Source organism: Streptomyces sp. TP-A0874 (assembly GCF_001748085.1).
Classification (GTDB): Bacteria; Actinomycetota; Actinomycetes; order Streptomycetales; family Streptomycetaceae; genus Streptomyces.
Genome location: NZ_BBZK01000006.1, coordinates 348,970 through 399,220 on the forward strand (window position 1 = coordinate 348,970; position 50,251 = coordinate 399,220).

A 50,251-nucleotide genomic window follows, 5' to 3' on the forward strand; every position below is an offset into this window, starting at 1 on the left:
CACGGCGTTGGTCAGGACGGCCGGCACCCGCTGTTCGGCGGCGAAGCCGAGGGTTCGGGCGGCGAGGCGCAGCGATCCGGGGCCGCTGCCGGTGTGGCCGGCGCGGCGGTGGTGGACGACCTCCAGCCGGAGCGCTTCGCCGTAGACCTCCCGCCAGGGCTCCAGCAGCCTGGCGGCCCGGTCCGGGCGGCCGGCGCTCAACGCCCTGCCGACCTCGGACTCCGGCCCGAGCAGCACGGTCAGCCCTCCGCTGAGAGGTTCGAGGTCCTCCCAGGCCAGCAGCGGGTGTTCCGGGTTCCGATGGGCGGCGGAGACCAGCCGGCACAGGGCGGCCCAGCCCCTGGCTCCTTCCCGGGCCAGGAAGACCGCGCGAGGGGCGGACTCGTCGACGAAGGCGCCGCCACGCACCGGCGTGCGGCGGCGCACGCCACCGGAGAGCGGTCGCGGGGTCCGCTCCCGGACCGCCAGGTCCACCCCGAACAGGGGGCGTACCCCGGCCGCCGCGCACGCCTTGGCGAACCGCACCGCCCCGGCCAGCGTGTCCCGGTCCGCCAGGGCGAGCGCGTCCATCCCGCGCTCGGCGGCGCGTTCGGCGAGTCGCTCCGGGTGGGCGGCTCCGTACCGCATGGAGAAGCCGGAGACGGCGTGCAGATGCGTGAATCCGGACATCCGCGCCTCCTGCCGCTCCCACCCCCTGAATCGACTGTTTCCGCTCCACCATAAACCAGATATCGAACGTTCGTACGATTGGGGGTTCGGGTCCACCCGGGCGGCCGGGCAGCCGCGCTACGGCGGGCAGAAAAACGCCGGCTCCCGGGACACGGTGCGGGCCGAGTCCCGGGAGCCGGCTGCTGCTCGCCCGTGCTCCCACCAGGGGTGCGACTGCTGCGAGGCGTCACCGCCGCCGTGCGGCGGCGAGGCGTCAGCCGATCTCGACGCCGTACGCCTGGAGCACCTCGGGCACCGGCTGGAAGTAGGTCGTACCACCCGAGGAGCAGTCACCGCTGCCGCCGGAGGTCAGACCCAGCGCCGTGCTGCCGGAGAAGAGCGCGCCGCCGCTGTCGCCCGGCTCGGCGCAGACCGTGGTCTTGATCAGACCCTCGACCGAGCCCTCCTGGTAGTTGACGGTCTCGTCGAGTCCGGTCACCTCCCCGTCGTGCACCTGGGTCGTGCTGCCGCTGCGCTGCACGCTCTGGCCGACGGTCGCGTCGCCGGCGCTGCTGATCGACTGCGCACTGCCGTTGTAGAGGTTCACCTCACTGGGGTGCGCGATGCTGGAGGTGTACTCCACCAGCGCGTAGTCGTTGCCGGGGAAGCTGGACTCCACGGTGCTGCCGATCTCCCCGCCGCCCTGCGAGTCCGACCAGCTGGAGACCGCGTTGCCGCAGTGGCCGGCGGTGATGAAGTACGGCTCGCCGCCCTTGACGACGTTGAAGCCGAGAGAGCAGCGGGAACCACTGCCCCAGATGGCGTCGCCGCCCGCGATGAGGGGCGTGAGCTCGCCGCTGATCCGCTCGACGGCCGCCTTCCCGCCCAGGCCCTCGACCACCTTGGTGAGCTTGGCGAGCTTCGCACCCTCGACCGTGCTGTCGGCGGTGACGACGACCTTGTTGAGCTTCGGGTCCACCGACCAGGAGGTACCGGGGATGGTCGCCTCCTCCTTGAGGGTCGCCCGGGCCGAGTTCAGCTCGGCGAGGGAGTGCTGGACGACCTTCGCCTCGGCACCCTCGGCACGCACCTTGCCGGCCGCCGCCTCGTCGAGCACGTTGACCACGAGCCGCTTGGCCTTGGCGTCGTAGTACGAGCCCGCGGCCTGGTCACCGAGGTCGGAGGTGAGGGTCGAGGCCAACTTCTGGGCGGAGGCCACCGAGAGCGCCTCGGGGCTCGGGGTCTGGGAGGCGCTGGCACTGGACAGGGAGAGCCCCGTCGCCACCAGGGCCGCGATCCCGGCTCCGGCGATCGCCGTGCTCCGCTTGGTGATGCGTCGATGCTTCAACTTGAACCTCCAGTGGGGGGTTGGGCCCTCGCTGTGGGGGAGCACCGGGCCCGGAGGAGTGTTTGTCGCGTTTTTGCCACACCGACATGACCGCTCGTCAGCATTAGTCATTGCCGGTGACGCCGCCGAGTATTCCCACGGAGATCGGTAGCACACAAGGCCGAATTCAGGCCCCGAAGGGGAAGGCGACCAGGACTTGACAGCGGGCCTGCGAACACCTGTCCCGCAGGTCACCCGGGTCCCCCGCGTCTCCCGCCGCACGGATGGTTCTTCGCCCCCGGAGCCGCCGACTGGCCGATAATCGACTCTTCCTACGGATCGGGCCGGGCCCGAAGACGGCGGGCCAGCCGTAGGGCGCCTCAGCCCCGGCCGCCGGACTCCCCGCCCTCGGAGCCCTCACCGGATCCGGAGTCCGGCTCGGAGTCGGGGCGCCCTCCGACGTCGCCGTTTCCGAGACCGGCGACGCCGAAGTCGATCCCGCCCTGGGGGCCGGTGCCGAGTCCGGCACCGAGGTCCCCGGGGCCGGTGTCCAGGCCCGGCACCACGCCGGTCTCCGGGCCGTCGGCGACCTCCGGGCCGGCGTCCGCGGGACCGGGCGCCTCCGGTCCGGGGCCACCGGTCGGCGGCCCCTCCCCCGCTCCGTCCTGCTGGGCCCGCTCCAGAAAGCGCAGCAGCTCCACCGGGAAGGGCAGCACCAGGGTGGAGTTCTTCTCCGCCGCCACCGCCACCATCGTCTGCAGCAGCCGCAGTTGTAGCGCCGCGGGGGTGGCCTCCATCTGCCGGGCCGCCTGCGCCAGCTTCTTCGAAGCCTGGAACTCGGCATCCGCGTTGATCACTCTGGCCCGGCGATCCCGGTCCGCTTCGGCCTGACGGGCCATCGAGCGCTTCATGGTCTCCGGCAGCGACACGTCCTTGATCTCCACTCGGTCGACCCGCACCCCCCATCCGACGGCGGGGCTGTCGATCATCAGCTCAAGGCCCTCGTTCAGCTTCTCCCGGTTCGACAGCAGATCGTCCAGATCGCTCTTGCCGATGATCGAACGCAACGAGGTCTGCGCCATCTGGGAGACAGCGAAGCGGTAGTCCTCCACCTGCACGACCGCGTCGGCGGCGTCCACCACCTTGAAGTACACCACCGCGTCGACCCGCACCGTCACGTTGTCCCGGGTGATGCCCTCCTGGCCGGGCACCGGCATGGTGACGATCTGCATGTTGACCTTGTGGAGCCGGTCCGCGAACGGAACGATCATCGTGAAGCCGGGCCCCCGGACCTGGGGCAGCAGCCTGCCGAGCCGGAGCACCACCCCGCGCTCGTACTGCTTCACCACCCGAGCCGCCGCCATGAGGTACAGCGCGACGCAGACCAGAACCGCGACCACCGCTGCCACAAGATCGTCGACCACCACGGCCACCCGCCGTCCATATCGCGCGTATCATCCCATGAGCCCGCTTCGAGCACGTTAGCCCGATATGCCCGTGCGGCGGGGGCGGCTCAACGGGTCGCGCCCCGGGACGCGCGGAAGAGCCCCCGTCCGGTGGACCCGGACGGGGGCTCCGCAACCCTGTCGGCCCGCGAGGGCCGGCCGAGTCAGCTGATGGTCAGGCCGTAGGCGCTGAGCGCCTCGGTGACCGGCTGGAAGAAGGTCGTACCACCGTAGGTGCAGTCGCCGCTGCCGCCGGAGGTCAGACCGATCGCCGTGTTGCCGGACCGCAGCGAGCCACCGCTGTCGCCGGGCTCGGCGCAGACGTTGGTCTGGATCAGACCGGAGACGATGTCACCGCCGCCGTAGTTGACGGTGGCGTTCAGACCGGTGACCGTGCCGCTGTGGGTCCCGGTGGTGCTGCCGTGACGGGTGACGGACATGCCGACGCTGGCGTTGCCGGCACCGGTGATCGTCACACCACCGGCGGTGCCGGGGTGGCTCACGCCGGAGTTGTACTGGATCAGGCCGTAGTCGTTGCCCGGGAAGCTGGAGCCGACCGTCGGGCCGATCACGGAGGAGCCGCTGGAGTTGGCGTACCAGGTGCCGGCGCCGTCGGTGCAGTGACCAGCGGTGATCAGGTAGTAGGTGCTGCCGCTGTGAGCGTTGAAGCCCGCGGAGCAACGCCAGCTGCTGGCGTAGATGGCGTCGCCGCCCTGGATCATCTTGGTCATCTTGCCGGCCGTGCGCTCGACCTTGATGGCACCGGCGTCAGCGCCCACGGTGCGCTTGATCTTGGCGATCTCGGCCTCGGTGACGGTGCTGTCCGCGGTCACGACAAGGGTGTTGGTCGCCTTGTCCACGTGCCACGCGGTGCCCGCGACGTCCGCGTTGAGCACGGCGTCGCTCGCGGCCGAGAGCTGCGAAGCGGAGTAGGTGGTGGGCTTGGCGTCAGCGTTGGCGGCCGGGACGGCGATGGCCGCGGCGGCCGCGACGCCCGCCGCGACAGCGATCAGCCGAGTACGTCTGGCACCGTGGGGGGTAGTGCGCTTCATCCTCACTCCTCCAAGAGGGGAACCTCGGACCTGTCTGGGTTGGACAGACCCGTGAGGCGCAGTCAGTGGACACCCGAGTGTTCCGGATTCTCGTTGTGCCCCTGACAAGCGCTGTGGGGAGTATTCGGCGGCCGGCCACTCGGCCGCAAGGGGTGCTTTCGGCCTGCCCCTGGCCGCATGACCTGCCACGCGAGCAGGCCGCCGGAGCCGGCGCGCCCCTCGCCCGCCGGCCGCCGCCGGTCGCCGATTCGCCACGGATCGCGGGCTACCGCTGCTAGAGCAAAGAATCCCGTGGCGGCGAGGAGGAAGAGGGGCCGGATCGAGCAGCGGCCGCCGGCCCGCTCAGGACATGCCCGAAGCCCGGAACTCCATCCCACGCCGGGCCTCTGCACGCCCCGGAACGGACCCAGCAATTCCGGTTCACCCCGATGAACAGCTCATCACACGATCGGTCGCTTCGGCGAAGCTGACTCGCCGTCACTCGTCCGGAGTCATGCCTCGGCAGCGGGCCGGGCGGAGCGCCGCCTCCCGGCTCCGGAGATCGACGATCAACGCCCGCCGGCGCCAGCAATCATCGGTCATGGGACGCCAGCACCCTTCCGTCCCATATAAAGAGTGGCTGATTTTCGCCCCTGAGGTTCCGCTGAGCGGTGGACCTCTCGGCGGACAGCGAACATTTGACGTCGAGTCGGCGTACGCGAGCTCCGCAGCCGCCGACCGCCAGACTGCCCTCCGACTCCCCCGGGGCTCGCGGCAGCGCCCCTCAGCAGTGGCGCCGCGCACCGTCTCCCGTTTCACCGGCGGCCGGTCGAACCGGCCGCTCGTCGCCGCGGCGAGGCCGATCCGGCACCGTCCGCTTGGCGAGTCCGGGTCAGGAGGCCGCCTCGGCCCCTCACACCGGTCCGCCCCAGGACGGTCTCGCCGCGCCTCCGTCAGACCGGCCAGCGGACCCGGCACCGGCACGCGGATCGCATCCGCTGGCCGCTGCCCCCGCGACAACCCGATTGGAACGAGCCACCTGGAAAGAGGACTTCGGCCATTCCGTCCGACCGATCCGCCGGCCGGTGCCGGGCGTCAACCGCCCAGGAGCCGCCATAGCCACGGGTGACACACCCGCCGCCCTGTCCATGAAGTCACTCTTTTGATACGGCGTATCTCAAGGAATTACGGGTAGCGGGCCGTCAGCGGAGTTATTCAGCCGGAACCTTGATTCCTCGCCACCCGTTGTGCACCAGTACCGTCACGAAAAGCATGTGCGGGGGCCATCCCCTTGGCGCATCATCCGCATCATGGACGACGATGGAGGAGCGGACGGCAGGGACCGCATGTGAGAGGAGGCGTCCATGGGATCGGTGCGCAAGGCGAGTGCATGGTTTGGCCTCGTCGATGACAACGATGACGAGCGCTACTACGACGACGACTACGCCGAGGGGCCCGAGCACGGCGACGCCTGGGTGACTGATCCGCGGGTGCGGGTGGCGGACGAGTCCGCGCAGCAGCAGGGGAGCCGCATCGCCACCGTCACCCCCGACAGCTTCCGCGACGCCCGGGGCCTGGGTGAGCTGTTCCGGGAGGGCGTCCCGGTGGTCGTCAACCTCACCGCCATGGACCCGGCCGACGCCAAGCGCGTGGTCGACTTCGCCGCGGGCCTGACGTTCGGACTCCGCGGTTCGATCGAGCGGGTCGCCACCCGGGTCTTCCTCCTCACACCGCCCGACTACCGGATCGTGAGCGGCGAGGCCACCGGCCGGGCGGTCGAGGGCGGGTTCTTCAACCAGAGCTGACCGCGGCGGGGCCGCTCACCGGAACGCGTCGAGCCCGGTGAGCGCCTTGCCGAGCACGAGTTGGTGCATCTCGACGGTGCCCTCGTAGGTGAGCACCGACTCGAGGTTCGCGGCGTGCCGCATGACGGGGTACTCCAGGGAGATCCCGTTGGCCCCGAGGATCGTGCGGGCGGTGCGGCAGATCTCGATCGCCTCGCGCACGTTGTTGAGCTTGCCGAAACTGATCTGTTCCGGGCGGAGCCTCCCGGCGTCCAGCCGCCGGCCCAGATGGTGGGCGAGCAGAACGCCCTTGTGCAGCTCGACCGCCATGTCCGCGAGCTTGGCCTGGGTGAGCTGGAAGCCCCCGATGGGACGGTCGAACTGCACCCGGCTCCCGGCGTACTCCAGGGCCGCCTCGAACGAGGCGCGGGCGGCGCCCATCGCCCCCCACACGATGCCGTACCGCGCGTGGTTGAGGCAGCCGAGCGGCCCGCGCAACCCTTGGACCTCCAGGGCGGAGTCGGCGGGCAACCGCACCTCGTCGAGGATGAGTTCGCTGGTCACCGAGGCACGCAGGGACATCTTGTGCCGGATCTCCGGGGCGGAGAACCCCGGGGTACCGGCCGGCACCAGGAACCCCCGGACTCCGTCCTCGGTCTGGGCCCACACCACGGCGACCCCGGCCACGGAGCCGTTGGTGATCCACATCTTGCGGCCGGTGAGCACCCAGTCGGTGCCGTCGCGGCGGGCGCGGGTCCGCATGCCCGCCGGGTCCGACCCGTGGTCCGGTTCCGTCAGGCCGAAGCAGCCGATCACCTCGCCGGCGGCCATCGCGGGCAGCCAGCGCTGCTTCTGCTCCTCCGAGCCCCACCGGTGGATCGCGTACATGGCGAGCGAGCCCTGCACGGACACCAGGGAACGGATCCCGGAGTCGGCGGCCTCCAGTTCCATGCAGGTCAGCCCGTACTGCACCGCGCTGGCTCCCGCGCAGCCGTAGCCGTCGAGGGACATCCCCAGCGCGCCGATGCTCCCGAGCTCCCTGGCGAGTCCGCGGATCTCCGGGACCTCACCGCTCTCGAACCACTCGGCGATCCGCGGCAGCACCCGGTCGCCGGCCCACTGCCGCACGGTGTCCCGGACCGCCAGGTCCTCCGGGCTCAGCAGGTCGTCCACACCGAGCGGGTCGCTCGGGTCGAAGGCGGGGAGGGAAGATGCGGACATGGCTCGACCTCTCGTCATGGCTTCCGGGCGCAGACGCTACGGGCGAGTAGGGAACCTGTCCAGCACGGCTCAGGGGCGAACGGCGGTGCGAGCGGCGGGCCGGCCGGGATCGGCACCCCGCCGCGCCGGCGGGAGCATCGTGGAACGCCCGGCTCCGGAGGGTTCCCCCGGCCGTTCCCCGTCGGCTCCGGGTGCGGCGGCCGACCGGGCGGAGGCGGCGGGGCGCTCGGTGTCCGCGCGGCCCTCGCCGCACTCCATGTGGCGTGGCAGCCGCAGCGCCGCCGCAGCGCCGACCAGCAGCAGTCCCGCACTCACCACGAGGGTGGTGTGCAGACCGTGAACGAAGGCCACCCGGGCCGTCGCGCGCAGGGCGCCCGCGGCGGGGCCGTGGAGTCCGCCCGCCACCTCGTAGGCTTCGGCCAGCGAGTTGCCGGCCGCCCTCCCGGAGACACGGGGCACTCCCGGCACGGTGGCCACGGCCGGCGCGTACACGGCGTTCATGACGCTGCCGAGCAGGGCTATGCCGATGCCGGCCCCGAGCTGGTAGGACGTCTCGCCGATGGCCGCCGCCGTGCCCGCCTGGTCCGGTGGAGCGTCGCTCAGCATGGACTCGTAGGCGCCGAAGAGCGTCATCTCCAGGCCGAAGCCGAGCAGCAGGAAACCGGCGATGAGCGGCGCCGGCCGGTCCTCCTGCCCCGTCCACAGCAGCGAGAGCACGGCCGCCGCGGTGAGCAGGAAACCCAGCGCGACCATGGAACGCGGGCCGAGCCACTGGAGCAGGCGGGAGCCCAGCAGCCCGGCGGCCATCGCGGCACAGGTGAGCGGCACCATCCGCACCCCGGTCTGCAGCGGGGAGAGGCCGAGGACGAGTTGCAGGTACTGGGTGGCGATCAGTTGGAGGCCGACGAGCGCGAGCATCGCCAGCACGATGCAGCCGACGGAGGTCCCGAAGGCCGGCCGGCTGAGCATGGCCAGATCCACCAGGGGGTAGCGGCGGCGGCGCTGCCGCCGGGCGAAGAGGACGAGCAGCAGCACCCCGGCGATCAGCGGCAGGGCGGTGGCGGGGGCCAGCAGGGCGGCGGCGCCGCCGACCCGTTTCACCCCCAGCACGACGCCGAAGAGTCCGGCGGCGGCCAGCAGCGCGCCGAGCACGTCCCACGGCCCGTCCCGCTCTCCGATGGACTCCGGGAGCAGCCAGCGGCCGGCGAGCAGGCAGGCCGCCATCAGCGGGATGTTGATCAGGAAGACCGAGCCCCACCAGAAGTGCTCGAGCAGGAGCCCGCCGAGCAGCGGCCCGACGGCGGCACCGACGGCGGCGACCGCGCTCCAGATGCCGATGGCCATCGCCCGCTCCCGGCGCTCCGGGAAGACCTGCCGGAGGATGGAGAGCGTCGCAGGCATGATCATCGCGCCGCCCACCCCGAGCAGGGCACGCGCCGCCACCAGGACGTGGGGGGTCGAGGCGAGGGCCGCGATGGCCGAGGCCAGGCTGAACACGCCGTATCCGAGCAGCAGGACCCGCCGTCGGCCGACCCGGTCGCCGAGGGTTCCGAAGAGGATCAGGAGGGAGGCGGCGACCAGTGGGTAGATGTCGACGATCCACAGCAGGCCGGTGGCGCTGGGGCGGAGGTCCTCGGTGACCGCCGGCACCGCCACGTGGAGCACCGTCGCGTCCAGGGCGACGAGCAGCAGGCTGACGCAGAGCACCACCAGCACGGCCCAGCGGTTGACTCCGCCGGCGCCGAGCCCTCGCCGGTGCCGATGCCGGGGAACGTCCGCCGCCCGCTGCTCACGGGCCGTGGTCGTCCCGGACATGCACGCACCTCCCAATGTGTCGCGCCGCGCGCTCGGCAGACCCCGACAGGGCGTTTCTCATTTCCCTGCGGTCCGGCATCGAGCGCGGGTGAGTTGTCAGGGTACGCGAGGGGCGGAGGAGGAAGAGTGGCCAGGTTCACTTCCTGTCAACACGGCGACCTCCCGGAGCACCACTCCTTCGACGGCTTCGGCGCGGCCGCTCCCCCGGTACGGCTTCCGGACGGCGGCCCCCCGCCGACAACGCCGGGATCATCTACCGAACTCAAGTTCGAACGCGCTGGTCACGGTCGCACCCGCCCCTCTCCACGCCCTGCCGGGCGGTGATTCCACAGCGGATTTCCGGCCAGCCGGACGGCAATCGACCGCACCGGGCGGAGAACAGATTCGAGGGTGTGAAAGAAATGTTCGACGATCTCCTCACGAAATTCACTCAAAGACCCTTCCGGTTATGACGGAACGTCGGAAATAAAGCCTCCTGTTGCGACCGAGTACACATCACATCGTCATCACAAAGACGTTGCCCGGAGCGAGGTCCGCGCTCACCCCCTGTAACGTCGCTTAGGTGCGTACCGATCGAATCGTCGCCCGTCTCCAACAGGAGCCGGAGCGACCGAGCGACCGCGTGATCCCGCGGATGAGCCGAACACGGAAGGTGTTGTTCGGTTCCGCCGTCGGCTTCTACGCGGCCATCGTCCTCGCCGTGCTCGTGAGTGACCGCCTGGTCCGCCTCGACTGGCAAGTGATGCTCTTCCGGCCGTACAAGCAGTGGCCCGTCCTCCACCCCTACCTGGACTACTTCGTCGTCCTGGGGCAGCGCGGGCCCACCGCCGTCCTGGTCGCCGCCTGGCTGGGCTGGCGCTCCTGGCGGCAGCGGACGCTCCGGCCGCTCCTGGCCCTGGGCGTCTCCCTACTGCTGCTGAACACCACGGTGGGTGCGGTGAAGTACGGCCTGGGCCGGCTCGGTCCGCACTACGCGACGACGGTCGGTTCCGCCGAGATGTTCGCCGGCGGCGACATATTCCCGTCCGGGCACACCGCGAACGCGGTGGTGACCTGGGGGATCCTGGCCTACCTCGCCACCACCCCGAACGCCCGGCGGGTGCTGTCGCTCGTCGCCGCCGCGTTCGCGCTCGGGGTCGGCGGAACCACCGTCTACCTCGGCACCCACTGGGTCAGCGACGTGCTCCTCGGCTGGACGGCCGGGCTGCTGATCCTGCTGGCACTCCCCTGGTTCGAACCCTTCATCGCCACAGCCGAGCGGTGGATCCTGGACCACCGAGACCGTTTCAAGGAAAGGCGGACGGCCCCCGCCGCACCGCTGCCGCATCCGGCCTACGCACAGCCCGCGGCGGCTTCCCGGAACACCGGGCAACCAGCCGGTGGCACCGCCGCGCGGGAGGCGGCGGCAGGTGGCGCGGCGCCGCCGGGCGGGACGGCCGCCGGCCGCTCGGATCTGGGGACGAGCGGCGGCGCCGGGGCAGCGGGCAACCGCACCGACCCCAGGCCTCCGCACTACCCGCCACGCCCGCACACCGCCCGCTCGGAGCGCTCGCCGGTCAGCCCGACCGGCAGCCGCCGCCCTCCGCACTCGGACCGGACCTCGCGCAGCGTGCCGTTGGGGTCCACAGCCCACCGCGGGCACACCGGGGGCTGACGGGGGCGGGGTACCGCTCGCCCGGCGGCCGCGCGCCCGCCCGCTCCCCGGTGCCCTGCCCGGGACGGTACGCGGCGCTCCGCCGCCGGGGCCTCCGCCTGCGGCCGGGTTTCTCCGAGCAGCAGCTCCCTCCGAGGGGCCGGGTGTCCAGGAGGCGCCGGCGGCGGCCTCTCGGTCCGGGCCGGTGCTCCGGTCTCACCCCGTCCAGCAGCGGACGACCTCGCCGTCGGTGACCGCGAAATTGATCCGTCCGGCGAGGAACTCCATGGTCACCACGGCGTTCGGCGGGAGCCTGCGGACCGTGGTCCAGCCCCGGTCCCGGGCACGTTCCTCCGCCTCGGCGACGGGCTGTCCGACGTAGGCCTCGGTGTCGTCCGCGGGGTTCTCTGGAATCGAATTCCTGTCCATGAGGCCACCGTAGGGGCTCTCGCGTCCGTCGGCGGATCGACCCGTGGCGTGGCCCGCGACGCGGCGGCTCCCCGATTACCCTCCGTGCGGCCCGCTCGCCCCTACAGGCTTGTCCTTGTCCCGTCACATTTACGTCACAGCTGCGCCTCGGAGGGGATGCCGCAGGTGCGGTCCGCCCGTCTCAGCCGACCAGCCGAACGCCCGGAATCCTTTTCCAACCCGTCTCTCCCGCAAACACGCCGTCAACTCCCGTTGTTCGGAATTTCGCCTTCTCGAAATCCCCGCGGCGCCCGCAATTCCGCCCGGGTGGCGGAGGCCGCGAATAGCCGGGCGGCCGGGGTGCGGGGGATGCCGGGTCAAACCACCGGGCACACGGCCGCCGGGCCGCCGCGCCGTCATCGGAGGCGGCGGTCCGGTGCGGTCCGGTTCAGTCGTTGATCGCGGAGCGGCCGCGGTAGCGGTGCGCGGCGATCGCCTCGGTGAAAGCCCGCCCGAACTCCTCGCCGGGCGGCCCGGTGCCCGCGTCGGTGACCACCCCCTGGTCCAGGACGACGCCCTCGCCGTTCCCTCCGCCGGCCACCCGGACCCCGCCGAGTTCCATGCTGCCCAGCACCCCCGCCCCCGCGCCGAGGCCCGCGATGGGCTTGCCGTGCCGGAAGGCGCCGCGCAGGAACCGTACGGCCGCGTCGTCCGCCGCGATCGCCAGCGCACTGTCCGGTCCGCCGGGCACCAGCACCGCGTCGTAAAGCACCGAGGCGACGGTAGGCAGCGCACGGGTGACCGGTCGTTCGCCGCCCTCGGTGTCCCGGACCGTGCCGTCGTACGCCGCCAGTTCCTCGACCACCGCGCCGCCGATCCCGAGGATCTCGCGCACTCCGTCCACCTGGGCGGCGTCCACCCCGTCCGCGACCAGCACCGCCACCTGGCGGCTCCGGATGCTGCCGTCGCCCAGGTTGTTCTCGAAGCTCAGCGCCGGGGAGCGGACCGGTTCCGGGGTGTCCGAGCGCCGTTCCGGCTCGGCCACCCCGATGCCCCGGGCCACCGCGGTGGCCAGCTCGTGGTCCACCCGGGCCAGCTGCGCGACGACGCCCTCGCGCACCTGCCTCGTCCCGACCTTGCCCAGCTCGAACCGGAAGGCGTCGATCATGTGCTTCTTCTCCCAGTCGGCCATGCTGTGCCAGAACATCGCCGGCTGGCTGTAGTGGTCGTCGAAGCTGGGGCTGCGCTTGCGGATCTTGTGTCCGTCGACCCGCTCCTGGAGGTGGGCGAAGACTCGGGGATCGCCCCCGCCGACGGCCGGGCACCCACCGCTCAGCGAGTTGGGGCTGTAGCTCGCCCCGGAGTGGATCAGGCTCTGGTGGTAGCCGTCACGCTGGTTGTTGCGCACCTCGACCACCGGGCGGTTCACCGGGATCTGGGCGAAGTTCGGACCGCCCAGACGGATCAGCTGGGTGTCCAGGTAGGAGAAGTTCCGTGCCTGCAGCAGGGGGTCGTTGGTGAAGTCGATCCCCGGGACGACGTTGGCCGTGTGGAAGGCGATCTGCTCGGTCTCGGCGAAGAAGTTGTCGGGATTCCGGTCCAGGACCATCCGCCCGATGGGCCGCACCGGCACCTGCTCCTCCGGGATGATCTTGGTCGGGTCCAGCAGATCGAAGTCGAACGCGTGCTCGTCCTCGGTCGGCACCAGTTGAACGCCCAGCTCCCACTCGGGGTAGTCACCGGAGGCGATCGCGTCCCACAGGTCCCGGCGGTTGAAGTCCGGGTCCCGGCCCATGGTCTCCTGTGCCTCGTCCCACACCAGCGAGTGCACGCCCAGCCGGGGCTTCCAGTGGAACTTGACGAACGTTCCCCGCCCGGCCGCGTCGACGAACCGGAAGGTGTGCACCCCGAAGCCCTGCATCATCCGGTAGCTCCGCGGGATGGCCCGGTCCGACATCAGCCAGAAGATCGCGTGCAGGGTCTCCGGCTGGAGGGCGACGAAGTCCCAGAGCGTGTCGTGCGCTGAGGCGCCGGTCGGGATCTCGTTGTGCGGCTCCGGCTTGAGCGCGTGTACGAAGTCGGGGAACTTGATGCCGTCCTGGATGAAGAAGATCGGGAAGTTGTTCGCGACCAGGTCGTAGTTGCCCTCGGAGGTGTAGAACTTCGTCGCGAAGCCGCGGACGTCGCGCACCGTGTCGGCCGAACCGCGCGGCCCCTGGACGGTGGAGAAGCGCACGAAGACGGGGGTCCGCACGGAGGGGTCCTGGAGGAAGGCGGCCCGGGTGAACTCCGCGCACGAGCGGTACGGCTCGAAGTATCCGTAGGCCCCGGCGCCCCGCGCGTGCACCACGCGCTCGGGGATCCGCTCGTGGTCGAAGCGGGTGATCTTCTCCCGGAAGTGGAAGTCCTCCATCAGGGTGGGGCCGCGTTCACCGACCGTCAACGCGTCGTCGGTGTGGTCGACGACCACACCCTGGTCGGTGGTGAGCGGCCCCCCGGCGGGATCTGCCGCACGCTGGGCGGCGCGCTGCCGCTGCTTGGCGTCCGCCGGGCGGCTCTCCTCAGACGTCATGGCCGGGCTGCTCCTTCGTACGGAACCGGGGGATCCGCCGGGTTTCCCCGACTTTGGGATCGAAACGCCGGATCCGTCGAACAGCAGTCGTGCGCCGGGAGCCGTCCGTCCGCGGTCGACCGCCCCGCGGAGCGGTGGGCCGCCGGGCCGGCGGCGGTCAGGTGGTGCCCAGCCGCACCGCCAGGTCGTTGTCCGCCGTGTAGTACGGTCCGGCAGCCACCGTCGTTCCTCGGGTGGTCAGCGTCTGCACCGGGTAGTTGAAGATGTGCTTCTTGTCCGGCACATCGTCCAGGATCCGGGCGATCCGGGCCGCCTCGGCGCCGGCCGAGGGGCGCAGCCACAGCTCCCACTCCTCCGCCGGAGCATCCGCGCCACCGTCGAGCAGCGCCTCGTACGGCAGGGTGAAGCTGAAGTCGTTCCCCACGCAGGAGAGCGGCAGGGCGAGGGAGAGGCCCGGGGCGCGCCGGCAGCGGACCTCGGCTCTCGCCTCGCCCCCCGGCTCCGGCCCGTAGAACCGGCCGCGCACGGTCATCGCACCGTCCTTGACCAGGATCTCACCCGCCTCGGCGTGCGGCTCCCGCTGCCAGCCGCGGACCGAGAGGTTGCCGTGTTTGGTGGCGTACGGAATGCGGGCCGCCACCGAGGGCCGGTCGACGGCCGGCTGCCGGTCCACGAGCGAACGGAGGTCGTTCACCCCCGGTACCAGCCGCCGGGAGTCACCGTTCACGGCCACCCAGTGGGCGTCCCAACGCCCCTCCGGCAGCGGGACGGTGCTCGGCAGCACCGCCCGCAGCCGGCCGTCTCCGGCCGGGACCAGCGGCAGCCGGAGGGCGTCGGCCGGACCGGTGCCGCCGCGCCGGGTGAGCACCAGCGCCGAGTCCCAGGAGCCGGCACTGCCCGAACGCCTCCGGTCGGCGATGTCGAAGGTCAGGCCGCCCGCGGAGTCCGCTATGCAGTCGGCGCGCGGCTGCTTGCGGCGCTCGGTGACGGACGGCTCGGCGTCGACCGGCCCGCCGGTGGCGGGTCGGCGGCCGGCGGGAATGACCGGGATGCCGGCGGAGGTCGTCATGCGGCGCCCACCCCTCTCAACTTGGCGCGGCCCGTCTCGCGGGCGACGTACGCCCGGCCGAGCACGGCGCCGCGGGCGCGGTGCAGCGAACCGCGGAGCCTGCTGCTCCGGCTTCCCGGGCCGCTCCGCGCGGCCAGTTCGTGGAAGAGGGAGTGGTAACGGCCGGCGACGCGGGCCGGGTCGAAGCGGGCGGAGTCCCGCAGCGCCGCTCGGCCCATCCGCAGCCGCAGCGGATCGTTGTTGATCAGTTCCAGCAGCGCGGCCGCGACGGCTTTGGCGCTGCCGGGCGGTACCAGTCGGCCGTCGACACCGTTGTCGATGATCTCGCCGGGCCCGTGCGGGCAGTCCGTGGCGACCACCGGAAGCCCGCAGCGCATCGCCTCCACGATCGTCATGCCGAACGACTCCAGACTCGAAGTGACGGCGGCGATCGAGCCCTTGGCCCATTCCGCCTCGATGGGGTTGGCCGGGCCCATGAGGAAGACGTGGTTGTAGAGGTCGAGTCGCTCGATCAGCGCTCGCAGCCGGTCCTTCTCCGCACCGCCGCCGTAGATCCGCAGCCGCCAGTCCGGACGGGCTGCCACCACCTGCCCGAAGGCTCGGATCAGCAGGTCATAGCGTTTGACCCGGGCCAACCTGCCTGCGGCCACGACCCACTTGCCGCTGCCGTCGGAGGGCGGGACGGTGGGCGCGGGCACACCGTTGGGCACCGCTTCGATCCGCACGCCGGGCAGTCGCAGCGTGTTCCGGTAGGCGTCGGCGTCGGCCTCGGTCACCGTGGTGAGGGCGTGCAGCCTCGGGTACAGGCCGCGCAGCACCTCCCGGAGGTGCGGGGAGTGGCTGTCCAGGGTGAGGTGTTCCTGTCCCACCTGGACGGGGCCTCGGCGCGCCTGGCGGGCGATGTGCACGTTCAGCCCCGGGCGGGTGCCGACGAGGACGTCGGCCTCGGTCGACCGCAGGTGTTCGGCGATCCGGCTGTCGGTGAGCCGGCTGTACTGCCGGTAGCGGCCCTCCGCGCGGGGGAAGACCGCTGCGGGGAGGCGGTGTTCGGGGTCCTGGCCCTCGAACGAGGGGCGGTCCTCGCGTATGTCGACGAGATGGCGGAGGTTCACGTCCGGGCCCGGGTCGAAGACCGGCTCGTCGCGGTGGCGGAAGACCGAGACGATCTCCACGTCGTGGTGGTCGGCAAGCGTCCGGGCGAGGTTGCACGTCGTCCGGATGGTTCCGCCGATGCCGTACGCGTTGTGGATCAGAAAGGAGATATGCATCCGTACCCGTATCCCATGGTTTCCGCGGACCATCCCGTCTCGTCCGCCTACCACCTGGTTAGATCGCCGAGAGGGTCTTCGGGTTGGCTTCTATCACCGACTTGTTCCGCAAAGGATGCGAATCGGTGGCCGGCGACGGGAACTTCCCGGCTGTTGACGACATTCAGGCTCGTACGGGGACCAAGCAGGCCGGAAGCAGGACTTCCGTCGTTCACCCGCTTGAGTGAGCGGCGCCCACCGCGACGAGCGGCACCCGCCAGGGTGAGCAGAGCCTCCGATCCGGCACCGCGCACCCGAACGCACAAGCCGACCGCTTCACGGCGGTGGCGGCGTCGGCGACCGCCCCCCGACGGTCGCCGGGCCCGAGGCCGCGGCGAAGTGGCCGCCTCTGCGAGTGTCCCCGACGTCCGCCCGGAAACCTCCGCGGGACGGGCGGCACCGGGGGGCGCCGTCCACTCACCCGAGCGTGACCCCGGCCCCGGGAAGCCCGTTGTCCTCAGTGAGCCGGGCCCCCGGTGACCATTCCCGAAGATCGAGGAGCCTCCCCGTGCCGCGCATGCTGGACGTCAGCGAAGACGTACGCGCCGAGATCGGCGACGAAGAAGCCGACCGGTTGCTCACCGGAGAGAACGCCCCCGGCAGCTACGACTGCACCTCCTGCCGCACCGCGGGCGACACCGAGCAGGAACGCACCAGCACCGTGCTGTTCGTCGGCGACGAGACGGCGGTGCTCGCCTTCGCCCATGCCACCTGCATCCCCTCCCAGGTCGTACCGGTCTCCGAGGAGCAGTTGCAGGGCGCGGTCCGCAGCATCACGGACGCCCACCAGACTCGGCCGACGGCCACCACCGCCCCGGTCCCCTCCCCCAGTCCGGCCCCCGCACCGGCTGGATCGCCCGGCCAGGAGCCCCCGGGGCCCGGGCAGGCGGTGATCGGAGTGACCAGCGGCTTGGTCCTGGTCGGCGGTGAGATCCTTCCCGCGCTCGTGGTGGAGCCGACCGGTCCTGTCGTCCGGCCGGGTTCGGAGAGCGTCGAGGACGAGTTCCTGACGCTCCTGGTCGAGCAGGGCTTCCGACCGGTCAGCGATGTCGAGCAGCCGCCGGCACCGTTGGAGGGCTGGTCGGTACTGCTGGCGATGGGGCAACTCCACGCCATCCTGCAGCCCGGCGGCGGGGGCGCTGCACCGACCGCCTGGTGGCAGGCGCACCAAGCGCTGCCGGTGACCGACGGCTGGCGGGCCGCGGTGGGCAGGACGTCCAGGGTGCTGGTGTTCGCCGGGCCGGTCGGCTCCGTCGGGCAGCAGCCCCGCGAGGACCTGATGCGGGAGGCGCTCGACCGGGCCGCGTCCCGGGGACTTCTGGTGGCGGCCACCATGCCGCTGTCCGGCACCTGAGGGCCCGGACCGGGCCCCGGTGGCCGGGTACCCCGCCACCGGGGGACTCCCGTGGGGCGCGGCCGACGAGACTCCGGGGCCGGTCTTCAGATTGTTCGGAGCAGGAACGAGACGGGGGTGACCGCCGCTCGGTCGGCGGTGGCGGTCACCGCGCCTCCTTCCTGCTCCGAGCAGGAGCGGTTGACGTCGGCCGCTGGCGCCCCGCATCAGGGCGCCCCGACTCACCGCTCCTGCCCGCGGAAACTTCCCAAACGGCCTTTTACCCGCAGAGCCGCATCTCTCAGGCCTTCGGTTCGTTGGCAGATATGTGCACTCATACGACGCCCCGTCCCGGGCCCCGTACCAGAACCACATTCCTGGAATGCGCCCGGCACACGAGACCACGGCCCGCCAGCAGTCACCGACACCGATCTACGACGCCCTCTATGCCGAGTACCGCCGATCCTTCCGAGCGCTCCCCGGCGACCGCACCGGGGAGGAGGAGCTGAAGTTCTCGCCGTTCAACAGCGAGGAACGGCAGGGCTCCTGGGAACGCGCCCGCTCCTGGGAACGCGACGGAGCGACGGAGAAGAGCGGTCGCCGGCACCGCAGGAACCCCCGCGCCGCCCTCCCGCCCGGCTCCCGGGACAGCGGCCGCGGCCGGGAGCGCTGACGCGGCGAACCGGGGACGTACCCCGCGACGCGGACCGCACCGGGGCCCTCCGGCAACCCGGCGCCACGCCGGGGCGGTCGCCGTACGCCTGCCGGGGATCACCGGACGGCCCACAGCGCCCCTCGGCCCGCGGTCACTTCTTCTTCTGACCGCGCCGCTCCCGCACCCGGACGGAGATGTTGATCGGGGTGCCCTCGAAACCGAACTCCTCGCGCAGCCGCCGTTCGACGAACCGGCGGTAGCCCGCCTCCAGGAAACCGGAGGCGAACAGCACGAACCGCGGCGGCCTGGTGCCGGCCTGCGTCCCGAACAGGATCCTGGGCTGCTTACCGCCCCGGATCGGGTGCGGATGGGAGGCCACGAGCTCGCCGAGGAAGGAGTTGAGCCGCCCGGTCGGGACTCGGCTCTCCCAACCGGCCAGGGCCGTCTCGATGGCCGGTACGAGCTTCTCCATGTGTCGCCCGGTGAGCGCCGAGACGTTCACCCGCGGCGCCCACCGGATCTGGACCAGTTCCTGCTCGATCTCGCGCTCGAGGTAGTAGCGCCGCTCCTCGTCCAGCAAATCCCACTTGTTGTAGGCCAGCACGATCGCCCGGCCGGCCTCGACGGCCATGCTGATGATGCGGGTGTCCTGCACGCTGATCGTCTCGGTGGCGTCGATGAGTACCACCGCCACCTCGGCCTTCTCCACCGCTGCGGCGGTCCGGAGCGAGGCGTAGTAGTCGGCACCCTCCTGGAGGTGGACCCGTCGCCTGATGCCCGCGGTGTCGACGAACCGCCAGGTGGTGCCGCCGAGTTCGACCAGTTCGTCCACCGGGTCGCGCGTGGTGCCGGCGAGCGAGTCGACCACCACCCGGTCCTCCTTGGCGACCTTGTTGAGCAGCGAGGACTTGCCCACGTTGGGCCGGCCGATCAGGGCGATGCGGCGGGGCCCCCCGGTTCCCGTGCCGAAGGTCTGGGCCGGTGCCCCGGGTAGTACCTCCAGCACCGCGTCGAGCAGGTCGCCGGTGCCGCGGCCGTGCAGCGAGGAGACCGGATAGGGCTCGCCGAGCCCTAGCGACCAGAGCGCGGTGGCGTCGGCCTCACCGCTCGGGCCGTCGACCTTGTTGGCGCAGAGGACCACCGGCTTGCCCGCCTTGCGCAGCAGCCTCACCACGGCACCGTCGGTGTCGGTGGCGCCGACCACCGCGTCCACGACGAACACCACCGCGTCGGCGGCCTCGATGGCGAATTCGGCCTGGGCGGCGACGGCCGCGTCGATGCCCAGCACGTCCTGCTCCCAGCCGCCGGTGTCGACGATCTTGAAGCGGCGGCCGGACCACTCGGCCTCGTAGGTCACCCGGTCGCGGGTCACCCCGGGACGGTCCTCGACGACCGCCTCACGGCGGCCGATGATCCGGTTCACCAGGGTCGACTTGCCGACGTTCGGCCGGCCGACCACGGCGAGCACCGGGAGCGGCCCGTGACCGGCGGCGGCCAGTTCGTCCGCGACCTCGTCGGGTTCGAAACCCTCCTCCGCGGCGAGCTCCATGAACTCCGCGTATTCGGCCTCGCCGAGTTCACCGTGCTCGTCGCCGGTGATGGGGCTCTGGTCGTCCATGAAGTCTGTCCTCGTCGTTCATCGTGAGTGTGCGTCCGGTGCAGCGGAGACGCCCGGAGGCGGGGGCCGCCCTCAGGCGGCGGGGTCGTCGCGTTCGGTCAGCCGCCGTGCCTCGTGCAGGTGGGTGGTGAGCCGGCCCTGGATGCGCTGCGTCGCGGCGTCCAGCGTCGCACGGGTGCGCCTGCCGCTGCCGTCTCCCGCCTCGAAGGCGTTGCCGAAGACCACGTCGATACGGCTGCGCAGCGCCGGCAGTGCCGGTATGACCCGGCCGCTTCGGTCAGTGCTCCCGAGTACGGCGACCGGCACGATCGGAGCGCCCGAGCGTACCGCGAAATAGGCGAGTCCGGCGCGCAGCGCGGTGAAGTCGCCGTCGCCCCTGGTCCCCTCCGGGAAGATGCCGAGCACTCCGCCGTCCTCCAGGACCGCCAGCGCCTTGGTGATCGCCGACCGGTCGGCCATCGCCCGGTCCACCTTCAACTGGCCGATGCCCCGGAGGAAGGGGTCGAGCGGGCCGACGAACGCCTCTTTCTTGATCAGGAAGTGGACGGGCCTGGGGGCGGTTCCCATCAGCATCGGACCGTCTATGGCGTGCGAGTGGTTGCCTGCGAGGATGACCGGCCCCTGCGCCGGCACCCGCCAGGCGCCGAGCACCCGGGGCTTCCAGAGGCCGTGCATCAGGCCGATCCCGATCCGGCGTCCGATCGCCGCGCCCCGGGAACCGGACCGCCTCCCACCCGGGGCGGTACCGGTGGTGAGTACGGGCCCGCTCACGCCGTCTGTCCGGCCCTGGTCATGGCGGCCTCCACGAGGGTGACGACGCACTCGACGACCTGGTTCAGGCTGAGTTCGGTGGTGTCCACCTCCTCGGCGTCCTCCGCCTTGGCCAGCGGGGAGGCCTTCCGGCTCGAGTCGGCGGCGTCGCGCCGGGCCAGTGCCTCCCGGGTGGCGGCCAGGTCGCCGCGCTCCTTGCCCTTGAGCTCCCCGCTGCGGCGGGCGGCGCGGGCCTCCGGTGAGGCGGTGAGGAAGACCTTGAGGTGGGCGTCGGGCAGCACGGTGGTGCCGATGTCCCGGCCCTCCACGACGATGCCACGCTCGGCTCCCGCGGCGATGGTCCGCTGCAGTTCGGTGAGGATGGCGCGCACCTGGGGCACGGCGCTCACCGCGCTGACGGCCGAGGTGACCTCCCGGGTGCGGATCGGGCCGGAGGCGTCCGCGCCGTCGACCGCGATGGCCGGCCGGGAGGGGTCGGTGCCGGAGACGATGGAGGGCTTGCTGGCGGCGGTGGCCACCGCCGCGGGGTCGTTCACGTCCACGCCGTTGCTCAGCATCCACCAGGTGATCGCCCGGTACTGGGCACCGGTGTCCAGGTAGCGCAGCCCCAGCTTCTCGGCCACGGCCTTGGAGGTGCTGGACTTCCCCGTCCCGGAGGGTCCGTCGATCGCGACGATCACAGGTGCCGGGGCGGTCCGGGCAGCGGTTTCCACGGTGACGAACACCTTCCTAGAGGACGGGGCGGGAGCGGCGGGCCACGGCCGGCCTCGGACAAGGTTACTGGCTCGACGGAGCGCTCCGCGCAGCCCGTCCCGGGGGCGGACGGGGCGGTGGGGGCCCGGAGAGGGCTTGCCGCGACCGGCCGCCGCCGGGCCGGCGGGCTACTGCCGGATGGACCAGCCGTGCTCGCGGAGCGCCGCGGTCAGCACCGGTGCCGCCGTCGGCTCCACCAGCAGCTCGATCCGGCCCGCCTGCTGTCCGGTCGCGTGCTCGATGCGGACGTCCTCGATGTTGACCCCGGCCCGGCCGGCGTCGGCGAAGACCCGTGCCAACTCGCCCGGCTGGTCCCCGATGAGCACCGTGACCGCCTCGTAGGCGGCCGGAGCGACACCGTGCTTGCCCGGCACCCGGTCCCGCCCGCGGTTGCCGCGGCGCAGCAGTTCGTCCACGCCGGCGGCACCTCCGCGCCGCTCCTCCTCGTCGGCGGACTGGAGTGCCCGCAGCGCGCGCACGGTCTCGTCCAGGTCGTCGGCGACCGCGGCGAGGACGTCGGCGACCGGTCCCGGGTTGGCCGACAGGATGTCGATCCACATCGCGGGGTCGGAGGCCGCGATGCGGGTGACGTCCCGGATGCCCTGTCCGCACAGCCGCACCGCGGCTTCCTCCGCGTGTTCCAGCCGGGCCGCCAGCAGGCTGGAGAGCAACTGCGGGGTGTGGGAGACCAGCGCCACCGCCCGGTCGTGGGCGTCGGCGTCCATGACCACCGGGACCGCGCGGCAGAAGGCGACGAGCTCCAGCGCGAGGTTGAGCACCTCGGTGTCGGTGCCGGGGGTCGGGGTGAGCACCCACGGCCGTCCCTCGAACAGGTCCGCGGTGGCGGCGAGCGGCCCCGACCGCTCCCGGCCGGCCATGGGGTGGGTGCCGAGGTAGCGGGTGAGGTCGCAGCCGAGTTCCGCCAGCTCCCGGCGCGGCCCGGCCTTGACGCTGGCGACGTCCAGGTATGCCTGGGCGAGGCCGCGCCGCTGGGCGTCCGCGACCGCTCCGGCCGTGTACGCGGGCGGCACGGCGACGACGGCCAGGTCGACCGGTCCGTCGGGCGCCTCGTCGGTGCCGGCGCCGAGCGCCGCGGCGGTGCGCGCCCGACCGGGGTCGTGGTCCAGCAGGTGGACCCGGACCCCGCGGCCGGCCAGGACCAGCGCCACCGAGGTGCCGATCAGTCCGGTGCCCAGGACGGCCGCCGTCCTCACCGGGGGCTGTCCTTGCGGAATGCGGCCGCGACACCGCGGAGGCACCCGGCGTCACCTCCGGCCGGCTCGGTGCCGGCCTGCGCGGGAACGCTCGGCCCCCGCGGCTTCACGCCCCGCACGTCCCGCTCCGGCTGGACGACCCCGTGGACCGCTCTTACCGCCACGTCTTCGCTCCTCGAACCCGTCTCACCGGCGTTGATCCCCGTCTCACCGGCGCTCTGCCGTCCAGCGTATCCAGCCGGGCCGGCGTGCGGCGGCCGCGACCGTCGACTGAGACGGCCGCGGCCGTGCCGTCGGGCTCCGGTGGCCCGACGGCGCGCGGGTCAGAGCTCGACCTCCCGCATCAACATCCCGACCTCGGTGTTGGTGAGGCGGCGCAGCCAGCCCGACTTCTGGTCGCCGAGCGCGATCGGTCCGAATCCGGTCCGGACCAGTCGTTCGACCGGGAAGCCGACCTCGGAGAGCATCCGCCGCACGATGTGCTTGCGCCCCTCGTGCAGGGAGATCTCCACCAGGTAGTTCTTGCCGACGTTCTCGACGACCCGGAAGTCGTCGGCGCGGGCGTACCCGTCGTCGAGCTGGACGCCGCTCTTCAGCTGCCGCCCCAGGTCCCGTGGGATCGGGCCCTGGATGGCCGCCAGGTAGGTCTTCCGCACGCCGTACCGGGGATGGGTGAGGCGGTGCGAGAGCTCACCGTGGTTGGTGAGCAGGATGATGCCCTCGGTCTCGGTGTCCAGGCGACCGACGTGGAAGAGCCGGGTCTCCCGGTTGTTGACGTAGTCCCCCAGGCACTGCCGGCCGTCCGGGTCCTCCATGGTGGAGACCACTCCGGCCGGCTTGTTGAGAGCGAAGAAGAGGTAGGACTGGGTGGCGACGGTCAGGCCGTCGACCCGCACCTCGTCCTTCTCCGGGTCGACCCGCCTGCCCTGCTCGGTGACGATCTCCCCGTTGACCTCGACCCTGCGCTGGTCGATCAGTTCCTCACAGGCCCGGCGCGACCCCATGCCGGCACGGGCCAGCACCTTCTGCAACCGCTCGCCCGCCGGCTCCCCGAAGGTCTTGGGGAGCTTCCGCTGCTGGCTCTGGCGGGCCCGGTTGCGCTCCTCGATCTGGGCCTCGTACTCGCGCGGTCGGGCCGGTCGGGACGGCCTGCCGGACCCTCGCTGGGCCGCCGCGCCGCGGGACGCGCCGCCACGGGAGGGGGAGCCTCCCTTGGGGCCGGCGCCCCGGCCGCCGCGCTCACCGGGCCTGCCGCCGGAGCCCCCGGAGTCCCTGGCGGCCTTTCCGCCGCCGGCCTTTCCGCCGCCGTAGCCGCCCGGGCCGTCCTCGTAGCGGCGCTCCTCGGGGCGGGGCCGCCCCGAGGAGCGCCGCTGGCCGTCCTGCCGTCCGGCGCCGCCTGTCGTCCGGCGGCTGTCGCCGCCGCCTCGGGGGTTCCGGCCGCCGGGGGGCCGACCCCCGCTGTCCCTGCTGTTCCTGCCGCTGCTTCGCATCACATGTCCGTCTGAGAGTGGCTGCCGTCGTCTGGGTCCGGAGCGTCCGGATCGAACGACGGCACTCCTTCCTGGGAGTCCGGCTCGACCGCCTCCGCCTCTGGGAGGAAGGGGGCGAGCTCCGGGAGCTCGTCAAGGCCGCGCAGGCCCATCCGCTCCAGGAAGTAGTTCGTCGTCCCGTACAGGATCGCACCTGTTTCGGGTTCCGTTCCCGCCTCCTCCACCAGACCGCGCTGGAGGAGGGTCCGCATCACGCCGTCGCAGTTCACCCCGCGGACCGCCGAGACCCGGGAGCGGCTGACCGGCTGGCGGTAGGCGACCACCGCGAGGGTCTCCAGAGCGGCCTGGGTGAGCCTGGCCTGCTGACCGTCGAGCACGAAGCTCTCCACGGCCCTGGCGTACTCGGGGCGGGTGTAGAAGCGCCAGCCTCCGGCGACCAGCCGGAGGTCGAAGCCGCGGCCGGCGGAGGTGTAGTCGTCGGCGAGCTCCCGCAGGGCGTCGGAGACGGCCCGGCGGGGCCGCTGCAGGACCTTGGCGAGGTGGTCCTCGGTGACGGGCTCGTCGACGACCATGAGCACGGCCTCCAGCGCGGGCCGGAGGGCGAGCTCGGCGACGGCCGGCGCTGAGGGGGCGTCGGCCGTCGGCGGACCGGGCGGGGCTTCGCCGACCTCGTAGGCCGGGTGGTCCAGATCGCCGCTCATGTGATCTCCCTCGCTCCGGTCGGCCCGGCGGCGGACTCCTCGGGGCGCTCCGGCCGCTCGGAGCGTTCCTGGTCGAACTCGTCGGTGATGACCGGCCGGGCTCCTTCCGAACCGGTGCCGCCGGTCCAGCGGACGGTCAGCGCACCGAGCGCCTCCGACTGCTCGAGGCCGACCGCGCGTTCCCGGTAGAGCTCCAGCAGAGCGAGGAACCGGGCGACCACGGTGAGCGTGTCGGGGGCGTCCTCGACCAGCGTTCGGAACTCCGCCGCGCCTGCTTTCCGCAACATGGCGACCAGGATCTCCGCCTGTTCTCGCACGCTGACCAGCGGGGCGTGGATGTGGTCGACGTACACCTGCGGTCTCGCCTTGGGCTGCATCGCCTTGACCGCCAGTCTGGCGAACCCCTCGGCACCGATGCTGATGACCACCTCGGGCAGGAGTGCCGCGTGGTGCGGCTCGAGGCCGACGGTGCGCGGGTGGCTGCGGGCCTCGGCGTCGAGCCGGTGGTCGAAGATGTCGGCGATCCGCTTGTAGGCGCGGTACTGGAGCAGCCTGGCGAAAAGCAGGTCCCTGGCCTCGAGCAGTGCCAGGTCCGCTTCGTCCTCCACCTCGGCGGCGGGCAGCAGTCGGGCCGCCTTGAGGTCGAGCAGGGTGGCGGCGACGACCAGGAACTCGGTGGTCTGGTCGAGGTCCCAGTCCGGCCCCATGGCGCGGATGTGTGCCATGAACTCGTCGGTGACCTTGGAGAGGGCCACCTCGGTGACGTCGAGCTTGTGCTTGGAGATCAGCTGCAACAGCAGGTCGAACGGCCCCTCGAAGTTGTCCAGCCGCACCGTGAAACGCCCGGTGGGCTCGGCCTCTTCAGGGCCGGCGCCGGCTTCGGCCCCGGCGGGCTCAGCGGCCCCGGCGGCCTCCTGTGGCTCGGGAGACGGCGACTCCGCGGGCTCCTGAGGCGCTGCCTCCGAGGGCTCCGGTGACGGCGCGTCCGCCCGCGGCGGGCTCTGCGCGTCCTCCGCGAGCGCGGCGGCTGCGGGACCGCGGCCCAACCGGCGACGCGGGGGCGGCGGAGAGGCGGCGTTCGGCGGCATCACTCGTTCCGGGGTGCTCAGCTGCTGGTCTTACCCGACCGCGGCCCCGGCCGGGGCGGGACGGGCCCGCAGGTGGGGCACCTTACCGCTGAGTGGTTCAGTACTCGCTCAACCGGCGCACCAGGATGCTCGCGTCGCCGCGCGACTCGAGATCGGCCAGCACCACCGCGACCGCCTCTCGCACGATGCGCCCGCGGTCGACCGCGAGCCCGTGCTCGCCGCGGAGCACCAGCCGGGCGTGTTCGAGGTCCATCAACTCCTCCGCGGAGACGTAGACCGTGATCTTCTCGTCATGGCGTTCCCGGCCACTGGGCCGCCGGTTGCGCGGGCGGCGCCGGGGCTGACCGGCGGCGCCGGTCGGGCCCGCCTGCCCGGTCTGGGAGGGCGGCACGGCGGTGGTGCGGGGCTGCGGCCCGGCGGCGGTTTCCGCCACGCCGGAGCGGCCGGTGGGACGCGACGGCGACCGGGCCCCCGCCCGAGCGCCCGGTGGCGTCTGCTCGGTGTCCCTGCTCCCGGCGTGTTCGGCCGGAGCTGACCTGGGTGACCCGCCCCGACCGGCGTGCTCCCCGGTGCCGGCGGCCCGGCCGGCCCGGCCGCCACCCAGGTCCGGGCCGGCGCCCTCCGCTGAGCCGGGCTGGCCGTCGGCGGAGGTCGCCGGTGCCGGTACGCGCGGGGTCTCGGCCGTCTCCGAGCCGCCGTGCTGCCGGGGTGTCGAGGGCTGTAGTGCCATCCCTCCGGTGGTCCGGAAGAGTTCGTCCGCCCCCGGGAGACTCACTCGGCGTGACACCGGGCGAGCACCTCCCTGGCGAGTTGGCGGTAGGCGGCGGCGCCGACGGAGTTGGAGGCGTAGGTCGTGATGGGCTCGCCGGCGACCGTGGTCTCCGGGAAGCGGACGGTCCGTCCGATGACCGTGTGGTAAACGTGGTTGTCGAAGGCCTCGACCACCCGGGCCAGCACCTCGCGGCTGTGCACGGTGCGGGAGTCGTACATGGTGGCGAGAATCCCGTCCAGCTCCAGCTCGGGGTTGAGCCGCTCCTGGACCTTCTCGATGGTCTCGGTGAGCAGCGCCACCCCGCGCAGCGCGAAGAACTCGCACTCCAGCGGAACGATCACCTTGTGGGCGGCGGTCAGGGCGTTGACGGTGAGCAGGCCAAGTGAGGGCTGGCAGTCGATGACGATGTAGTCGTAGTCCGCCAACAGCGGCTTCAGCGCCCGCTGGAGGGTGGACTCACGGGCTACCTCGCTCACCAACTGCACCTCCGCGGCCGAGAGGTCGATGTTGCTCGGCAGCAGGTCCATGTTGGGCACGGCGGTCTTCAGGAGCACCTCGTCCGCGGCCATCCCCCGCTCCATGAGCAGGTTGTAGATCGTGAGGTCGAGTTCCATCGGATTGACCCCGAGGCCGACCGAGAGGGCGCCCTGAGGGTCGAAGTCGACCAGCAGCACCCGGCGACCGTACTCCGCGAGCGCCGCGCCGAGGTTGATGGTCGACGTCGTCTTGCCCACGCCGCCCTTCTGGTTGCACATCGCGATGATCTTCGCGGGGCCGTGATCGGTCAGCGGGCCGGGGATCGGGAAGTAGGGCAGCGGGCGCCCGGTGGGGCCGACCCGCTCCCGGCGCTGCCGGGCGGCGTCCGGTGCGAGGGTGGCCGCGTACTCCGGATCAGGCTCGTACTCCGCGTCCGGGTCGTAGAAGTGCCCTTCGGGCAGGTCGTCGTAGTCGGCGAAACGGGTTGGCTCGCCGCCACCCTCGCCGGCCATGGCGTTCACTTGATGGCCGTCCATGCTCTGGTGGGCTGTGGTGCTCTGGTGGGCTGCGAAGGTCTGCACGGCTATGGAGCCGGCAGCGTCCAGCCCGGAAGCCCCCGGTCCCTGCGCAGCCATCCCTGGCTGACCACCCCCGGGAGTAAATGTCGACTCATTCACAAGTCGTCTTACCTCCTCGGTTGTGACCAGGAAACTTGTCGATAGATCAGCGTGGCACTATGCCGACGGTTGGCGACTCTATGGCGTGCCGACGGTTCACAGCAACACAATCCGCCGGACCGGCCCGATGTGTCGGTGACGGAACCCCGTTCTGTCAAGGGCACATGGCTCCGGAGCGGTATCTCCTCGGCGGCCATACCACCCCAAAGCACACTTCCTGGGCGGCTCCACAGAATTGACGGCGCGTCAGCTATCGAGCACCGAGACCGGGTCGGTGACGGTTAGTCCGTGCGCCTCACCCACCGGGCCGAAGACCAGTGCGCCGTCATGGGTGTTGAGCCCCCTGGCCAGGGCCGGGTCCCGGCCGGCCGCCCGGCGCCAACCGTGGTTGGCCAGTTCCACGACATGGGGGAGCGTCGCGTTGGTCAGCGCCTGCGTCGAGGTACTGGGCACGGCGCCGGGCATGTTCCCCACGCAGTAGAAGACCGAGCCGTGGACCTGGAAGACCGGGTCCGCGTGCGTCGTCGGCCGGGAGTCCGCGAAACAGCCGCCTTGGTCGACCGCGATGTCGACGAGCACCGACCCCCGCTTCATCCGGGAGACCAGTTCGTTGCCGACCAGCTTCGGCGCCCGGGCCCCGGGCACCAGCACCGCGCCGATCACCAGATCCGCGTCGAGGACCGCCCGCTCCAGGTCGTGCGCGTTGGAGGCGAGGGTCTGGACGCGGGTACCGAAGAGCTGGTCGGCCCGGCGGAGCTTGTCGAGATCCTTGTCGACCAGGGTGACGTGGAAGCCCATGCCCGCGGCGACCTGCGTGGCGCTCCACCCCGACACCCCGCCGCCGATGACGACCGCCCGCCCGGCGGGCACCCCGGGCACCCCGCCCGGGAGCACCCCGCGTCCGCCTCCCGGGCGCATCAGGTGGTAAGCGCCCACCTGCGGCGCTATCCGGCCGGCCACTTCGGACATCGGCGCCAGCAGCGGCAGCCGGCCGTCGACGGTCTCCACCGTCTCGTAGGCGATAGCGGTCGTGCCGGCGGTCAGCAGCGCCTCGGTGCAGGCGCGGGAGGCCGCCAGGTGCAGATAGGCGAAGAGGGTCTGTCCGCGGCGCAGCCGCCCGTACTCCTCGGCGACCGGCTCCTTGACCTTCAGCACCAGGTCCGCGGCGGCCCAGACCTCGTCTGCGGTCTCCAGCACCCGCGCACCCAGCCCGGCGTACTGCTCGTCCTCGATGGCCGAGCCCAGCCCCGCGCCCCGTTCGACGAGGACCTGGTGACCGTGGCGGACCAGCTCGTGCGCGCCCGCCGGGGTGAGCGCCACCCGGAACTCGTTGTCCTTGACCTCGCGTGGGATTCCGATCTTCACCAGTATCACGGTCCTCGGAAGGAGAGAGGTTTCTCACAAACCATCACTGGTGCCCAGGCCTGCCGCACCCGGACGCGTTCAGAAGCCGTGCCCGACAGAAGTACTCAAGGCATTCCCACCGCAGGACCCCGGCAAAGCATCACCTTCTCGGCGCCCCGCCTCGGGTTCCTTGAGCGGTGAGCGGACGGCCCGCCAGAAGTGCCTCCGCCGTAGCGCGCCGACGGCGCGCCGCGGCCGGATCCCCCAGGCTCTCCAGCGCGTCGGCGCTCTGGAACAGGGCCGCCGCCTGGAGGCGGAGGTCACCGGCGCGCCGGGCGCAGGACAGCGCCTCCTCCCAGCTCCGCAGCGCGTCCTCCGGGCGCCCCGCGCGCTGCTGGGTCTCCGCCGTCTCGCTCAGCGCCCCGGCCAGACCGGGGAGGTCGTCCATCCGCCGGTGGCACGCTGCGGCGGCCCGCCGGTGCCGCAGCGCCTCATCCCAGTCCCCGGCCTCGCCCCGGGCGGTCGCCAGGGCCGCGTACAGCCTCGCCTGGTGGGGAACCTCCCCCCGCGACAGCCACAGCTGGAGGGCCCTTCCGTACCAGTCGGCGGCCCGCAGCCAGTCGCCCAGTTCCTGGTAGGTGTCGCCGAGCGCTTCCAGCACCCGGGCCGTCAGCCGGGCGTCCCCGCCGGCCCGGGCGGCGTCCAGGGCCGCCCGGTACCGGTGCCGGGCGGCCCCGGCCCGGCCGGCACCGGCATCCAGGTCGCCCAGGTTCACCAGCGCCGCCGCCTGTTCCAGGGGAAGTCCCCGGCGCTCGGCCACGGCCAGCACCAGCTCGTGGAGCGGATAGAGCTGCGCCGCCGCCCCCTGCTCGCCGCGGTGCGCCATCAGCGCCCGGGCGAGCGCCGTGACCAGTCGCCGCGCCTGGGTGTCGAGGGTCCCGTCCCGTACGGCAGCCCGGGCGGTGGAGAGCAGTGTCGGCAGCCGGCTGTCGAGCCAGGCCGCGGCCTGCGGCGCGCTGCTGAACCGGAGCGCGCGCGGCAGGTCGGCGACCCGCTCCCGGGCGGGTGATCCGGGGGGCTCGGCGGCCGCCCGGCAGGAGCGCAGGCGCCACACCGTCCGCTCCAGCAGCCTGGCCCGCGCCAGCCGGGCCTCGGTCGGGGTCTCCTCGGCCTGGTGCAGTGCCCGCAGATACGGGGCCAGGCAGCCCGGCAGCCGGTAGCAGGGGGACGCGGCGGACCCCGGCTCGGAGCGCAGCATCCCCCGGGCGGCGAGGTCCCGGAGCGCCGCGCTCGCGGTCGCGAGGGAGCAACCGGCCAGCGCCGCGGCGGTGTGCGCGTCGGCCACTCCGCCCGGCGCCCGGACCAGCAGTCGGAGGGTGCGGGCGACGGCCGGCGGCAGTTCCTCGTAGGCGAGCCGGAAGGCGACCGCGAGCCGCGGGTCGTCGCCGCCCGGAGCGGCGGCTTCCTCCTCGGCCAGCTCCCGCAGCTGCCGTGCGAGGCCGGCCACCGAGGCCTCCGGCCGGGCCGCGAGCACGCCGCCGACCAGCAGCAGCGCGGCGGGGCGGGCCGCGCAGCGCTCGACCAGGGACTCGGCCGCCCGGGGGTCGCAGGCGATCCGGGTCGGCCCCGCGTAGCGGATCAGCAGTTCCAGGGCGGCCTGGGCGTCCAGCCCTCCGAGGGTGCAGGGCCGTACGTCCGGGATGCCGGTCAGCGGTCCCCGGGCGGTGACCAGTACCAGGCTCTCGGGGGCGTCCGGGATGAGTGCGTCCACCTGTCCGGGATCGGCCGCGTCGTCCAGGATCAGCAGGCGGCGTCCGGCCAGCGCCGTACGCACCGCCCCGGTCAGCTCGTCCTCGTCGGCGCCGGGCGGCGCGCCGCCGCCGATCTCCTCCAGCAGTTCCCGGGCGACGCGCTCAGTGGGCTCCCGCTCGCCCCCCGGCGTGCTGAGCCTGGCCCGCAGCACGCCGTCCGGGTAGTCCGCGGAGATCTGCCGGGCGAACTCCTCCGCGAGTGCGGTCCGCCCGGATCCCGGACCGCCGGCGATCAGCAGGACCCGGCTGCGCAGCGGGCTCCGGCCGGCCAGGGTGTCCAGACCGGCCCGTCGGATGTCTGCTCGGAGCCCGGCCAGCTCCCGCGCCCGTCCGACGAGTCCGCCGCCGGCCGGTGCGGTCCCGTCCGGTGGCAGGGCCCCCGCTACCGCCACCGGTGGCCGGTCACCGGCGCCCACCGCCTGATCCGTCACCGACCGCGCTCCCTCCACCCTCTTGCGTCGACCGAGCCTGGTGCCGCGTCCAGCAAGGTCCGGCCCGTCGCGACGCCCGGGCGCGGGCGCTCGCCGTGTCGGTGGAAAGCCCTGCGCAGCTCCGGTCGAGGACTTCCGGCCGCCTTGCGGTGCCCCGCCCCTGAGGCCGCTCTCAGCGGCCAAACCCTACTGGACGCGGCAGTGCTTCACCCTGTCCGCATCCGTACCGCCCGGCGTGCGGCCGGGCCGCCGCGGACGGTACGGAGGGCGTCGTTCAGGCCCGGAAGGGGCGGGCCGGCCAGGGAGCGTCCGGGGGACGCAGCCGCTTGAGGCCGTCGGTGACCCGGGCCGCCACCAGCGACAGCACCCCGACAACCAGGCAGTTGTTGTGCAGGTCGCCGGCGAGTACCGCCTGGGTGAGCTCCTCCAGCGGCACCCGGTCGAGCACCATGTCCGACTCCTCCTCGGAGGCGGCGAAGCGCTCCCCCTCCACCGCGGAGAGCTGTCGGGCCAGGAAGATCCGCACCGCCTCGTCGCAACCGCCGGGTGTGGTGTACACGTCCGTCAGGACCCGCCAGTCGCCCGCCTCGACGTGGGCCTCCTCGTAGAGCTCGCGCTCCGCGGCGTGCCAGGGGTTCTCCCCCGGAACGTCCAGCAGACCGGCGGGAATCTCCCACAGCCGGTGCCGGACCGGGTGGCGGTACTGGCGGATCACCAGGACCCGGTCCTCCTCGTCGAGGGCGAGGACGGCCACCGACCCCGGGTGCACCTGGTAGTCGCGCCGGGCGACGCTGCCGTCCGGCATGACCACGTCGTCGGTGCGGACGCTGGTCTTCTTGCCGACGAAGGGGGTCGCGGTGGCGGTGACCTCCCACTCGTCGGGCGAGTCCTGAATGCCCATGGACGTCCTTTCGCTCCAGGCGGACACCGGGGTGCCCGGACACCCTGGTGATCAAGCCTATCGACAGCCGGTCAGTCGCGGCCGCGGCTGTCGAGCACGGCCTTCACCAGACCGGCGAAGAGCGGGTGCGGGCGGGTCGGCCGGGAGCGCAGCTCCGGGTGCGCCTGGGTGGCCACCAGGTACGGGTGGACCTCGCGCGGGTACTCCAGGTACTCGACGAGCTTGCCGTCCGGTGAGGTGCCGGAGAAGACCAGTCCGGCCTTCTGCTCCAACTCGCTCCGGTAGGCGTTGTTGACCTCGTACCGGTGCCGGTGCCGCTCCTCCGCGTAGGCCTCGTCGCCGTACACCTCGCGCACGATGGAGCCCTCGGCGAGTTTGGCCGGGTACAGCCCCAGGCGCATGGTGCCGCCCAGGTCGCCGTCACCGGCGACGATGTCCAACTGCTCGGCCATGGTCGAGACCACCGGGTGCGCCGTGGCCGGGTCGAACTCGGTCGAGTTGGCGTCCGGGATCCCGGCCAGGTTGCGGGCCGCCTCGATCACGACGCACTGGAGCCCCAGGCAGAGGCCCAGCAGCGGGAGCCGCTGCTCCCTGGCGTAGGTGATGGCGCCGACCTTGCCGTCCACCCCCCGGTCGCCGAAGCCTCCGGGGATGCACACCGCGTCGCAGTCGCCGAGCTGCTGCCGGGCGCCCTCGGGGGTGCGGCAGTCATCCGAGGTGACCCACTTGATCGCCACCCGCGCGTTGTTCGCGAAGCCGCCGGCCCGCAGCGCCTCAGTGACCGACAGATAGGCGTCGGGCAGGTCGACGTACTTGCCGACGAGCGCCACCTTGACCTGGTGGGCCGGCTGGTGGACGCGCCCCAGCAGGTCGTCCCACTCCGTCCAGTCGACATCCCGGAAGGGCAGGTCGAGCCGGCGGACGACATAGGCGTCCAGCCCCTCCGAGTGCAGCACCTTGGGGATGTCGTAGATCGAGGGAGCGTCCTTGCAGGCCACCACCGCGCCCTCGTCCACGTCGCACATCAGCGAGATCTTCCGCTTGATGGACACCGGTACGTCCCGGTCGGCGCGGAGCACGATGGCGTCGGGCTGGACACCGATGTTGCGGAGGGCGGCCACCGAGTGCTGGGTGGGCTTCGTCTTCAGCTCGCCGGACGGGCCGATGTAGGGCAGCAGGGAGATGTGCACCACGAAGACGTTGTCCCGGCCGACCTCGTGCCGCACCTGCCGGACGGCCTCCAGGAAGGGCAGCGACTCGATGTCGCCCACGGTCCCGCCCACCTCGGTGATCACCACGTCGACGTCCTCGGTGGCCATCCGCCGGATCCGGTGCTTGATCTCGTTGGTGATGTGCGGGATGACCTGGACGGTGTCGCCGAGGTACTCGCCGCGCCGCTCCTTGGCGATCACGGTGGAGTAGACCTGGCCGGTGGTGACGTTCGCCGAACCGTCCAGGTCGACATCGAGGAACCGCTCGTAGTGGCCGATGTCCAGGTCGGTCTCGGCCCCGTCGTTGGTGACGAACACCTCACCGTGCTGGAAGGGGTTCATCGTGCCGGGGTCGACGTTGAGGTAGGGGTCGAGCTTCTGCATGGTCACCCGCAGGCCGCGGGCCTTGAGCAGGGCCCCCAGGCTGGAGGCGGTCAGGCCCTTGCCCAGCGAAGAGGCGACACCCCCGGTGACGAAGAGGTGCTTGGTCGTCATGGATTTGGGCGGCAGTGCCAAGAGGGGGCTCCCGTGGTCGCTGGGTGAGAGGCGGCTCGGCTCTTCGGGGGCGCCGGGCCTGCGGTTCGGAGGTGCCGACGGTTCAGTGGCTCCCACCGGTCCACGGGCTACCAGGGTATCAGCGGACCGGCACCCGCCTGAGCGCCGTCCACCCCTTGGGCACTGCGCTCAGTAGCCCACTCGATCGGCTCAGTAACCTTGTCGGGACCGTGGCACGGATCACTGCTCAGCGTCGTATCCTGCTCGGACACATCAGCGAGCATGCCGGCACGGCACTACAGGCCACCTCCGGAACAAAGGCTCGTCAATGTTCCTTATGACCGCACGAAGCCCCTGCTCAGGGGCAGTGAAAATGCCGTTCGACTGGAGATGCTCGTGGCCGGGCGCATCGAGGACTACGCACTCATCGGCGACATGCAGACCGCCGCCCTCATCTGCCGGGATGGGACCGCCGACTGGCTGTGTCTTCCCCGCTTCGACTCACATGCCGTTTTCGCCGGTCTGCTCGGCACCGATGAGCATGGTTTCTGGCGGCTCGGACCGGCGTACCCCGCCGGCAGCGAGCCGCCCGCCGCGGACCGGCGGCGTTACCGGGGCGACTCGCTCGTCCTGGAGTCGGAGTGGGACACCCCGCGCGGCACCGTGCGGGTGATCGACTTCATGCCGCCCCGAGACGGTGCGCCGCAGCTGATCCGGATCGTGGAGGGCGTCAGCGGACGGGTGCCGATGCAGTCGGCCCTGCGGATGCGCTTCTCCTACGGCTGGGTCGTCCCCTGGGTGCACAAGGTGGACAACCGCACCGTCGCCGTCGCCGGACCGGACTCCGTCTGGTTCGACACCGACATGGACACCTACGGCGAGGACCTCACCACCTACGCCGACTTCACCGTCGCCCCCGGCGAGCGGATCGCCTTCACCATCAGCTGGCAGGCCTCGCACAAGGAGCCGCCGTCGCTGCCGGAGCCGGAGAGCTCGCTGCAGGCGACCGAGGACTTCTGGCGCGAGTGGGTCGACCAGTGCACGTACCACGGCCCCTACCGGGACGCCGTGATCCGCTCGCTGATCACGCTCAAGGCCCTGACCTACGCGCCGACCGGCGGCATCGTCGCCGCGCCCACCACCTCCCTCCCCGAGGACATCGGCGGCATAAGGAACTGGGACTACCGCTTCACCTGGCTGCGGGACGCGGCGATCACCCTGACCTCGCTGCTCCGGACCGGGTACCGGGAGGAGGCCCGTGCCTGGCGCGAGTGGCTGCTGCGCGCGGTCGCCGGGGACCCGGAGAACCTGCAGATCATGTACGGCATCGCGGGCGAGCGCGAGCTGGGCGAGACCGAGCTCAGCTGGCTGCCCGGATACGAGGGCTCGCAGCCGGTGCGCGTGGGCAACGGTGCGGCCGGACAGTTGCAGTTGGACGTCTACGGCGAGGTCACCGACGCACTGCACCTGGCCCATATGACCGGCCTGGCGCGGAACGACTACGCGTCGCTGCTCCAGCTGAAGCTGATCGCCTACCTCGAGGACCACTGGGACGAGCCCGACGAGGGCATCTGGGAGGTCCGCGGGCCCCGTCGGCACTTCGTTCACTCGAAGGTGATGGCCTGGGTGGCGGTGGACCGGACGGTCAAGCTGATCGAGTCCGGCGATGTGGACGGGCCGCTGGAGCGGTGGCGCGCGCTGCGCGACGAGATCCACCGCACCGTCTGCGAGCAGGGCTACGACAAGGAGCGGAACACCTTCACCCAGTCCTACGGCTCGAAGGAGTTGGACGCCTCCCTGCTGCTCATCCCGCAGGTGGGCTTCCTCCCGCCGGACGACAAGCGGGTGATCGGCACGATCGAGGCGATCCAGCGCGAGCTGTCCACTCCGGACGGGTTCGTACTGCGCTACCCGACCTCCGGCGACGAGGCGGGCGTGGACGGGCTCCCCGGCGACGAGGGCGCCTTCCTCGCGTGCTCCTTCTGGCTCGCCGACGACCTGGCGATGATCGGCCGGGTGGAGGAGGCCCGGAAGCTCTTCGAGAAGCTGCTCTCGCTCCGGAACGACCTGGGGCTGCTCGCCGAGGAGTGGGACCCGAAGCTCCAGCGCCAGGTGGGCAACTTCCCGCAGGCCTTCAGCCATGTCCCGCTCATCGACACCGCTCTCCGGCTGACGGCCTCCGGAGCCTACGGAGGGTGAGAGCCGAGCGGGGTTCCCGCCGGCCGGCGTCGGATCCGACACGGGCCGCGGGAACCCCGCTGTTCGGCCTCCGTTCTCTGCGCATGGTGACAACCCGCGCCGCGGGTCGCCGTTGGCGCCGGGCCGGGTCGGCCACGGCTGTGAGCCGCTGCTGACGGGCGACCGGCGAGGAGGGCTCTCCTGGAAGACCGGCGCCCCCGGGGCGGTTGGTTCGCCCCGGGGGCCCGGCGGCTCTCAGACGGCGCCCAGTGTGAGCGTCATCGCGTTGGGCGCGCCGTCCTCGATGTAGGAGGCGAAGCCCGCGACATCGTCGAAGGCGAAGCCGTACGCCTTGCCGTCGGCGCTGACCGAGTGCATCGCCTTGGCGTAGTGGTTGGTGATCTCCTCCTGGTAGAACTCACCGGGTTCGGTGGTCGGTTGGGCGGCGCTGCGGAGCAGCGTCGACCGGTTGAAGCCGGCGCCGAGAATGGCGGCGACCGGGCCGGTGGTGCCGTCGTTCGGTGCGGCGAGGGCTCCGTCGCAGAACAGCACGTCCCTGGTGGACGGTTTGCCGAAGGAGACCGAGGCCGGGCCGGTGAAGGAGAGGCTGTCGCCACTGACGGTGCCGGTGAACTCACCGGCGTTGGTGGTGACTCTCAGCTCCTCCGAGGAGTACCTGCTCCACACCTCGTCGACGGCCGGGGCGAAGTAGTCCGCGGGGAAGAGCCCCGCGTCCATGCCGTGCCCGGGGGCGATGACCCGCAGCCCGTTGCCCAACACCAGCGGTGCGAACGCGTCGACCTGCCTGAGCTGGGAGAAGACCCGGTCCCGGGCGCCGTCGACCAGTTCACCGGCCCGTTGGTCCTGAGCACCGGTCAGGTGGATGCTCAGCGGCACGCTGAACATGTCCACCATGGTGGTGTTGCAGTACATCCCGCCGTCGTTGTAGGTGAACTCCGCGCAGTCGTGCAGGATGTCGTAGTTGGGGTCGGACTCCACCCAGCCGGCCGGGTAGGCCAGCGCGGCGTTGCCGTCGCCGTCCGCGACCGCCTTGAACCGGAGCCGCTCGCCCAGGGCGACGTAGATGCGGCCGGACATCTTCGGCAGCACCAGCTGGGTGTCGCCGCCGCCGGAGAGCGGGATGCCGTAGTCGGTGAAGCCGTCCGGCCCGTTGTCGTCGATCGAGATCGGCTCGACGGTGCCCTCCGCGGTGGCCCGCACCTGTCGGGTCCCGTCGTTGCCGACGATGTACAGCCAGATGGACTGGTTGTCGTAGCTACCGGTCCGGTTCACCACGGTGAGCGGCAGTCCGTCGGCCGCGATCCGGCCCGTTCGCCGCGCCCCGGCGAACGCCGGTCCGGAGAGGGCGGTCAGCCCCGTTCCGACGGCGGCGGTGGCTGCGAGGCCACCGAAGAACCTCCTGCGGCTGATCATGCCGCCTCACCTCCGCTCATCTGGACCGAGACGTGGTCCACGACCATCGGAACCCCGGGCCGGGTGGCGTCGGTCGGGGTGGCCTGCCCTGCGACACCGTCCGGGAAGGCGCCGCCCATCGCGAGGTTGAGCAGCAGGAAGTGGCCGTGGTGGGCGGCGTCCGCCCAGGTCTGGGCGTCCATGTCGGCGGAGCTGACGGAGTGGAACTCCTCCCCGTCGACGTACCAGCGGAGGTACTCGGTCCCGCCGGTGCGGTCCAGCTCCAGCGCGTAAGTGTGGAAGCCGGACTGGCAGCTGCTGCCGGGGCAGGCCCGGGAGTCGCCGATGCCGTCGTTCTCACCGCACGGGCCGCCGGGCGCGGTGCCGCAGTGCAGCACGCCCCAGACCGAGTCGATGCCGTTGACGTTCTCCATGATGTCGAACTCGCCGATGCCCGGCCAGTTCCAGTAGTTGCCGCGGTACTCGGCCCCGAGGGTCCAGAACGCCGGCCAGTAACCGAGCGCCTCCTCGCCTGAGACGTCCGGCATCTGGATCGACGCCTCGATGCGGAGTACACCGCCGTCCGGGGCCTGGAAGTCGTCCCGGGTGGTCTCGATCCGTGCCGAGGTCCACTGGCCGGAGCCGTCCTTCAGCGGGGTGATGCGGAGGTGCCCGTCGCCGTCCAGACTCAGGTTCTCGGTGCTGTCGGTGTAGGTCTGGCGCTCGCCGGTCCCCCAGTTGTCCGGACCGCCCGGATACGAGGTGCCGGTGTCGATGATCCAGTTCTCCGCGGAGGGCAGCGAGGCGGCCGGTCCGTCGAAGTCGTCGCGCCAGACCTCCTGGAGGGCGACGGCAGCCTCACCGGTGTCCTCGGCGGAGGCCGGCGGCAGGGCGAAGGCGCCTACGGCTACCGTCGCGGCAGCCACAGCGACCAACTTTCTTTTCATGATCATGTCATATTCTCCTCGGCAAGGTGGGGGTTGATGAGGAGTTGCAGTGGGGGGTGGGAAGGGTTCGAACCGGGGAATGAGAGAGTCTTGAGAGCGCTCTCAATCCGTGTGCAGCACCATGCCCACAACAAGCGGGGGCGTCAAGCCTCCGCGGAAGAAAAGGAGTTGGCCGTGTCCGATCCCCGGCCCACGTTGGAAGCCGTCGCAGCGCACGCGGGAGTCTCCCGAGCCACCGTCTCCCGCGTGGTCAACGGTGCCTCCGGGGTCCGCGAGAGCGTGCGGGAGAAAGTGCAGCGCGCGGTGGCCGATCTCGGCTACGTACCGAACAGCGCCGCGCGGTCGCTGGTCACCAGACGCACCGGCGCGGTGGCGGTGATCATCGCCGAGCCGGAACGCCGGGTCTTCACCGACCCCTTCTTCGCGCAGCAGCTGCGCGGGATCAGCCGCGAGCTGTCCGACCACGACACCCAACTCCTGCTGGTGCTCGTGGAGCAGGCCCGTGACTACGACCGGATCGGCCGCTATCTCGCCGGGGGACACGTCGACGGCGCGCTGATGTTCTCCCTGCACCGCGCCGACCCGCTGCCCGCCATGGCGGCCGCCTCCGACCTGCCGACCGTCTTCGGCGGCCGCCCGGGCTGGCCCGGTGCGGAAGACGACCCGGAGCTCCTCTTCGTCGACACCGACAACCGGGACGGCGCCCGCCAGGCCGTCGGCCACCTGCTGGAGAGTGGCAGACGCCGGATCGCGGTGATCACCGGACCACTGGACCAGACCTCCGCGAGCGACCGCCTGGAGGGGTACCGCGACGCACTGGCCTCAGCGGTGGCCGCCGGCACCCTGCCGGCCGACGCGGAGCTGATCGCCCAGGGCGACTTCACCGCTGAGGGCGGCGAACGCGCCATGGCTGAACTCCTGGACGCCAGACCGGATCTGGACGCGGTCTTCGCCGGCTCGGACCTGATGGCCAACGGAGCTCTGCGCACCCTGCGGGCGCGCGGCCGGAGGGTGCCGGAGGACGTGGCCGTCGTCGGCTACGACGACATGGAGCAGGCGCACTGGTCGGAGCCGCCGCTGACCACCGTCCACCAGGAGGTGGAGGACATGGGGCGGCTGATGGCCCGGCTGCTGCTGCGGCGGCTCGGGCTGGTGCCGGGAGAGCCGCCCGCCCCCGTGGTCACCCCTGCCCGTCTGGTGGTCCGCGGATCCAGCTGAGCCGGGGCGCCCGCGAGGCGCACCGGTCGCAGCCCGCGGAGCGCCCCGTGGACCGGTGGACGGCCCTATATCCGGCGGTCCCGGCTCTCCCGTCCCCCCGTGAGCGGACCGGACGGTCCGCGGACGCCACTCACCCGGATGGCAACTCGCCGGTGCGGGCCGGCCCCGGTGAACCGGAGCCGGGTGGCGCGAGGGCCGCCGCCCCGTCACCCGGTGCCGCGGGCGGTCCGGAGGAGCTCCTCGGCGTGTGCGCGGGCGAGTTCCGAGTCCTCCTGACCGGCGAGCATCCGGGACAGCTCACGGATCCGGTCCTCTCCTTCCATCGCCCGGACACCGCTGCGGGTGACCGAGCCGTCGTCGGTCTTGTGGACCACCAGGTGGCGGTCGGCGAAGGCCGCCACCTGCGGTAGGTGGGTGACCACCACCACCTGTGCGGACTTCGCCAGCCGGGCGAGCCGGCGGCCCACCTCGACCGCCGCCTTGCCGCCCACCCCCGCGTCCACCTCGTCGAAGAGATAGGTGGGCACCGGGTCGGAGCCGGCGAAGACCACCTCGACGGCGAGCATCACCCGGGAGAGTTCACCGCCGGAGGCGCCCTTGCCGATCGGCCGGGGCTGGGCCCCCGGGTGCGGCGCCAGCAGCAGTTCGACCTCGTCCACCCCGGTCGGGCCGAAGGCGACCCGTCGACCGTTGACCTCGAGGCCTTCGGGATCGTCGGTGTGCCGGAGGGCGATGCTCACCCGGGCGTGCGGCATGGCGAGTTCGGCCAGCTCCGCGGTGACCGCTTCGGCGAACCGCTGTGCGGCCTCGCTCCGCTGGTCGCTGAGGGCCTGGGCCGCTTCCGCGAGCCGGTTGCGGAGTGCCTCGTGCTCCGCGGCGAGTTCGGCGATCCGGTCGTCGTCGCCGTCGAGCTCGCTCAGCCGGACCGCCGCCTGTTCGGCCCAGTCCAGGACGGCGCTGATGTCCTCCCCGTACTTCCTGGTGAGGTGTGCGAGCGCGGCACGGCGCTCCTCGACGGCCGCCAGCCGTCGAGGGTCGGCGTCCAGGCCGTCGGCGTAGCCGGCGAGTTCGCCGGCGATGTCGGAGAGCAGGATGCCGACCTCGCCCACCCGGTCGGCGACCCCGGCGAGGAGCGGGTCATGGGCGCGGACCGTCTTCAGGACCCGGTGCGCACCGGCCACCAGCGCCGCGGCGTCCGGGGCCTCCAGATCCTCCGGGCTGCCGGCGAGAGCGCTGTGGGCGGTACTGGCGGCGGAGGCCAACGCCTCCGCGTGACCGAGCCGTTCGGCCTCGGCTGCCAGTTCGGTGTCCTCACCGGGCTGGGGCTGCACTGCGGCGATCTCGTCGAGGCCGAACCGCAGCAGATCGGCTTCCTGCGCACGCTCTCTGGCCCGGGTGGTCAGCTCCGCCAGTTCCGCGGCGACGGCTCGCAGCCGTCGGTAGCCGGTCCGGTACTCGGCGAGCTGCTCGGAGACGGCCTCGCCGGCGTACCGGTCGAGCGCCTGCCGCTGACGGGCTGGGCGGAGCAGCCCCTGCTGGTCGGTCTGGCCGTGTACGGCCACCAGTTCGTCGGCCAGCTCGCCGAGGAGCCCCACCGGCACCGAGCGCCCGCCGAGATGGGCCCGGGAGCGCCCCTCGGCGGAGATGGTCCGGGTGATGAGCAGCGCGTCACCGTCCAGTTCGGCGCCGGCCTCCGCGGCCCGCACCGCGGCCGGGGCCTCCTCGGGCACCAGCAGCCGTCCCTCGATGACCGCCGCGCGGGCACCGCCTCGTACCAGTCCGGCGTCGGCCCGCCCGCCGAGCAGCAGACCGAGACTGGTGACGACCATCGTCTTGCCCGCGCCCGTCTCACCGGTCACCGCGGTGAAGCCGGGGGACAGTTCGACGACGGCGTCGTCGATGACGCCCAGCGACCGTATCCGCATCTCCTCCAACACGGACACGACCTTACGAGGTCGGGGCTCGGCGGCGCGACGCACCTCCCGGCGCTTCACCTGTCCGGGCAACACACCGCGGTGTTCCGTCCGGTTCTCCGAGTAAGGGCCGAAGGGGATCCGGCGAGCGGCGCCTCAGGTCGGTGCTCCGCGCCAGCCGGCCACCGGCAGGGCGAACTTCGCCACCAACCGGTCGGTGAACAGGGCGTGGTGCAGCCGGGCCAGCCGGACGGGCACCGCGCCGCGCCGCACCTCCACCCGGGCTCCCGCCGGCAGCTCCAGCGTCCGGCGTCCGTCGCACCACAACACCCCGTGCGGCGTCTGCGGCTGCACCTCGACCGCCAGGACCGAGTCCGGGGCGGTCACCAGCGGTTTGGCGAACAGCGCGTGGGCGCTGATGGGCACCATCAACAGCGCCTCCACCTCGGGCCAGACCACCGGGCCGCCGGCCGAGAACGCGTAGGCGGTGGAGCCGGTGGGGGTGGCGCAGACCACGCCGTCGCCGCCGAAGCGGGAGACCGGTCGGCCGTCGACCTCCGTGACCACTTCGAGCATCCGCTCCCGCGCCGCCTTCTCCACCGAGGCCTCGTTCAGCGCCCAGTCCCGCCAGACGACTCCGCCGTCGTTGTGCACCACCACGTCCAGCGTCATACGCTCCTCGACCTGGTAGTCGCGGCAGACGACCCGGTCGACCACCTGGTCCAGATCATCGCGTTCGGCCTCCGCCAGGAAGCCCACCCGCCCCAGGTTGACCCCGAGCATCGGCACCCCGGAGGCGCGGGCGAACTCCGCTCCGCGGAGCAGCGTTCCGTCGCCGCCGAGCACCACCAGCAGCTCGCAGCCGTCGAGGACGTCCTGCGAGGGTTCGACCAGCTCCACCACCGAGGGCAGCGGCAGGTCGGCGGCCTCGTTCGCGAGCACCCGCACCCCCAGGCCGGAGCGGAGCAGTCCCTGCACGACGAGTTCCGCACTGCGTACCGCGGCCGGCCGGCCGGTGTGGGCGAGCAGGAAAACGGTGCGTGCTGGTGTGGTCGTGGTCAACGCGGCCCCTCCGCCACTGCGCGGTCAACGTCTGCTGGATCGAGCGCGGGCGCGCCGGCCCGCAGCCAGAGAAAGTACTCCACGTTCCCGGAGGGTCCCGGCAGCGGACTCGCGGTGACCCCGAGCACTCCGAGACCGAGTTCGGCGGCCTGGGCGGCGACGGTCCGGACGGCCTCGGCACGCAGTTCGGGACTGCGCACCACGCCCCCGCTGCCCAGCCGCTCCCTGCCGACCTCGAACTGTGGCTTGACCATCAGCACGAGGTCCGCGTCGGGGGCGGCGCACCGCACCAGTGCCGGCAGTACGAGGCCCAGCGGGATGAAGGACAGATCACCGACCACCAGGTCGACCGGCTCCCCGCCGATGAGGTCCAATCGGAGCTCCCGGACGTTGGTGCGGTCCCGCACCGTCACCCGCTCGTCGCTCTGCAGCGTCCAGGCCAGTTGGCCGTAGCCGACGTCCACCGCGATGACGTGTCCGACGCCGGCCCGCAGCAGCACGTCGGTGAATCCCCCGGTGGAGGCTCCGGCGTCCAGTGCCCTGCGCCCCCGCACGGTCAGGCCGCGCGGGAGGAAGGCGTCCAGCGCTCCGGTGAGTTTGTGGCCGCCCCTGGAGACGTAGTCCGGGTCGCCCCGGTCCTCGGCGACGAGCACCGGGGCGGCCCGCTCGACCTGGGTGGCGGGCTTGGTGGCGACCATGCCCGAAACCGTCACCCGGCCCTCAACGATGAGCCGGCGGGCGTGCTCCCGCGAGCGGGCGAGTTCCCGGCGGACCAGTTCGGAGTCGAGTCGGTTGAGCCGGGGTCGGGTCACTGCCACCTGCGGTTCAGCTCCTGTGGTCGCAGCCGGTCCTGGTCGGCGGGGGTCGGGGGCGCGGGTGGACCGGGGTGGGAGTCGAGGGCGGCGAGTGTCTCGCGCAGTCGGCCGTGGACGTCCTCGTACACCTCGAGGTGGCCCTCGACGGTGAGCGGCTCCGCGTCGGCCAGCCGCTCCAATCCGGCGTCCACCTCGGGGTTTCCCGTCGGGGTCCGGTGCGGGCCCGGTCCCGACCCGACCTCCGTGGCGGGCGTTTCCCCGGCGCTCCGGTCGGCTGTGCGCACTGCCGACTCCGGGTGGGCCGCCGGTTGGCGGCCCCCCGGGTCGCTCTCCTTCGCCGGCTGCTCGCCGGGCGTCGGCTCGTTCATGGCACCGACGCTACCCTGAACAGCGGCCTCAGGAGGCGCGGAGCGGTGGTGCCGTTCGGCACCGCCGGGGGCGGGCGCCGGTCCACGCTCAGTCCGCCGCGGACAGCGCTCCCGCGAGCGCCGTACGGGACCGTCGGGCCGCCGGGACCACCAGCGGGGTGCCGGTCTCCGGGTCCTCGATGACCTGGCAGCGCAGGCCGAAGAGGCGTTCCACCAACTCGGCGGTGACGATCTCCCCGGGCGGCCCCTCCGCCAGGATCTCCCCCTGGCGCATGGCGATCAGGTGGGTGGCGTAGCGGGCCGCGTGGTTGAGGTCGTGGAGTACGGCGACGAGCGTCCGCCCCTGCTCCTCGTGGAGCTGGGCGCACAGGTCGAGCACATCGATCTGGTGCTGGATGTCCAGGTAGGTGGTCGGCTCGTCGAGCAGCAGCAGCTGGGTCTGCTGGGCGATGGCCATGGCGATCCACACCCGTTGGCGCTGGCCGCCGGAGAGTTCGTCGACGTAGCGCTCGGCGAGTTCGCTCACCCCGGTGGCGGCCATCGACTCCTGGACCACCCGCTCGTCCTCCTGGGACCACTGCCGGAGCAGGCCCTGGTGCGGATAGCGACCGCGGGCCACGAGATCGGCCACCAGGATCCCGTCAGGTGCGATCGAGGACTGCGGAAGCAGCCCGAGGGTGCGGGCCACCTTCTTGGCCGGCAGCGAGCCGATCAGCTGGCCGTCGAGCAGCACCGAGCCCGCACTGGGCTTGAGCATCCGGGACAGGGCGCGGAGCAGCGTTGACTTCCCGCAGGCGTTGGGGCCGACGATGACGGTGAAGGAGTTGTCCGGGATCGCCACGGACAGCCCCTCGGTGATGGTCCGGTGGTCGTAGCCGAGGGTGACGGAGTCGGCCGACAGCCGGCTCCCGTTGGAGTGCGGCACGGGGTCTCTCCTGACGGTCGTTTCGGTTCCGGTGCTGTTCTCGGACGGTGCGCGGGGCGGGCCCGTACGACCGGGTGTCGCCGCGGTTCCGGGCGGCACGGGGGCGGAGCGGCCCCCGGGCGGTCGAGTGGTGTCGGTGCGTCGTCTCCTCTCCGCCCGGCCCCGCATCCGGTGGCCAGCAGCCGGACGGAGCCCGGGTCCTGCCTCGCCGCCCCGGCACGGGCGGCGGACAGCCCTTCCGGGCACACGGCTGCGGCGCGCCCTGGTGGCCGAGGCGTCGCCGACGCACGGGTCGTGGCGGCACCGCCCGCACTCACGCCCGGTTCCCGACTCGTAGACTGACCGACATCGCTGGTTAGGTTAACCTAACTCCCGCTCGGCCAGGTATCGCTGGCCCCGCAGTGCGGCGCCGGCGCTCCGAGGGGCCCGTCAGCAACGCCTGCTCCGGACGCACTGAGCGCCCGCTCCCCGGCCGGCGCCATTCCCGGCCTCGGTGGCCACTCACCCCCTGCGGCGGCGTCCGGACGGGACCACCCGGGGCGGTTCACCACCCCAGCCGGTCGAGCGCCCTCGTCGGATCAAGCCGGGATCCCCCGTCCCCGGCCTCCTCCCAGGCCGCGGCGCACAGTGCCCGCAACCCGTCGGCCGGATCGTCGCCGTCCCCCGCCAACACCAGCGCTCCCTCCTCGACCCGAGCGTGCCAGCCACCGCAGCGGAAGCCGCCCGTTCCGGTCGGCCGCTCGGCCGCCACCTCCGGCTGCGACGCGAGCAACCCCCGCAGGTCCGCCGCGACATAGGTGGGACGGTGCCGTGGGGCGGCGGCGAGCAGCTGCGCCGGGGCGGTCACCCCGGTCAGCACCAGCAGCGAGTCGACCCCGCCGGTGTACGCGCCCTCGATGTCGGTGTCGAGCCGGTCGCCCACGACCAGCGGTCGCTCCGCACCGGTCCGCAGGACGGTTTCGCGGTGCATCGGCGGCAGCGGCTTGCCCGCGACCACGGGGCGTCGGCCGGTGGCGATGTGCACCGCCTCCACCAGCGCCCCGTTGCCGGGGGCGGTACCGCGGCCGGTCGGAATCGTCAGGTCGGTGTTGGACGCGAACCAGGGCAGCCCCTCGGCCACCGCGTAGGAAGCCTCCGCCAGCCGCTCCCAGTCCACCTCGGGGTGGAAGCCCTGAACCACGGCCGCGGGACCGTCGTCCAGACCCGCCACCGGTTCCAGACCCCGCTCGCGCAGCGCCGAGCGCAGCCCCTCCCCTCCCACGGTGAGCACCTTCGATCCCGTGGGCAGCCGTTCGGAGATGAGTCGGGCGACGGCCTGCGCCGAGGTGATCACTTCGGCCGGGTCCGCCGGCACACCCAGTTCGGTGAGGTGCTCGGCGACCCGCTCCGGTGTCCGAGCGGCGTTGTTGGTGACGTAGGCCAGGTGCATGCCCGCGGACCGCGCCGTCTCCAGCGATGCCACCGCGTGGTCGATGGCCTCCCCTCCGGCGTACACCACACCGTCCAGATCGAGCAGGGCCACGTCGTACACCTCGCTCAGCGGACGGGCACTGCTCTCGGTTCGCACTCTCCGCTTCGGGGCCGAAGCATCGGGCTGCTGCTCTTCCATGCTCCCTCGCCGCCTCTCGATCGCCTTCGCCCCCGATCATTCCGCATCCGCCCCAGCGGCATAGCATGCGGGGATGACCAGATCTGGGCCAGCCGACGACGGTCTGCGACTGAAACCGTTCCACGGAGTGCGCTATGTCCCGGAACGCGTGGGAAGTCTCTCGGCCGTGACCTCGCCCCCGTACGACGTGGTGGTCCGCCCCGACGGTCTCCGCCACCTGGAGACAGCGGACCCCCACAACATCGTCCGGCTGATCCTCCCCCAGGCGGACTCCGCGGCGGACCGGAACCGGCGGGCGGCGGACACCCTCCGCCGGTGGCTCGACGAGGGCGTGCTCGCGACGGACCCCCGGCCGGCGCTGTACGTGTACGAGCAGCGCTCGGAGGACGTGCTGCAGCGCGGCCTGATCGGCGCACTCCGCCTGAGCCCGGCCGAGGCGGGTGTGGTGCTGCCCCACGAGGACGTCATGGCGGAGGTCGTCGCCGATCGTGCCGCCCTGATGCGGGAGACGGCCGCCAACCTGGAGCCGCTGCTGCTCTCCTACCGCGGGGGCGAGAGCGGACAGGGCGCCGACGCGGTGGTCGAACGCGCAGTCCAGCGCATCCCGCTGCTGTCGACGGTCACCGAAGACGGTTTCCGCCACCGGCTCTGGTCCGTCTCCGACCCCGCCGAACTGGCCGAGGTCGAAGACGACCTCGCCGGCCGCCAGGCGCTGATCGCCGACGGCCACCACCGCTGGGCGACCTACCTCCGGCTGTGGGAGGAGCACCCGGCCGACTCGGTCCCCTGGGGCTACGGTCTGGTGCTGCTGGTGGACAGCGCTCGCTATCCCCTGCAGGTGAAGGCCATCCACCGGCTGCTGCGCGGGCTCCCCACCGACACGGCACTGAGCGCGCTGGGCGGGGCTTTCCGCACCCGCCGCCTCGACGGCGACCTGGATCGGGCCCTGGAAGCCCTGGCCCTCGCCTCCCGGGAGCAGTCCGGCAACGCCTTCGTACTGGCCGGGGCGGACGGCGCCTTCCACCTCCTGGACCAGCCGGACCAGACGCTCATCAAGCGCGTCGTCCCGGAGGAGCGCCCGGAGGCCTGGCGCACCCTGGACGCCACGGTGCTGCACAGCGTCCTCCTGGAGCACCTCTGGCACATCCCGGACAGCCCGGAGCACATCGGCTACATCCACGATGCGGCGGCCGCGGTCGAACAGGCGCGACTCCACGGCGGCACAGCCGTCCTGATGCATCCGGTACGCGAGGAGGTCGTCCGAGAGCTCGCCCAACAAGGCGTGACCATGCCGCGGAAGTCGACCTCCTTCGGGCCGAAACCCGCCACCGGTCTGGTGCTCCGAAGCCTCCGCCTGGAGTAGACCGCCCTCCGGCCGGTGCGCGGGGCGGCGGGCTCTGCCTTCGCCGCACCCGCCAACCACCGCACACCGCCGAGGAGCCCGAAGGGTTCAGCCCCGCGAGGGGGGCGTTGTGCCGCCGTCCTCGGTGGAGCCTGCGCCACCGGCCTCCCTGGAGCCACGGGCGTCGGCCTCCGCGGCACCAGAGCCGTCGGCAGGTTCGGGCTGCACCGGCTCCTCCTCCCCCACCCGGTCGGCGCCCTCCTCCCCCATCCGGTCGGCGCCCTCCTCCGCCTCCGGAAGCGGCTCGGTCTCGGGACCCGCACCGGTCTCCGCGTCCGTTTGGACGTCCGCGTTCGGCTCCACCGCCTTCTCGGCCGCGCTCTCCTCGTCCTTGTCCCCGCTCCGGTCCGCCTCCCGGGCCACGGCGGCCCCGTCAGCAGCCTCCTCGGCGTCCGGGGCCAGAGCATCGGTGAACTGCACCCCGTCCAGCTCAGCGAGCCGGTCCGAGGCGTCGGTGACGCCGCCCTGGTCCGCTTCCAACGCCTTGGCGAACCACTCGCGAGCCTCCTCCTCGCGGCCCACCGCGAGAAGCGCGTCCGCGTAGGCGTAGCGCAGCCGCGCGGTCCAGGGCTGAGCGGAGTGCGAGGCCAACTCGGGGCCCTGCAAGGTCACCACCGCGGCCTCGGCCTGCCCCATGTCCCTCCGGGCGCCGGCGGCGACCAGTCTCATCTCCACCTGCCCGGCTTTGTCGAGGCGCTTGACATCAGGCTCACCGGCCATCGCCAGGGCCCGCTCCGGGCGGCCGAGCCCCCGCTCGCAGTCAGCCATCAGCGGCCACAGTTCAGCGCTACCCGACATCCGCCGGGCCGCCCGGAACTCAGCCAGCGCCTCGGCGTACTTGCCGATCCCGTAGGCGGCGAAACCCGCCGCCTCACGGACCGCACCGACCCTGGAGGCCAGACGCAGGGCGACCTTGGAGTAGGCGTACGCCCGCTCGGGGTCCTCGTCGAGAAGCTTGGCGACCATGACCAGGTTCTTCGCGACGTCCTCGGCCAGGGTCTTCGGCAGGCTCATCAACTCCTGCCGTACGTCGCGGTCGATCTCCTCCCCCGTCACGTCCTCCGGGATCGGAAGGCGTTTCAGCGGCTCACGGTCGCGTTCACCACGCCCCCCGTAGCCGCCGCCACCGGACCGGTCGTCACGACCACGGCCCTGGCCGTACGGCCGGCGCGGCCCACGGTCGTCGCGGTCCCTCCGGTAGCCGCGGTCGTCGGACCGCCCGCGTCCCCGGGGGAATTCGCCTCGCCGGCCGTCACGACGGTCATCACGGCGGAACTCACCGCGCGTGCCCTCCCGGCCGCCGGGCCTGCCATCCGGCCGGCGGTCGTCCCTGTAGCCGTCGCGCCGCTCGTCGCGGCGGTCATCGCGGCGGTCGCCCCGGGGTTCATAACGCCGCTCAGGACGGTCGTCGCGGCGGAACCCGCCACGCTCACCGGCGCCCTCCGGACCGCGCCCCCCACGGCGGTCATCACGCCATTCACGGCGCTCAGAAGGTCGCCGGTCAGGGCGGTCGTCACGCCGGTATCCGGGACGCTCCCCTTCCCGCCGGGTGTCCTGGGGACGACCGCCTCCTCCTTCTCGCTTGTCCCACCTGCGTTCGCCGCGGTCATCGCGGCGGAACCCACGGTCTCCCTCGCGGTCGTCACGGCGGAACCCACGGTCGCGATCCCGATCCTCACGCCGGAACCCGCCATCCCGACCACCATGCGACCGATCGTCACGCCGCTCTCCCCGGGGCTCATACCGCCGGTCAGGACGGTCGTCGCGGCGGAAGCTCCGACCGCCATCGCGGTCGTCACGCCGGAACCCGCGATCGCGATCCCGATCCTCACGCCGGAACCCGCGATCACGGTCGCGGTCGCGGTCGTCACGCCGGAACCCGCGCCGGCCGTCGTTTCCGCTCCGCTGAGTGTGCTCGGTTCCTCGGTCCCTCCGCGCCGAAGAGCCCCCGTATCCCCGTCGGTCACCACCGTCCTGGCGCCTCGGTTGACGCTCTGACCGGTCAGGTCGATCTTCCGGCGAGTTCGTAGACATCGAGTGACTCCTCCGTCTGCGGCTAGCGCAGTTCGTCTTCATTCTCACGCAGGTACCCGACCCACGCGCTTCGGGAAAAACAAAAGGACCCCTGGTCCCCAGCATGAACGCTGGGGACCAGGGGTCCTTCAAAAATTGTTCGGCGGCGTCCTACTCTCCCACAGGGTCCCCCCTGCAGTACCATCGGCGCTGAAAGGCTTAGCTTCCGGGTTCGGAATGTAACCGGGCGTTCCCCTAACGCTATAACCACCGAAACACCATTGAGCCTTCTCCGTCACACGGAGGTCGGCGGTGCCAGGCGAACAAGCACACTCTTCAGTTAAGTAGAAAGTTCGCCAGACCAGTTGTTTGCAGTCTGAGAACTA

General features: G+C 72.3%; 40 protein-coding genes, 1 rRNA gene and 1 pseudogene (1 of these 42 cut by a window edge). 7 read left to right on the plus strand and 35 right to left on the minus strand.

Going from position 1 to position 50,251, the window contains the following annotated elements:
* From BGP73_RS12030 to BGP73_RS12045, 4 genes are all read right to left on the minus strand, one after another.
* Positions 1 to 669, minus strand: the beginning of a protein-coding gene (locus BGP73_RS12030; RefSeq protein WP_069814276.1) for a DNA polymerase III subunit alpha. 2,862 nt of this gene lie to the left of the window's left edge; only the first 669 of its 3,531 coding nucleotides appear in the window; the start codon lies at positions 667 to 669; its stop codon lies beyond the left edge, outside the window.
* 253 nt (positions 670 to 922) lie between these two features.
* Positions 923 to 1,996 (minus strand): S1 family peptidase, encoded by a 1,074-nt coding sequence (locus BGP73_RS12035; RefSeq protein WP_069814277.1) that lies wholly within the window; start codon positions 1,994 to 1,996, stop codon positions 923 to 925.
* Between the two features lie 359 nt (positions 1,997 to 2,355).
* The gene (locus BGP73_RS12040; protein WP_069814352.1) at positions 2,356 to 3,399 is read right to left on the minus strand and encodes a slipin family protein; all 1,044 of its coding nucleotides are present in this window, start codon (positions 3,397 to 3,399) and stop codon (positions 2,356 to 2,358) included.
* A 185-nt stretch (positions 3,400 to 3,584) separates the two neighbouring features.
* Positions 3,585 to 4,478, minus strand: a complete 894-nt coding sequence (locus BGP73_RS12045) for a S1 family peptidase (protein ID WP_069814278.1) — start codon at positions 4,476 to 4,478, stop codon at positions 3,585 to 3,587.
* Positions 4,479 to 5,815: 1,337 nt separating this feature from the next.
* Between BGP73_RS12045 and BGP73_RS12050 the strand changes: the two genes are divergently transcribed.
* The gene (locus BGP73_RS12050) at positions 5,816 to 6,256 is read left to right on the plus strand and encodes a cell division protein SepF (protein ID WP_069814279.1); all 441 of its coding nucleotides are present in this window, start codon (positions 5,816 to 5,818) and stop codon (positions 6,254 to 6,256) included.
* 15 nt (positions 6,257 to 6,271) lie between these two features.
* Here BGP73_RS12050 and BGP73_RS12055 read toward each other — a convergent pair whose 3' ends face one another.
* Positions 6,272 to 7,456, minus strand: a complete 1,185-nt coding sequence (locus tag BGP73_RS12055) for an acyl-CoA dehydrogenase family protein (protein ID WP_069814280.1) — start codon at positions 7,454 to 7,456, stop codon at positions 6,272 to 6,274.
* A gap of 69 nt (positions 7,457 to 7,525) precedes the next feature.
* A complete protein-coding gene (locus BGP73_RS12060) occupies positions 7,526 to 9,271 on the minus strand; it encodes an MFS transporter (RefSeq protein WP_069814281.1) in 1,746 nt (581 codons plus the stop codon).
* 562 nt (positions 9,272 to 9,833) lie between these two features.
* On the opposite strand from BGP73_RS12060, the gene BGP73_RS12065 reads away from it, so the two are divergent.
* Entirely contained in the window at positions 9,834 to 10,925 is a 1,092-nt protein-coding gene (locus BGP73_RS12065; RefSeq protein WP_069814282.1) for a phosphatase PAP2 family protein, read from the plus strand.
* A 195-nt stretch (positions 10,926 to 11,120) separates the two neighbouring features.
* On the opposite strand, the gene BGP73_RS12070 is transcribed toward BGP73_RS12065, so the two are convergent.
* From BGP73_RS12070 to BGP73_RS12085, 4 genes are all read right to left on the minus strand, one after another.
* The gene (locus BGP73_RS12070; protein WP_069814283.1) at positions 11,121 to 11,333 is read right to left on the minus strand and encodes an I78 family peptidase inhibitor; all 213 of its coding nucleotides are present in this window, start codon (positions 11,331 to 11,333) and stop codon (positions 11,121 to 11,123) included.
* 427 nt (positions 11,334 to 11,760) lie between these two features.
* On the minus strand, positions 11,761 to 13,884 hold the full coding sequence (locus BGP73_RS12075; RefSeq protein WP_069814284.1) for a catalase: 2,124 nt from the start codon (positions 13,882 to 13,884) through the stop codon (positions 11,761 to 11,763).
* Between the two features lie 157 nt (positions 13,885 to 14,041).
* Positions 14,042 to 14,953, minus strand: coding sequence for a hypothetical protein (locus BGP73_RS12080; RefSeq protein ID WP_244501170.1), 912 nt, complete (start codon positions 14,951 to 14,953; stop codon positions 14,042 to 14,044).
* A complete protein-coding gene (locus BGP73_RS12085) occupies positions 14,950 to 16,221 on the minus strand; it encodes a glycosyltransferase family 4 protein (protein WP_069814285.1) in 1,272 nt (423 codons plus the stop codon). Before BGP73_RS12085 ends, BGP73_RS12080 begins: the two co-directional genes overlap by 4 nt.
* 547 nt (positions 16,222 to 16,768) lie before the next feature.
* Here BGP73_RS12085 and BGP73_RS12090 point away from each other — a divergent pair.
* Together BGP73_RS12090 and BGP73_RS23530 are read left to right on the plus strand one after the other, a co-directional pair.
* Positions 16,769 to 17,614 carry a hypothetical protein gene (locus BGP73_RS12090; protein ID WP_170837819.1) on the plus strand — a complete coding sequence of 282 codons (846 nt, stop codon included), beginning with the start codon at positions 16,769 to 16,771 and terminating at the stop codon, positions 17,612 to 17,614.
* A gap of 361 nt (positions 17,615 to 17,975) precedes the next feature.
* Complete coding sequence (locus BGP73_RS23530; protein WP_069814287.1) at positions 17,976 to 18,266, plus strand: hypothetical protein; 291 nt, start codon at positions 17,976 to 17,978, stop codon at positions 18,264 to 18,266.
* Between the two features lie 133 nt (positions 18,267 to 18,399).
* Here BGP73_RS23530 and der read toward each other — a convergent pair whose 3' ends face one another.
* The 14 genes from der to BGP73_RS12160 form a co-directional block, all read right to left on the minus strand.
* A complete protein-coding gene (der, locus tag BGP73_RS12100) occupies positions 18,400 to 19,866 on the minus strand; it encodes a ribosome biogenesis GTPase Der (RefSeq protein ID WP_069814288.1) in 1,467 nt (488 codons plus the stop codon).
* Positions 19,867 to 19,938: 72 nt separating this feature from the next.
* Complete coding sequence (locus BGP73_RS12105; RefSeq protein ID WP_069814289.1) at positions 19,939 to 20,637, minus strand: lysophospholipid acyltransferase family protein; 699 nt, start codon at positions 20,635 to 20,637, stop codon at positions 19,939 to 19,941.
* Positions 20,634 to 21,350 (minus strand): (d)CMP kinase, encoded by a 717-nt coding sequence (gene cmk / locus BGP73_RS12110; RefSeq protein ID WP_069814354.1) that lies wholly within the window; start codon positions 21,348 to 21,350, stop codon positions 20,634 to 20,636. The genes BGP73_RS12105 and cmk overlap by 4 nt, the downstream gene beginning before the upstream one ends.
* A 168-nt stretch (positions 21,351 to 21,518) precedes the next feature.
* Positions 21,519 to 22,604 carry a prephenate dehydrogenase gene (locus BGP73_RS12115; RefSeq protein WP_069814290.1) on the minus strand — a complete coding sequence of 362 codons (1,086 nt, stop codon included), beginning with the start codon at positions 22,602 to 22,604 and terminating at the stop codon, positions 21,519 to 21,521.
* Positions 22,601 to 22,768: a hypothetical protein gene (locus BGP73_RS23095; protein ID WP_170837820.1), complete on the minus strand. Its 168-nt coding sequence runs from the start codon at positions 22,766 to 22,768 to the stop codon at positions 22,601 to 22,603. Before BGP73_RS23095 ends, BGP73_RS12115 begins: the two co-directional genes overlap by 4 nt.
* 159 nt (positions 22,769 to 22,927) lie before the next feature.
* The gene (locus tag BGP73_RS12120; RefSeq protein WP_069814291.1) at positions 22,928 to 24,094 is read right to left on the minus strand and encodes a pseudouridine synthase; all 1,167 of its coding nucleotides are present in this window, start codon (positions 24,092 to 24,094) and stop codon (positions 22,928 to 22,930) included.
* Positions 24,094 to 24,795 carry an SMC-Scp complex subunit ScpB gene (scpB, locus tag BGP73_RS12125; RefSeq protein WP_079127458.1) on the minus strand — a complete coding sequence of 234 codons (702 nt, stop codon included), beginning with the start codon at positions 24,793 to 24,795 and terminating at the stop codon, positions 24,094 to 24,096. The genes BGP73_RS12120 and scpB overlap by 1 nt, the downstream gene beginning before the upstream one ends.
* Positions 24,792 to 25,883, minus strand: coding sequence for a segregation and condensation protein A (locus tag BGP73_RS12130; RefSeq protein ID WP_069814292.1), 1,092 nt, complete (start codon positions 25,881 to 25,883; stop codon positions 24,792 to 24,794). Before BGP73_RS12130 ends, scpB begins: the two co-directional genes overlap by 4 nt.
* A gap of 97 nt (positions 25,884 to 25,980) precedes the next feature.
* Complete coding sequence (locus BGP73_RS12135) at positions 25,981 to 26,613, minus strand: hypothetical protein (RefSeq protein WP_244501171.1); 633 nt, start codon at positions 26,611 to 26,613, stop codon at positions 25,981 to 25,983.
* Between the two features lie 41 nt (positions 26,614 to 26,654).
* Positions 26,655 to 27,767 carry a ParA family protein gene (locus BGP73_RS12140; RefSeq protein WP_069814294.1) on the minus strand — a complete coding sequence of 371 codons (1,113 nt, stop codon included), beginning with the start codon at positions 27,765 to 27,767 and terminating at the stop codon, positions 26,655 to 26,657.
* A gap of 288 nt (positions 27,768 to 28,055) precedes the next feature.
* Positions 28,056 to 29,174 (minus strand): alanine dehydrogenase, encoded by a 1,119-nt coding sequence (ald, locus tag BGP73_RS12145; protein WP_079127473.1) that lies wholly within the window; start codon positions 29,172 to 29,174, stop codon positions 28,056 to 28,058.
* Between the two features lie 139 nt (positions 29,175 to 29,313).
* Entirely contained in the window at positions 29,314 to 31,395 is a 2,082-nt protein-coding gene (locus BGP73_RS12150) for a tetratricopeptide repeat protein (protein ID WP_069814296.1), read from the minus strand.
* Between the two features lie 274 nt (positions 31,396 to 31,669).
* Complete coding sequence (locus BGP73_RS12155; RefSeq protein WP_069814297.1) at positions 31,670 to 32,296, minus strand: NUDIX domain-containing protein; 627 nt, start codon at positions 32,294 to 32,296, stop codon at positions 31,670 to 31,672.
* Between the two features lie 71 nt (positions 32,297 to 32,367).
* The gene (locus tag BGP73_RS12160; RefSeq protein WP_079127460.1) at positions 32,368 to 34,002 is read right to left on the minus strand and encodes a CTP synthase; all 1,635 of its coding nucleotides are present in this window, start codon (positions 34,000 to 34,002) and stop codon (positions 32,368 to 32,370) included.
* Positions 34,003 to 34,398: 396 nt separating this feature from the next.
* On the opposite strand from BGP73_RS12160, the gene BGP73_RS12165 reads away from it, so the two are divergent.
* Positions 34,399 to 36,201 (plus strand): glycoside hydrolase family 15 protein, encoded by a 1,803-nt coding sequence (locus BGP73_RS12165; RefSeq protein ID WP_069814357.1) that lies wholly within the window; start codon positions 34,399 to 34,401, stop codon positions 36,199 to 36,201.
* Positions 36,202 to 36,435: 234 nt separating this feature from the next.
* Here BGP73_RS12165 and BGP73_RS12170 read toward each other — a convergent pair whose 3' ends face one another.
* Together BGP73_RS12170 and BGP73_RS12175 are read right to left on the minus strand one after the other, a co-directional pair.
* Positions 36,436 to 37,614: a beta-1,3-glucanase family protein gene (locus BGP73_RS12170; RefSeq protein WP_069814298.1), complete on the minus strand. Its 1,179-nt coding sequence runs from the start codon at positions 37,612 to 37,614 to the stop codon at positions 36,436 to 36,438.
* Entirely contained in the window at positions 37,611 to 38,546 is a 936-nt protein-coding gene (locus BGP73_RS12175) for a glycoside hydrolase family 16 protein (protein ID WP_069814299.1), read from the minus strand. Before BGP73_RS12175 ends, BGP73_RS12170 begins: the two co-directional genes overlap by 4 nt.
* Before the next feature lie 168 nt (positions 38,547 to 38,714).
* On the opposite strand from BGP73_RS12175, the gene BGP73_RS12180 reads away from it, so the two are divergent.
* Positions 38,715 to 39,758, plus strand: coding sequence for a LacI family DNA-binding transcriptional regulator (locus BGP73_RS12180; protein ID WP_069814300.1), 1,044 nt, complete (start codon positions 38,715 to 38,717; stop codon positions 39,756 to 39,758).
* Between the two features lie 206 nt (positions 39,759 to 39,964).
* On the opposite strand, the gene recN is transcribed toward BGP73_RS12180, so the two are convergent.
* The 6 genes from recN to BGP73_RS12210 form a co-directional block, all read right to left on the minus strand.
* Positions 39,965 to 41,683, minus strand: a complete 1,719-nt coding sequence (gene recN / locus BGP73_RS12185) for a DNA repair protein RecN (protein ID WP_069814358.1) — start codon at positions 41,681 to 41,683, stop codon at positions 39,965 to 39,967.
* A gap of 144 nt (positions 41,684 to 41,827) precedes the next feature.
* The gene (locus BGP73_RS12190) at positions 41,828 to 42,733 is read right to left on the minus strand and encodes an NAD kinase (protein ID WP_069814301.1); all 906 of its coding nucleotides are present in this window, start codon (positions 42,731 to 42,733) and stop codon (positions 41,828 to 41,830) included.
* Positions 42,730 to 43,545 carry a TlyA family RNA methyltransferase gene (locus BGP73_RS12195; protein WP_069814302.1) on the minus strand — a complete coding sequence of 272 codons (816 nt, stop codon included), beginning with the start codon at positions 43,543 to 43,545 and terminating at the stop codon, positions 42,730 to 42,732. Before BGP73_RS12195 ends, BGP73_RS12190 begins: the two co-directional genes overlap by 4 nt.
* Complete coding sequence (locus BGP73_RS12200; protein WP_069814303.1) at positions 43,542 to 43,916, minus strand: hypothetical protein; 375 nt, start codon at positions 43,914 to 43,916, stop codon at positions 43,542 to 43,544. The genes BGP73_RS12195 and BGP73_RS12200 overlap by 4 nt, the downstream gene beginning before the upstream one ends.
* An 88-nt stretch (positions 43,917 to 44,004) precedes the next feature.
* Positions 44,005 to 44,841, minus strand: a complete 837-nt coding sequence (locus tag BGP73_RS12205) for an ABC transporter ATP-binding protein (RefSeq protein ID WP_069814304.1) — start codon at positions 44,839 to 44,841, stop codon at positions 44,005 to 44,007.
* Positions 44,842 to 45,385: 544 nt separating this feature from the next.
* Positions 45,386 to 46,450 (minus strand): HAD-IIA family hydrolase, encoded by a 1,065-nt coding sequence (locus BGP73_RS12210; RefSeq protein ID WP_069814305.1) that lies wholly within the window; start codon positions 46,448 to 46,450, stop codon positions 45,386 to 45,388.
* A 73-nt stretch (positions 46,451 to 46,523) separates the two neighbouring features.
* Between BGP73_RS12210 and BGP73_RS12215 the strand changes: the two genes are divergently transcribed.
* Positions 46,524 to 47,813, plus strand: coding sequence for a DUF1015 family protein (locus BGP73_RS12215; protein WP_069814306.1), 1,290 nt, complete (start codon positions 46,524 to 46,526; stop codon positions 47,811 to 47,813).
* 431 nt (positions 47,814 to 48,244) lie between these two features.
* Here the strand turns inward: BGP73_RS12215 and BGP73_RS23930 are convergent.
* From BGP73_RS23930 to rrf, 3 genes and pseudogenes are all read right to left on the minus strand, one after another.
* Positions 48,245 to 48,866, minus strand: a pseudogene (locus BGP73_RS23930) (hypothetical protein); the annotation flags it as partial.
* A 65-nt stretch (positions 48,867 to 48,931) separates the two neighbouring features.
* On the minus strand, positions 48,932 to 49,723 hold the full coding sequence (locus BGP73_RS22640) for a hypothetical protein (protein WP_107474027.1): 792 nt from the start codon (positions 49,721 to 49,723) through the stop codon (positions 48,932 to 48,934).
* A gap of 300 nt (positions 49,724 to 50,023) precedes the next feature.
* Positions 50,024 to 50,140, minus strand: a 5S ribosomal RNA gene (gene rrf, locus BGP73_RS12225).
* Positions 50,141 to 50,251: the final 111 nt, after the last annotated feature.

Excerpts from the sequence above, each read along its gene's own strand:
- BGP73_RS12050 (WP_069814279.1), top strand. The coding sequence starts at position 5,816 with ATGGGATCGGTGCGCAAGGCGAGTGCATGGTTTGGCCTCGTCGATGAC.
- BGP73_RS12055 (WP_069814280.1), bottom strand. The coding sequence starts at position 7,456 with ATGTCCGCATCTTCCCTCCCCGCCTTCGACCCGAGCGACCCGCTCGGT.
- BGP73_RS12060 (WP_069814281.1), bottom strand. The coding sequence starts at position 9,271 with ATGTCCGGGACGACCACGGCCCGTGAGCAGCGGGCGGCGGACGTTCCC.
- BGP73_RS12070 (WP_069814283.1), bottom strand. The coding sequence starts at position 11,333 with ATGGACAGGAATTCGATTCCAGAGAACCCCGCGGACGACACCGAGGCC.
- BGP73_RS12075 (WP_069814284.1), bottom strand. The coding sequence starts at position 13,884 with ATGACGTCTGAGGAGAGCCGCCCGGCGGACGCCAAGCAGCGGCAGCGC.
- BGP73_RS12080 (WP_244501170.1), bottom strand. The coding sequence starts at position 14,953 with ATGACGACCTCCGCCGGCATCCCGGTCATTCCCGCCGGCCGCCGACCC.
- BGP73_RS12085 (WP_069814285.1), bottom strand. The coding sequence starts at position 16,221 with ATGCATATCTCCTTTCTGATCCACAACGCGTACGGCATCGGCGGAACC.
- BGP73_RS23530 (WP_069814287.1), top strand. The coding sequence starts at position 17,976 with ATGCGCCCGGCACACGAGACCACGGCCCGCCAGCAGTCACCGACACCG.
- der (WP_069814288.1), bottom strand. The coding sequence starts at position 19,866 with ATGGACGACCAGAGCCCCATCACCGGCGACGAGCACGGTGAACTCGGC.
- BGP73_RS12120 (WP_069814291.1), bottom strand. The coding sequence starts at position 24,094 with ATGCGAAGCAGCGGCAGGAACAGCAGGGACAGCGGGGGTCGGCCCCCC.
- scpB (WP_079127458.1), bottom strand. The coding sequence starts at position 24,795 with ATGAGCGGCGATCTGGACCACCCGGCCTACGAGGTCGGCGAAGCCCCG.
- BGP73_RS12130 (WP_069814292.1), bottom strand. The coding sequence starts at position 25,883 with ATGCCGCCGAACGCCGCCTCTCCGCCGCCCCCGCGTCGCCGGTTGGGC.
- BGP73_RS12135 (WP_244501171.1), bottom strand. The coding sequence starts at position 26,613 with ATGGCACTACAGCCCTCGACACCCCGGCAGCACGGCGGCTCGGAGACG.
- BGP73_RS12140 (WP_069814294.1), bottom strand. The coding sequence starts at position 27,767 with ATGGCTGCGCAGGGACCGGGGGCTTCCGGGCTGGACGCTGCCGGCTCC.
- BGP73_RS12155 (WP_069814297.1), bottom strand. The coding sequence starts at position 32,296 with ATGGGCATTCAGGACTCGCCCGACGAGTGGGAGGTCACCGCCACCGCG.
- BGP73_RS12160 (WP_079127460.1), bottom strand. The coding sequence starts at position 34,002 with ATGACGACCAAGCACCTCTTCGTCACCGGGGGTGTCGCCTCTTCGCTG.
- BGP73_RS12170 (WP_069814298.1), bottom strand. The coding sequence starts at position 37,614 with ATGATCAGCCGCAGGAGGTTCTTCGGTGGCCTCGCAGCCACCGCCGCC.
- BGP73_RS12175 (WP_069814299.1), bottom strand. The coding sequence starts at position 38,546 with ATGATCATGAAAAGAAAGTTGGTCGCTGTGGCTGCCGCGACGGTAGCC.
- recN (WP_069814358.1), bottom strand. The coding sequence starts at position 41,683 with ATGCGGATACGGTCGCTGGGCGTCATCGACGACGCCGTCGTCGAACTG.
- BGP73_RS12200 (WP_069814303.1), bottom strand. The coding sequence starts at position 43,916 with ATGAACGAGCCGACGCCCGGCGAGCAGCCGGCGAAGGAGAGCGACCCG.
- BGP73_RS12210 (WP_069814305.1), bottom strand. The coding sequence starts at position 46,450 with ATGGAAGAGCAGCAGCCCGATGCTTCGGCCCCGAAGCGGAGAGTGCGA.
- BGP73_RS12215 (WP_069814306.1), top strand. The coding sequence starts at position 46,524 with ATGACCAGATCTGGGCCAGCCGACGACGGTCTGCGACTGAAACCGTTC.